Consider the following 56164-nt stretch of genomic DNA (forward strand, 5'->3'; position numbering starts at 1 on the left):
CCCTCCGGGATTCCCGGGGCGGTTCATAGGGGCTTCGCGCTTCGAGGTTTGGTTCGCCAGACCTGTGGCTCGACCAACGATCTGCAGGTGCCTTCGGCAACCATGGCGCCCGTCGGTCGGGTCACGGATCTCCGCCGAACACGGTCACTCGCGTGTTCAGCATCGCCTGAGGACGTGCGATTGTTATTGTATCCCCAACAAAAGCCGCCCCATAATCCGCCGATGCATCGTCCGCTGAACAAATTGCGTCGGAGCGTCGCCATGCTGCTGATTGCAGTCATGCTGATGGTCCCCGTGCTCGATGCGTTCGCCTGTGCGCTGGAGCCGGTAGCAGGCCACTCGACCGAATTGGTCACTGACGAAGACGCAGACTCGCCCGATGAGAGGGGTGACTCCGAGCGCTCGCATGGCGTGTGTGCCCATAACCATTGTCATCACACCACGGCAAGCGTTCCTTCGGACGAAGCCTTGGGTCTGAATATTCGACCGAACAGAGCTGTCCTGGCCTTCCAGGATCATGTTCGTCGATCGTTCGTCTCCGACGGACCGATTAAGCCTCCCAGGATCTGACGTGCTGGGCCCGCGCTTGCGGGCATCCCACGTCATTTGATCGATCCAGGAGTTCCCAATGCATAAGTTGCTTGGTCGACCGCTTGCAGCGGTTGGTCTGGCTGTGGCTGTCTTGGTGTGCACAACGCCGTCCATGGCGTCGCCACCGAATCAGACCGCGCCCTCTTACGAGTCCCTGATCGCGAGGCTCGAGCAGACGCCTTCCGCGATGGAAGCCGAAGCTCTATCCGACGCCGCCAATGCGCGCGCCCAGCAAGCCCGTGCGCTCCCCAATCCGACCATCGGGCTGGAAGCCGAGAACGTCTACGGCACCGGCCCGTACACCGGTCTCGGAAATGCCGATACCACCGTGTCGATCAGCCAGCCACTTGAGCTGTTTGGTCAGCGTGGCGCCCGGATCAACGCCGCCCGCGCCGAGGCCAACGCGGTCGGATTGCGGAGTGAACAGATGCTTTGGCAGGCCGCTGGCCGCTTGGCACTGGTGTATGCAGAGGCCGAGGCCGCCGCGCGTCGCTATGAACTTGCAGCAGAAACCCTGTCGCTGGCCGAACAAGATGCGCGTGCGGTTGGCCTGCTGGTCAAGGAAGGACGCGAGGCTACGCTGCGTGGTGTCCAAGCCGACAGCGAAGCCGAAGCCGCACGCGCGACCTTGGGCCAGATGCAGGCGATGCGCGATGCGGCCTTCGCGCGTCTGGCTGCAGTCGCAATGCTTGACGAGCCGGTGCAGGCGATCGGCGACAGCCTTCTGGATCGCACGCCCCCGGCGAATGCGCTCCATACCGATGTCCCGTTGGCCGTTCGTATCGCACAAGCCGAGTATGAAACGGCCAATCGCCGCATCACAGTTGAACAGCGGCGCGCGCGTCCCGCCGTCAACGCGACGATTGGCGCGCGTCGCTTCCGTGAGACGGGAGATGAGGCCTTGATTATTGGATTGAACGTGTCGCTGCCGTTGTTTGATCGCAACCGGGGTGGTATCAGCGCCGCCTACGCGGATCAACGCGCTGCGGAGGCGCGTCTTGTTGCGCAACAACAAGAGGTCAAGGCTGCGCGACTTGCGGCAGAAGCAACGCTGTCTGCCTCCAACATGCGTGCGCAAGCCGCGGATAGCCGCGTCGCTGCGGCCGGGGAGGCCTACCGGCTGGCCCGAATCGGATTCGACGCCGGCCGCATCTCGTTGCTGGAACTTCGCAGCACGCGCGCGGCATTGAATGCATCGCGAGCTGCCGCCGTCGACGCACGTATCGCGCGCGTTCTTGCAGAAATCGACCTGGCGGGCCTGGAAGGCCGCGTTCCGTTCCGGGAAGCACAATGAAAATCACTACTAAGAATCAACTGATCCTTGCCGCTGCACTTCTCGCGGCCCTCGTGCTTGGTTTCGGCCTTGCGAAGCTCCCGATTGGATCGGGGACGAAAACCCCCAGCGCGGGCCACTCTGATGACGACGGTCATGCGTCGCAGGGGGACGATCAGGAGCGGGAAAGCCATACAGATCATGGCGCGAAAGACGGCCATGATGAAACGGAACAGCAAGGCCATGACGCTGGAGAGGCCGAGAACGAGGAGGGTCTCGTTGCCTTGACGCCGCAGCAGATCGAAGCTTCGGGTATCAATGTCGTAGCGGTGGGCCGTGGCGGTGGTGAGGAAACCAGGCTGAGTGGCCGCGTGGAGCCTGCCATCGGGGCACGCGCCACTGTCGCAGCGTCGATAAGCGGTCGCGTCGAGCGCGTCATCGTGGCGCCGGGGACGCGCGTACGCGCGGGCGATCCCCTTGCAGTGGTAGTCAGCGGCGAGGCGGCAACGATGCGCGCCAACGCCGATGCCGCACGTGCGGAGGCGGAGGCGGCAAGGCTGGTGTATCAGCGCGACCGGTCGCTGGTGACCCAGGGCGTCGTTGCGCGCCAGGAGCTCGAAACCTCCCGCGCACGGTCGCTTGCTGCTGACGCGGGTGCCCGTGCGGCGACCGCGCAGGCGCGTGCTGCAGGGACGCCCGATGCGGGCGGGCGCGTGACGATCACCAGCCCTGTCCCGGGCGTTGTGGGGGCAGTACAGGTGGCTCCGGGTGGCTTTGTGAGTGCCGGCGATATCATCGCGAACGTCTCCGATCCATCGCAGACTGAGCTGGTCTTTTCGGCGCCACCGGCGCTCGCGGCGCAGATCGCTCCCGGAGCGCGGGTCGAGGTCATTGCCCCGAGCGGAAACTTCGCCGCCATCGTGCTGGGTGTCGCAGCCGATGTACGCGAACAGGGGGGCATGGCGATCATCCGTGCGCGGCCCGAATCCGGTCCATTGCCACCTGCAGGGTCCGCGGTCGCCGGCGTGATCGTCTCCGATGAAGGCGGCAACAGCCTGACCGTGCCTGTCGATGCCGTGCAAAACGTTGACGGGCGTTCGGTGGTGTTCGTGGCAGGCGACACGGGCTTTCGTGCACTGCCGGTGCTGGCAGGCCGGCGGGCGGGCGGGCACATCGAGATCCTCAACGGACTGTCTGGCCATGAACGCATCGCCGGAAAGAATGCATTTCTGCTCAAAGCCGAGCTCGCCAAGGGCGAAGCCGAGCACGGTCACTGAGGACCCCACATGTTCAAGATCATCATTGAAACGGCCGTCCGCTACCGATGGGCCGTTGTCTTCGTCGCGGCTGTCATCGCGGCCTACGGCCTGTTCCAGCTCAGCACGCTTCCCGTTGACGCGGTTCCGGACATCACCAATCGCCAGGTTCAGATCAACACGATCGCGCCGGCTCTTGCGCCCGGACAGATCGAGCGCCAGGTGACGTACCCCCTTGAAACGGCCTTGGCCGGTATCCCGGGGCTGACCAGTACCCGCTCGATCTCCCGTAACGGATTCTCCCAGGTCACCGCGATCTTCACCGACCAGACCGACATCTATTTCGCGCGCCAGCAAGTGGCGGAACGCATGCGGGAAGTACAAGAGGACTTGCCCGAAGCAGTGACGCCGATGATGTCGCCCGTGACCACGGGTCTTGGCGAGGTGCTGATGTGGACGGTGGACTTCACGCCGTTCGATCCGGAGAGCGTCGTTCCACCGAATGAGCCTGGTTGGCAGGCCGAGGGCGTCTATCTGACGCCCGAAGGCGATAGGCTGAGGACGCCGGAGGCGCGTGCCACCTACCTTCGCACCGTGCAGGATTGGATCGTCGCACCGCAGATGCGCTCTGCCCCGGGACTCGCGGGTGTCGACACGATCGGCGGCTACGTCAAGGAGTATGCGATCCGCCCGAACGCCGAACGGTTGGCCGCCTACGGCCTGGGCTTGGGTGACCTCGTGGTGGCCTTGGAACGCTCCAACGTCCAGGCGGGCGCCGGATTCATCCAACGTGCTGGCGAAGGCCTGATCGTCCGGGCCGACGCCCTGGCGCAAACCGTCGACGATCTGGCACAGGCGCCGGTCGCCAATCGCGACGGCCTCGTTATCCGCGTCGCGGACGTGGCGAGCGTTGGTCTGGGGCAGGCACCGCGTCTGGGCGCTGCCACGCGCGATGGTCACGAAGCCGTGCTTGGAACGGCGTTGATGATTGCCGGGGGCAACAGCCGCACCGTGGCGCAGTCCGCGGCCGAACGTCTCGCCGAGGTCAATCGTTCCTTGCCGCCCAGCATCGTGGCCGAACCCGTGCTCGATCGCAGCGTGCTGGTGAATTCGACGGTCAAGACGATCGCCAAGAACCTGACCGAGGGCGCGTTGCTGGTGATTGCCGTGCTGTTCCTGCTGCTGGGCAACTTCCGTGCGGCGGCCGTCACAGCGCTGGTGATCCCGTTGTCGTTCCTGTTTGCGGTCATCGGCATGAACCGCTTCGGGATCAGCGGCAACCTGATGAGCCTGGGCGCGCTCGATTTCGGCATCCTCGTCGATGGCGCGGTGATCGTGATCGAAGCCACTCTGCTCATGCTTGGCCAGAAGCAGGCCGAACTGGGTCGCGCACTGTCTACGGGCGAGCGTCTTGGCGTGGCGATCCAGGCGGCGCGCAAGATGGTGCGGCCTGCCGCGTTCGGTCAGCTGATCATCCTGCTGGTGTTCGCGCCCATCCTGACGCTGGAGGGTGTCGAGGGCAAAACGTTCCAGCCGATGGCAGCGACCTTCATGCTCGCACTCATCGGTGCGTTCATCTTCTCCTTCACATTCGTGCCGGCGATGGCTGCACTGTTCGTGCGCGAACCCAAGACCCAGCCTGGGCACGCATCAGATCAGGGAGTTGACGGCGGTCACAGCGGCGAACACGAAACCCGCATCATCCGTTTCGTGCGCAGCAAGGTTGAGCCGGTGATCCGTATCGCGGTGACGCGGCCACGTACCGTTCTAGCCGGTGCCGTCCTCATGCTTGCGATCGGCCTGACGGCGTTCCTCTCGCTAGGCCGGGAGTTCATGCCGACGCTCGACGAAGGCAACCTCGCGATGCAGGCCTTGCGGGTTCCCTCCGCTTCGCTGGAACAATCGCTGACGATGCAGCTCGAGCTGGAGAAGGCGATAACGGCCGAGCCGGAAGTAGAAACGGTGTTCTCTCGTACCGGTACCGCCGAAGCCGCCATCGATCCGATGCCGACCAACATCTCTGACAGCGTTATCGTGCTCAAGCCGCGCTCCGAGTGGCCTGACGGGTCACTGGGCAAGGACGAGTTGATCAGTCGGCTCGAAACCGTGGTCGGCAACCAGATCGGCAACGCTTTCGAATTCAGCCAGCCCATCGAGCTGCGATTCAACGAGCTGATCTCCGGCGTGCGCACCGACCTGGCGGTCATGGTCTTCGGGGACGACTTCGACACCATGCAGAGAACCGCGGACCAGGTTGCGCTCAAGCTGCGCGCAGTGGAAGGTGCAGCCGACGTCCGCGTGGAGCAGGTCTCCGGATTGCCGACGCTTACGGTGCGCGTCGACCACGCCGCCGCCGCGCAGTACGGCCTCACCGCCGCTGACGTCAGCGAAGCGCTCGCGACCGGGGTCGGCGGCGCCTCAGCGGGCAAGATCTTCGAAGGCGATCGTCGCTTCGACGTGGTGATCCGGTTCGACGAGGAAACACGCAACGATCCGGCGCAGCTCGCTGCGCTGCCCATCGTTGCGCCGGACGGCACGGTGGTGCCGCTGTCGTCGGTCGCACGAATCGAGGTCAGCGAAGGCCCCAACCAGATCAGCCGCAACAACGGCAGCCGGCGGATCGTGGTGCAGGCCAACGTCCGTGGCCGCGACCTGGGCGGCTTCGTTCAGGAGGCGCAGGCTGCGGTAGCCGACGTATCGCTTCCAGCTGGCGTGTACCTGACCTGGGGTGGACAGTTCGAGAACCTTCAGCGCGCAGAGGCGCGGTTGATGATGGTGGTTCCGGTCGTGTTCCTGCTGATCGGAAGCCTTCTGTACATGGCACTGGGCACGATCCGAGAAGCCGCATTGGTATTCCTCTGCGTGCCATTGGCGCTGGTAGGTGGTGCATTGGCGTTGCTCCTGCGTGGCATGCCCTTCTCGGTTTCAGCAGCCGTGGGCTTCATTGCCGTGTCGGGCGTAGCCACGCTAAATGGGTTGGTGATGATGCAGGCGATTCGCGAGCACCTGACCGCCGGCGATTCGCCGCTGGAGGCTGCCGCCGCCGGCGCGGCAAGTCGCCTGCGTGCGGTGCTGACAACGGCGCTGGTGGCAATCGTGGGCTTCATCCCGATGGCCATCGCAACGGGATCCGGTGCGGAAGTGCAGAAGCCACTGGCAACCGTCGTCATCGGCGGTCTAATCACGGCCACAGCGCTGACCTTGCTGGTGCTGCCCACCTTCGCTGCGCGGGCCTTGAAGCAGCATCGCCACCGGCGGCATGCGACATGACGGCCGAAGTCGCCTCGCATAAGCGCATCTTGCGACAGGTCCTGTTGTGGAACCTCGGCCTGTTCGCCGGGTTGGGCGTGGCCGGTTGGATGGCCGACTCCAGCGCACTGCTCGCGAACGCCGTCGACAACGGGTCGGATGCAGCCGTGTATCTGCTGAGCTATATCGCCCTCGACCGTCGTTCCGCGTGGAAACGTGGGGCGGCGTCGGTGTCGGGCGTCATGCTGCTGCTGTTCGCTGCTGCCGTCATGGCGGACGTCGTCAGGCGATGGCTTTATGGGGCGGAACCACTGGGCCCAGTGATGATGGTGCTCGCACTGCTGGCGGCTGCCATCAACATGTGGTGCCTCATCCTGCTGCGGCGCATTCGTTCCGACGACATCAACCTGAAGGCCGCGGAGACCTTCAGCTTGAACGACTTCATCTCCAATGCCGGCGTCATCGTCGCAGGTGGACTTGTGCTGTGGCTCGGCACGTCCTGGCCGGATCTCGTGGCGGGCGCGTTGATCGCCGTAGTCGCTTTCAGGGGTGGGATCGAGATCCTGAAGAGCGTACGCGAGGACAGGCAAGCTCCAGAGTAGGCGGATCGGTTTGCGCGGCGGTCGACGGGCTCCAAGCGACCATCCTGACCCAAGTGGCAAGCCACCTCGCCGAGCGGTGTAATGCTAATTGAGACGTTCTTGCAAGTTCTATAGCAACCCATGCCTTGACCTCAAAGTAGGATGGCCATGACCGAAAAGCTGCGTATCGACTTGCAGATCCTGCTGCCGCAAGTGCCAGATGAAGCGGATGCCTGCGTCGGACGATTGATCGACGACTTGAAGGGACGCAACGGCATTCAAGAGGTGCACGTACGTGCTGGCGTCGGCAGCACGCCAGCGCAGGTGTGTATTCATTACGACCCGGATACCGTGCCGCTCGCGCGCATCCGTGACCTGGTAGAAGGGGCTGGTGCGGCCATCAGCGACCGTTATGGACATGCCTTGTGGGAAGTCGAGGGCATTGGTCATGAGCGTCGTGCGCGCACCGTGGCGGAACGGCTCAAGTCGCTCCCCGGCATCCTGGAGGCCGAAGCCAGCGCCGCCGGCATGATGCATGTCGAGTTCGACCGCTCGGAAATTTCCGAGGAGCGCATCCTCGCCGTTCTTGCCGGCATGAAAATCGTGCCGGCCAGCGGCAAGGGGGAGCAGCACGGCGAAGCCGAACATGTGCACCGCGATGGCGACGGCCATGCACACGGCAAGGACGAAAAGAGTCATGCGCATGGTGGCCTGCTGGGACCCAACACCGAACTGATCTTTGCGCTGATATGCGGGGCCTTCCTGGTCGTCGGCTTCGCCATGGAGAAGCTCGCTCCAGGGGCGCCGGGATGGGCGCCGCTGGCGTGCTACGTCGCGGCCTACGTCTTCGGTGGCTTCTACACGTTGCGCGAGGCGATCGACAACCTGCGCCTGAAGCGTTTCGCAATCGACTCGCTGATGTTGGTCGCCGCCGCGGGCGCCGCGGCGCTCGGCTCATGGGCCGAGGGTGCGCTGCTGCTGTTTCTATTCAGCCTGGGACACGCGCTCGAGCACTACGCGATGGGACGCGCCAAGCGCGCCATTGAAGCACTGGCCGAGCTCGCCCCGCAGACAGCCACTGTGCGACGAGATGGTACGGTGCGTGAGGTTCCGGTTGAAGAGCTCGCCGTCGGTGACGTGGTACTGGTCAGGCCGAACGAGCGTCTGCCTGCCGATGGGTTCCTTCTGCTCGGCACGACCAGCGTCGATCAAGCACCCGTCACCGGCGAGAGCATTCCGGTGGACAAGCGTCCCGTGGGAGATCCTGCAGACGCTCGTGCACGACCCGCTAGCATCGATGCCGAGTCGCGCGTGTTCACCGGCACGATCAACGGCAGTGGCGCGATCGAGATCGAGGTCACGAGGCGATCGAGCGATTCGGCGTTGGCGCGGGTCGTCAAGATGGTCAGCGAAGCCGAAACGCGCAAGTCGCCGACGCAACGCTTCACAGACAAGTTCGAGCGCATCTTTGTTCCAGCGGTTCTGGCGCTGGCCTTCTTGCTGCTTTTTGCGTGGGTGGTCATCGACGAGCCGTTCCGTGACAGCTTCTACCGCGCAATGGCGGTGCTGGTGGCCGCCAGCCCCTGCGCGCTGGCGATTGCGACACCAAGCGCGGTGCTGTCAGGCATTGCCCGAGCGGCACGTGGCGGGGTGCTGATCAAGGGCGGCGCGCCACTGGAGGAACTCGGGTCGCTAAACGCAATGGCGTTCGACAAGACAGGCACCCTGACCGAAGGCCGTCCGCGCATCACCGACGTCCTGCCGATCGAAGGCGTGCCGGAGGAAGAGCTGTTGACGGTCGCCGTCGCTGTCGAGTCGCTGAGCGACCACCCCTTGGCAGCCGCCATTACGCGCGACGGCCGCGAACGATTGGGCAGCGTCGCCATTCCAGCTGCCAGTGGCATGCAGAACCTCATCGGCCGCGGCGTGACCGCCAGGCTTGGTGACGAGACTGTCTGGATCGGCAAGGCGGAAATGTTCGGCTCCGAGGGCATTGCGCCGCTCGGCGCGTCCGCTGCCGCGTCCATCGCGCAACTGCGCGAAGCGGGCCGCACCTCGATGGTGGTGCGGCGCGGCACCCGGGATCTTGGAGCGATCGGTCTGCTCGACACGCCACGCGCCGGGGCTCGTGAGGCGCTTCAGCGTCTGCGCGAACTCGGTATCCGCCGCATGATCATGATCTCCGGCGACCACCAGAAGGTCGCTGATGCGATTGCCCGGGATGTGGGTCTGGATGAGGCCTGGGGCGACCTGATGCCCGAAGACAAAGTCGAGTCGATACGCAAGCTGAGGGAGCAGGACAAGGTCGCGATGGTCGGAGATGGGGTCAACGACGCCCCGGCGATGGCCAATGCAACCGTCGGAATCGCGATGGGTGCGGCCAGCTCCGATGTCGCGCTTGAAACCGCGGACGTTGCGCTGATGGCAGACGATCTGCGCAACCTGCCGTTCGCGGTCGGGCTCAGCCGACACACCCGTGGCGTGATCCGCCAGAACGTGTTTGTCAGCCTCGGCATCGTCGCCTTTCTTGTGCCAGCTACGATCTTCGGCCTCGGCATCGGGCCGGCAGTGGCGATTCATGAAGGTTCGACGTTGCTGGTTGTGTTCAATGCACTCAGGTTGCTTGCTTACAAGGATCGCAGTTGATGCAGCCCGTGACGCTGCCGATGCCGTAGTGAACTGGCGGCCCCGGGCCGGTTGACGATCTCTATTTGCGCGCAACGCGAAAGTTCTAACCGGAGCCGATACCCGGCTCAGCTTGGTCACTGACCTGCGTGCGATAGTGCGGCCTTCCACCACTTCGCCATCCACCGGTGACAAGCTCTGGGCCTCAAGCGCTTCGGCGATGGCCTGAATCGACTGGGATTACAACGAGGACTGCGCAGTAGATGCGAGCGACCCGGCCGCCCGGTTCCCTGCCAAACACCGCGCTCCAGTCCAGGTGGCTGAAGTACCATTCAAGCCCGAACTCTCCAAGGAGCTGGCGGTTCGGGTCTTAGGGGCAGGTCATGTGAGATAAGGATCGGGAGGTCCTTTGGTCCCAGTCGACTGGAACGGGATGTCCCAATCCTCGACCTCCTTCAGGTCAGCTGATGCTGTTCGCGTTTTCTCACAACTCATCTGGTCGAAGGAGCGCACAACCCGACCGATGGCCAACGGATAGCTCCCGGGTCGCGGTGCCCGGGGGCCGCCCAGCAGTTCGCGCATCAGTCCGCCCAGTCGAGGAGACCGGGCACAAAGGACGCTGAGCGCCGGTTGCAGCCGCTGCCGACCGAGGGCCTCGTGGTCCCTGGAGTCGGAGGGCTTGTGCATTGAACAGGTGTAGCACCAGATCTTGCCGAGGTCGTGAAGCAGGCCAAATGCGATGCCCAGCTCCCGATCTGCCGAGGGCAGCCCGGCAGTGGTGGCGACCATGGTGGCCACGTCCAGGGAGTGTTCGGCCAGGCCGCCGGGGTAGGCGTGGTGATCGCGGCGGGAGGCGGGGCTGGTCCAGTATCCGTGCAGGGCATCCCTGCAAAGCAGGGCGCGGGTCAGGAAATCGCGCAGCGCGGCGTGGCTCAGTCCGTCGATCAGGCGCGTGGTGCGTCGCAGGACGCCCGGAATCGGGCACAGGGACTCCGGAAGCAGGGCACTGAGCGTCGGGTCCTGCCCTTGGTGCAAGCTGAGCAGCAGCACATCCTCGGCCACCAACCCCACGTCCAGGGTGGTGGCGAAGCCCCAATGCAGGCCGGGCGGGGTCGCTGGGTCCAGATCCAGCCAGGTCCAGGCATCGATACAGCCATCACAGTGATAGAGGCGGCAGCGCTGGCCGTGGTCCGGGTTGTTTCCGGGCAGAACTTCGACGACAGCCGGGAACTTCAGCGTCGGCGGGGCAGCGGTATACAGGTCTTGCATGGCAGTCCTCCGTGGACGCTCAGGGCGCACGCTGGGCGAGGGTGAGCAGCGATGCCAGTTGCTCCGGGGAGAGGGCCCTGAGGGCTGCCAAGGCCGCCGTGGCATCCACGGGCGCAGTCTCGGCGGGCGCCTGGGTGGCCTTGGGACGTACGGGCGCCGTACCGGTCGCAGCTGCCAGCCGGCTGTGCACCAGGCCGGCGAACGCCTGCCCGTCCTGGCGCGTGAGGTTGGGGACGAAGCGCGAATAGACCTTGAACAGCATGGCCGTTGTGGAGTGCCCCATGACCTGGGCGATCCACTCCGGGCTCTCGCCGGCGGCCAGCATCAGCGTCGCTGCCGTATGGCGGGTCTGGTAGGGGCGCCGCGGGGCGAAGCCCAGATGGCGCAGCAGGGGATACCACACCCGATTGCTGAAGTTGTGCGCGTCCATCGGGCCGCCTTCGGCGCTGGGAAACACCCAGGGACAGGCAGGGTCCCGGTTCCGGAGCCGGTTCTCCATGGCTTCCCGGACCATCGGAAGCATGGCGATGTCGCGCAACGAAGTGTCGGTCTTGACCCCGTCCTCTTCGTGGCCGTTGACCACGGTCTCCCGGACCAGGATCAAGTTGCGCTCCAGGTCCACATGCTTCCACTTCAGGCCGTTGACCTCGCCGGTGCGCAGGCCGGTGAAGAAGCGTACCGTCAGGTAATCCCTGTAGTCCGGACGGACGGTGACGAGGATCGTGCGAACCTCCTCGAGCGTGAAGGGCTCGACATCGGTGCGCTTCTGCTTCAGGGGCTTGATGCCGCGGAAGGCCGGGGTGAACTCGAAGCGATCTGCAGCCTCGTTGAGGATCTGCCGCAGGAAGCACATGATCTTGTTGATCCTGGCAGCGCCCAGCGTTCCACCACCACGCCCCGGTAGCTTCGCCAGCTCCGCCCGGAACGCCATCACGTCAGCCTTGATAATGCCGTGCAGCGGCCGTTCGCCGAAGGTCGGCAGCAGGTTCTTGTCCAGCACCTCGCGGACCCCCTGCCGGTGAACGCGCCGCCACTGGGGTGACATCTCGAGAAACCAGAGCTCGGCGAACTCCGCGAACGCAGGCATCTGCCTCTCCGGTGGCGCTGCCGCCGACGCCTGCGGCGGGGCAGGAGCTGCCCCAGACGCCGCCCTTGTCGGGGCCCCCAGCTGGCCGCCGAACAGCGCCGCCTTCGGACTTTCCGGGAAGAACACCCCATAGTCGAAGCTACCGCGCTCGATCTCCCTCTGGATCCGATTGGCCAGGGACTGGAGTCGCTTGCGGTGTTCTGGCGTGTCCCCCAGGGCCGTTTGCTCCCGGCATCGGACGCCTTGATAGAAGAAATCCAGATAGAGGGCTCCAGTATCCACCCTGACGCGAACGTTGACCTTAGCCATGGGCGAAACCGCCGTTGGCCATCGGAATGCCCATGGAAGGAGTCGCAGACGCCAATCCGATGTCGCGCTGGATCGGCTCCCAGAGGAAAAGCAGCTTGCGACCTCCGAACGGGCGGATGTAGTGCACGCCCTCCAACAGGACGGAGTCCTTCAGGCGATTGCGGATGGTCCGGGGGTCGTAGTGGATGCGTGTAGCCAACTGCTCGGTGGTGAGGTACGTTGCCATGGATTGCGCTCCTGTCGTGCTCGATCAACGAGCGTCGCGTCAAGGCGACACTCTCAGTTGACGCTACACGCCAAAAGGCGATCTGCAACTACACTCGTTGCCTATGATTGCCGGCATTCAGAGATTGTTCATATGATTCGCTTCCGGCTCCCAGAACTCATGGCTGACAAGTCCTTCCATGAAAGGCGGGTCGTGACCGTTTCGGAAATTGCCCAGGCCACGGGAATCCACCGCGCCACCTTGTCGAAGGTCGCGAACCATCCGGGCGCCAACGTCGGCACGGAGATCGTCGACAAGCTGTGCCGCTACTTCGGGTGCCAACCGGGCGAACTGATGACCTGGATCGACGATAAGCCTCCCGAGGGATGAGCCAAGCGTTAGGCGTGCGGCCAGCTCGCCGTGCGCCTGAGCGGGTACTCAGGTACGCCAAGCGTCCAGGCCGGATCTGGAGCTCGGGTGCTGTCCCCCTTTAATACATTCAGTGAATTGAGTGAGATTGTGATGGCATCGGAAACCAAGGCCCAACGCTTCATCGACGCCCTCAAGGACCTGGGCGGATCTGCTGGCAACGGGCGACTGAGCAGCACCTTGGGATGGGCGGACAGCACCTACCAGCGGGTGAAGGCCGAGCTGATCGAGTCGGGTCGCATCGTGCCTGGACGGGGTCGGGGTGGCTCGGTGGCGCTCGCCACGCGAGCATCGGTGAAGTCCCGGAAAGGGCCGGCCAGCACGCCGCAGCCCGCTGCCGCCAGGCGCAGCAAGGCTGAGGGCAATGCCTACGCACAGGCCTTCAACGCGATCGACAAGGCCATGCGCAATGACGAGGGCCTGGCCTCCGAGCTGGACTACGCCGAACAAACCTCGTGGCTGCTGTTCCTGAAATACCTGGCCGACATGGAGCACGAATGGGCGGATGAAGCCGCGCTGGAAGGCCGCAGCTACCAGCCCCTGCTGGAGTCACCCTACCGCTGGCAGGACTGGGCCGCACCCAGGAGCGCCGTGGGCAAGCTGCACGCCAATGCCCTGACCGGCAGCGACCTGATCGACTTCGTCAACTCAAGCCTGATCCCGCATCTGAAGTCCTACAAGGACGCAAGCGTCGAAGCCGACAGTCTGGAGTACAAGATCGGCGAGATCTTCTCGGAAGTGTCCAACCGCTTCCGCTCCGGCTACACCCTGCGCGACGTGCTGCAGATCGTCGACACGCTCAGCTTCGGCAGCTCCGAGGCCAAGCACGAGCTGTCCGACCTGTACGAGACGCGCATCAAGCGCATGGGCAACGCCGGCCGCAACGGCGGCGAGTACTACACCCCGCGCCCGCTGATCCGCGCCATGATCGCCGTGGTGCAGCCGCAGATAGGCGAGACCATTTACGACGGGGCTTGCGGCAGCGCCGGCTTTCTCTGCGAGGCCTGGGAACACCTGCGCCGCGATGACCTCTCGGCCAAGGACTGGGACACCCTGCAGCGGCGTACCTTCTACGGGCAGGAGAAGAAATCGCTGGCCTATGTGCTGGGCGTGATGAACATGATCCTGCACGGCATCGAGGCGCCGAACATCCGCCACGCCAACACGCTGTCCGAAAACGTCATGGACATCCAGCAGAAGGATCGCCACGACATCGTGCTGGCCAACCCGCCCTTCGGCGGCGGCGAGCGGCCCGAGGTGCAGCAGAACTTCCCGATCCGCTCGTCGGAGACGGCCTACCTGTTCCTGCAGCACTTCATCCGCAAGCTCAAGGCCGGCGGCCGCGGCGCGGTGGTGATCAAGAACACCTTCCTCAGCAACACCGACAACGCCAGCGTCGAACTGCGCCGCGAGCTGCTCGCCAGCTGCAACCTCCACACCGTGCTCGACTGCCCCGGCGGCACCTTCCAGGGCGCCGGCGTGAAGACCGTGGTGCTGTTCTTCGACAAGGGCGCGCCCACGCGCAGCATCTGGTACTACCAGCTCGACCCCGGCCGCAGCTTGGGCAAGACCAACCCGCTGAACGACGCCGACCTCGCCGAGTTCATCGCCCTGCAGAAGAGCAAGGGCACCGGCCCGAAGAGCTGGACGCTGGAGGTGGCCGACGTCGATCAAGCCACCTGCGACCTATCGGTCAAGAACCCGCATGCGCCGGAGGCCGCGCCACAGCGCAGCCCCCAACAAATCATCGACGACATGCTGGCACGGGATGCGGAGACGGCGAAGCTGCTGGCTAAAGTGAGGGAGATGCTGTGAGTGGAATGGCTTCGCATCTCGGATGTCGGCTTCCTCTCGGTTGGAAGGTCTCCAACATTGCCTCCATAGCCGACCACTGTCTGGGAAAGATGCTCGACAAGAGCAAGAACTTGGGAACTCCCCGTGCCTACCTCCGAAACCTCAACGTACGATGGTTCGAGTTCGATCTGTCCGATCTGCTGGAGATGAGATTCGAAGATTCCGAGGCCGATCGGTATCAGGCCAGGCGAGGGGACCTAATCATCTGCGAAGGGGGCTACCCCGGCCGGGCGGCGATCTGGGACAGCGAAGAGCCGATCCATCTTCAGAAGGCATTGCATCGCGTCCGCTTCAAGGAGCCAGATCGTGCAAAGTGGGTGTTGTACTGGCTGCACTACTGCGACGGGGCGGGGTTTCTGGTTGAGCATTTTAGCGGTGCCGGCATTCAGCACTTCACGAAGGCAGCGCTCGCCCGATTCACCGTTCCGCTCCCGCCGCTGAACGAACAGAAGCGCATCGTAGCAGCGCTGGATCAGGCCTTCACCGCCCTCGACCGCGCCCGCGGGAACGCCGAAGCAAACCTGAAGGCAGCGGAGGGGCTGCGTCAGGACGCATTGGATGCGAGCTTCAACACCATCGCGGCACGGTCTCCATCGGTCGAGCTGCAGGAGGCTGTGCATCCCGATTGCGGCCTGTCTTACGGAATCGTCCAGCCGGGAGACGAAGTGGACGATGGCTTGCCCATCGTTCGGCCCGTCGATCTGACGCAACGTGAGGTTGGCCTCGCTGGCTTGAAGCGCATAGACCCCGCGGCGGCACGCGGCTATGCGCGCACGACACTTCAAGGCGGGGAGCTTCTGCTCTGCGTCCGGGGAAGCACGGGCATCGTTTCCGTGGCATCCAAGGGGCTGGCAGGCGCCAACGTCACTCGCGGCATTGTCCCGATCCGCTTCCACCCGGCGCGAGTGCTGCGCGACTTCGCCTATTTCCAGTTCCGCTCCAGCCTCGTCCGCAACCAGATCGCCGAGAAGACCTACGGCGCGGCCCTGATGCAGATCAACATCAAGGATCTGCGCGCCCTGCGCTTCCTAGTGCCTGACCTGGAAACGCAACGCGATATCGTCCGGAAGTCGGAAGCCGTTCTCGCCGACACCCAGGCCCTTTGTCGCTCTTACCAAGCTCAGCTCAGCGATAGTGCCGATCTTCGCCAATCCCTACTCCAAGCCGCCTTCTCCGGTCAGTTAAGCTGAGTCGATGAGTTCAGCCGTCAACAGTCGGTACGACCGGCCCTGGAAGTCCTTTGAGGAGCAGCTGGAGCTGCTGCGTTCCCGCGGCATGCGAATCGAGGATGACGCCTCCGCGCTGACCTGGCTTCGTCGCGTGGGCTACTACCGCTTGAGTGCCTACTGGTATCCGTTCCGGGTGTTCAGGCACGTGCAGGACGCGGAGACTGGTTCCATCCGGACGCAGCGCACCGATGAGTTTGTACAGGACACCAGCTTTTCCGACGCAGTCGAACTGTACGTGTTCGATCGGCGGCTGCGGGTGCTCCTGTCCGATGCCCTGGAGCGCATCGAAGTATCACTGCGGGTGGAGCTGGCCTATCGGCTGGGCAAGTCGGATACGTTTGCGCACCTGCATGCCGGGGCGTTCCACCCCACGTTTCGCGACCGCCGATTCGGCGGAGATGGGGAAACGGCATTCGATGCCTGGCAACGGCGCTATGGTGGGCTGGTAGCAAGATCCAAAGAGGACTTCGTCAAGCACTACCATGAACGCCACGGGCCGGACCTGCCGATCTGGGTGGCGATCGAAGTCTGGGACTTCGGCGCGGTATCGCAGCTGTTGGCCATGACCCGGGTCCCGGATCAGGAAGCGATCGCGAAGCGCTTCGGCATTGCCGACTGGAAGGCCTTCAGCAGCTGGGTGCGTGCGCTCAGCTACCTGCGCAACCTGGTCGCACACCACAGCCGGGTGTGGAACCGGAACATGGTTTCGGAACCGAAGATGCCCTCTGCACATACGCCTGACTGGTGCGCGGACTTCGCTGGCCAAAAAGACCTGCTCTCCAAGCCCTTCGTGTATCTCGAAATCGTGAGACACCTCGTGGAGGTGGTCTGCCCCGGCAGTCAGTGGCCGCAACGTGTGGCAGCCCACTTGGCGGCATTCCCCGCTCAGACATCACAGCGGAAGCTGACAGTGTCAGCGATGGGAGTCCCGATTTGCTGGGAGCGCCGCTGGCTGCCCGACCCGGGAAAATAAGAACCCCCGCGTAAGTTCCGGAGAACCAAGAGGCGGGGGCCATGTTGGGCGCGATTGTATGTGCTTGCGCGCGATAAGGCCAGCCAAGAAAGAGGCGAAGCGCACTGGAAAGAAGAGGGGCCTCGGCGACGTCGATATCGGGATGGCGCCATTCCATCGACAGTCGCGTTCGGCCGAACACGGGACAGCGCCTCGGGCGACAGAACGGGCTGTGAAGCACAGTCGTAAGCATCGTCGATTTTCGACAATTAATTCAGTATTTTACGTCCTTTTCTGAGCGATCAAGGCTGTTTAACTGTTTAATCTCCCGGGATAACTTTACAATCCTGACATGGCCCGACCCAGCCGCTCCGATGAGATCGACGCCGCCCTGCTGCGGGCGGTGGGGGAGCATCCGCGTGATCTGGTGAGCATGGTGGCGGCGCAGCTCGGCCTGTCGCGGGCGCGGATCAACACCCAGGTGCGGGCGCTGGTGGAAGGCGGCTACCTGCAGACTTCAGGCGGCACGCGCCCGGTGTATGCGCGGGGGCCACACCGCAAGTTCAGCCGGCGCTATCCGCGCGCTGGCCTGGCCGAGGATCGCGTCTGGAATCAGGACCTGCAGCCCCTGCTCGATGACCTGCCGCGCAACGTGCAGGACATCGCCCAGCACGGCGTGACCGAGATGGTCAACAACGCGGTGGACCATTCCGACGGACGAACCGTGCACGTGCAGATGGACTGCGATGCCGAGCGTCTGCTGCTGGCGGTCGACGACGACGGCATCGGCATCTTCCGCAAGATCACCCGTGCGCTGGACCTGCCCGATGAGCGACTGGCGCTGCTGGAGCTGTCCAAGGGCAAGCTGACCACCGACCCGACGCGCCACTCGGGCGAGGGCATTTTCTTCACCTCGCGCGCGTTCGACCGCTTCCAGATCCAGTCAGGCGGGCTGTACTTCGACCATGACCATCGCCACGACGACGACTGGCTGGATGAAGTCGAAACGCCGCCAATGGATCACGGTACCGCCGTCTACATGGAGTTGGCGCGCGACAGCGCGCGCAGCATTCGCGAGGTCTTCGACGAATTCTCCAGTGGCCCCGACGACTACGACTTCGCCAAGACCGTGGTGCCGGTGCGTCTGGCCAAGGTCGGGGACGAGAATCTGGTCTCGCGCTCGCAGGCCAAACGCCTGCTGCAGCGGGTGGAGCGGTTCCGCTCCGTGGTGCTGGATTTCGATCAGGTCGGCGGCATCGGCCAGGCCTTTGCCGACGAGATCTTCCGGGTCTTTGCCAACGCCCATCCAGAGGTGGAACTGGTGGCGGTGAATGCCGTGCCCGGCGTCCAGCAGATGATCCGCCGTGCTGAGGTGGCCCGCGACGCCCAGGGCGGGCAGTTGCCGCTGCTGGGCTGATTGCCCGTCAGCCGTGGCACACTCCGGCTGGACCATGGAGACCGAGGCCGATACCCGCGCCAACCGCATCGATCCGGTGCTGCGTTCCGCCGGCTGGGGCGTGGTCGACGGCGCGCAGGTGCATCGCGAGCTGATCTGTCCGGGCCGCATCCTCGGCGGCGGGCAGCGTGGCAGTGCGCTGTCGGCGGACTACGTGCTGAGCTACCGCGGGCGCAAGCTGGCGGTGATCGAGGCCAAGCGCGCCGGCCTTGGCCACACCAGCGGCGTCGGGCAGGCCAAGGACTACGCGACGCGCTTGCAGGCGCGCTTTGCCTATGCCACCAACGGGCTCGGCTGGTACGGCATCGACATGCACACCGGCGCCGAGGGCGACATCGCCCTGCCGTTTCCTTCGCCGGAGCAGCTCTGGCTGCGCTGCTTTCCCGAGGGCAACGACTGGCGCGAGCGTTTCGGCGCGGTGCCCTTCGAGACCGGCGGCGGCAAGTGGCAGCCGCGCTACTACCAGCACAACGCCATCACCGCGGTGCTGGAAGCCATCGCCCAGCAGCGCGAGCGCATCCTGCTGACGCTCGCCACAGGCACCGGCAAGACCTCGATCGCCTTCCAGATCGCCTGGAAGCTGTTCCAGGCGAAATGGAACCTGAGCCGCGATCCCGTACGCCGCCCTCGGATACTGTTTCTGGCCGACCGCAATATCCTGGCCGATCAGGCCTTCAACGCCTTCAGCGCGTTTCCGCCCGATGCGCTGTGCCGCATCCGGCCGGAGGAGATCCGCCGGCGCGGCGGCGCGCCGCGCAACGCCAGCGTGTTCTTCACCATCTTCCAGACCTTCATGACCGGGGGCGGCGAGCCGGAGGGCGATGCGGGCGAACCGCAGTTCACCTTCGAAGGCTACGAGCCGGACTTCTTCGACTTCATCGTCATCGACGAATGCCATCGCGGCGGCGCCCGCGACGAGAGCACCTGGCGCGGCATCCTCGAGTACTTCAAGCCCGCCGTGCAGCTCGGCCTGACCGCCACGCCCAAGCGCGACGTCAATGCCGACACATACGCCTACTTCGGCGAGCCGGTCTACAGCTACGCGCTGAAGGAAGGCATCGGCGATGGCTTCCTGACGCCGTTCAAGGTGCGGCAGATGGCCTCGACCCTGGACGAGTACAGCTGGTCGGAAGGCGACACGGTGCTGGCCGGCGAGATCGATCGCGAGCGGACCTACACCGAGGCCGACTTCAACACCCGCCTGGTGATCGACCAGCGCGAGCAGAGCCGGGTGCAGGAGTTCATGGACCAGATCGACCCGCGGCAGAAGACCCTGGTGTTCTGCGCGACGCAGGAGCACGCCGCGCGGGTGCGCAACTTCATCAACCAGATCAAGGACAACCCCGACCCGCACTACTGCGAGCGCGTCACCGCCGACGATGGCGAGTTGGGCGAGCGGCACCTGCGCGAGTTCCAGGACAACGAAAAGACCCTGCCGACCATCCTCACCACCTCGCAGAAGCTGTCCACCGGCGTCGATGCGCTGAACATCCGCAACATCGTGCTGCTGCGCCCGATCCGCTCGATGATCGAGTTCAAGCAGATCATCGGCCGCGGCACGCGCACCTTCGACGGCAAGGACTACTTCACCATCTACGATTTCGTAAAGGCCTACGAGCACTTCAACGACCCCGAGTGGGATGGCGAGCCCCTGCCGCCCGAGCCGCCCGCCGGACGCCGCGTTTCGGGCGAGGATGGAGGGGGCCAATCGGGTGAGCGCCCCGGCCGACGACCGGGTGTGGACGAGCCGCCTCGTGCCGAACGCGTGGTGGTGAAGCTGTCCGATGGCAGGGAGCGGAGCATCCGCTATCTCGCGGCAACGACCTACTGGCACAACGGCCGTCAGATCAGCGCCCAGGAGTTCATGCAGCAGTTGTTCGGGGACCTGGGCGGGCTGGTGGCGGACGAGGACGAGCTGCGAGCTGTCTGGAAAGACCCGGACCGGCGCGAGGGCTTCATCCAGCGCCTGTCAGACATGGGTTACGACAGCGAGCGCCTGGCGGACATGCAGCGCCTGATCGACGCGCCCAACAGCGACATCTTCGACGTACTGGCCTATGTGCGGTTCACGCTGGCACCGCTGGCCCGGGGTGAACGCGTGCGTGCCGCCCTGTCCAGCGGCCTTGACGGCTACGAGCGGGAGATGCGCGCGTTCCTGGAGTTCGTGCTGGGCAACTACGAGCGCAACGGCATCGGCGAGCTGGCAGGCCACCGCATCGGCGACTTCCTGCGCATCCGCTACGGCGGCGTCAATGACGCCAAGCGGGCCCTCGGGAGCGTCGACGAGATCCGCCGCGCCTTCGTTGCGATCCAGGGACACCTGTTTTCGTGACGGTGTCCACCCCGGAGCGCCCGCAAAATCCGTGACAGTGCGGCCGCCGACACGGGCGTGCTGGGGTCGGTTTCGCCCCTTTCGGCCGCGCGCGAGTGGCACGGAACTGTCACGGAAACTGTCACGGGCCCTCGCGGGGAGCGTCCCGGCTGGCGCCCGGCCACAAAAAAACCCGCAAGATCGCGGGCTTGTCGTGGTGGCTATGGGTGGACTCGAACCACCGACCCCAGCATTATGAGTGCTGTGCTCTAACCGGCTGAGCTACATAGCCACGGGGTCGAGCATTGTCGTGAGGGGCCGCCGGAGCTGTCAAGCCGGGCCCGGCAGGGCGCGTGGCGCCTTGCTGGCGCTTGGCGGGCTGTGCTACACGGGGACATCGCCGAAGCCTGCGCCCGCCCGTGATCGACCCCGACGGTTACCGCCCGAATGTCGGCATCATCCTGCTCAACGAGCAGGCCCAGGTGTTCTGGGCGCGGCGCGTGCGTCGCGATGGCTGGCAGTTCCCGCAGGGCGGCATGAACTCCGACGAGGTGCCGGAAGAGGCCATGTACCGCGAGCTGCACGAGGAGACCGGGCTGAGCCCGGACGCCGTGCAGGTGCTGGGTTCGACCGCGGGCTGGTTGCGCTACCGGTTGCCGCAGCGGCATGTCCGGCGAAACGATGCGCTGGCCTGCATCGGCCAGAAGCAGGTGTGGTTCCTGCTGCGGCTGGTCGCCGGCGAGGACCAGGTCCGGCTGGATCTCAACGAGCGGCCGGAATTCGACGCCTGGCGCTGGGTGGATTTCTGGTATCCGCTGCGCCATGTGGTGCATTTCAAGCGGCGCGTGTACGCGCGGGCCCTTGCCCAGCTCGCGCCGTTGGCAGGGGTGGCGCCGCAGCCGTGGCTGGACCGCTATCTGAATCCGCCGCGTGACGAGCGCGCCGTGGCCCGGCCGGTGGTCAAGTCCACGGGTTGAGGGCGGGCCATGTGGCCCGGCGGCCACGGCGCGCTCTGATGCTGCCGGGTGGCGCTGGATTCGGGCCGGGACTAAGCCCCAAAGGGGCTGGTTGACAATCATTCTCATTCAATGTCCAATGGCGGCGTCGCGCCCTGCGCGATGGCGTGCAGGCCGTCCGGCCCGCGCCGACATGGAGTCCACCGCCATGTATGTCTGCGTCTGCAACGGCATCACCGACCGCACCGTGCGCGAGGCCGCGGCCTCGGGCGTGCGCTGCCTGGGCGAGCTGACCATGCGCACCGGCTGCGCCGGCACCTGCGGCGCCTGTGCCGAAGTCGCCGAACAGATCCTGGCCGAGTCCTGCTGCCAGTCCCCGGCCGGCAACGACGCGGTCGTCCACGCCGCCTGAGCACACCCCGCCGGCAGGCGCCCGCCTGCCGCCACAACCGATGGTGCCGGGCCCCACGGGCCGGCGACAGCCCGTCCCGCCCTGTCGTTTTCCGCCCCGCCTGCAAACGCCCAACCCGCGAATGCCCTCGCGACGGCCCGCACTCTCCGCGCCCGCCGATCTCTACGCTTCCCCGGTCCCCGGTCCCGAGTCCCGAGTCCCGAGTCCCGGCTCCCCCCAAAACCCCAACCATTCCCATTCCCGTTCCGCCCCGCAAAAGCCATCCCCGCTACCCTGACCGCCTGCCACGCATGCCAGGAGTCCCGCAATGAAGGGTGACGCCAAGGTCATCGAGCACCTGAACAAGGCGCTCTACAACGAATTGATCGCCATCAACCAGTACTTCCTGCATTCGCGGATGTTCGGAAACTGGGGCTTCAAGGAGCTGGCCGAATACGAGTACAAGGAATCGATCGACGAGATGAAGCACGCCGATCGGCTGATCGAGCGCATCCTGTTCCTGGATGGCCTGCCCAACCTGCAGAACCTCGGCAAGCTGCGGATCGGCGAGAACCCCGAGGAGGTCTTCCGCTGCGACCTGGCGCTGGAAATGCAGGCGATCCCGGACCTCAAGGCCGGCATCGCGCACTGCGAGCAGGTCGGAGACTATGTCAGTCGCGAACTGCTCGAGGACATCCTGGAAAGCGAGGAGGAGCACGTCGACTGGCTGGAGACCCAGCTCGCCCTGATCGAGCGCCTGGGCGCCACGCCTTACCTGCAGACCAAGATCGAGAGCTGAGGCCGGATTCTGCTGCCGCCACCGCCACCGCCTCCGATACTGGCGGTGTCACCGGCAGCGGCACCGGCGGCCGCACGGGAGCCGGGGCGGGGTGCGCTGGCTGCAAGGCCGCAGCAGCCGGCCGGGAGCCGGCGCCGGCCCGGGCCCGGCCAAGCGCGGCCGAGACCGGCGGGTCCCAGGCGCGGTCCGTGACCCCTGCCCTTGACCTGGTCCGGTGCCTGCCGGCCTAATCGTCGTCTTTCCGGTCAGCTGCCCGCCATGTCCCTCTCCGGCCACACGCCGATGCCGAGCCTGCGCATCGTCGATCCGCAGCGCGTGCGCCGCCAGCGCCTGCTGCTGGTGGCCGCCTGGCTGCTGACCGTGCTGGCGGCCTATGTCGTCGGCCGCTACGTGATGATCCCGCAGGCCGGCACGCTGGCGGCGGACCTCGCGCAGTCGCAGGCGGCCCTGGAGGTCAATCGCAGGCGTCTGGCCGAGATCGAGCAGCGCCTGGCCGTGGTCGAGCGCTCCGAGCAGATCGCCCGGCTGGCCAACGAGAACGTGCAGGGTGCGCTGGCCGCCAAGGACGACGAGATCGCCCAGTTGCGCCGCGACCTGGCGGTCTACGACCGCCTGATCGGGCCAGGCGCGCAGCGCCAGCCGCTGGACCTGCATGAACTGGTGCTGCGGCCCTCGGACGACGGCTCGGTCGCCTTCAGCGCACTGCTCACCCAGTCCAACGACCCGCGCGGCAGCACCGCCGGACGTCTCACCCTGGCGATCGAGGGGCAGCGCAGCGGCCGCACCGAACGGCTGGAATGGCCGGCATTGGTGCCGTCGCGCAGCGCCGAGGGTCTGGGTTTCGATTTCCGCTATTTCCAGCGCCTGGAAGGGCGCATCACCCTGCCTGGCGATTTCCAGCCGCACACCGTCCATGTCCGCCTCGCCCCGCGCGGCGGCAGCGCGGTGGAGCGAACCCTGGACTGGCGCCGGGTCGCACAGCAAGGGACTTCGTGATGTTCGGAGGCAAGCAACCGGCCCGGCAGGGCGGCAATGGCCAGGTCGACACGCTGATCGGGCGCAACACGCGGGTCGAGGGCGACGTCCACTTCACCGGTGGGCTCTACGTGGACGGCGAGGTCAAGGGCGCGATCCTGGCCGAAAAAGGCGGCGAGGCCATGCTGTCGATCAGCGAGCAGGGCCGCGTCGAGGGCGAGGTGCGGGTGCCGCACGTGGTGGTCAACGGCCACCTGGCCGGCAACATCCTGGGCGCCGAGAAGGTCGAGCTGCTGGCCAACGCCAAGGTCCAGGGCAACATCCACTACAAGCTGCTGCAGATGGCGGTGGGCGCGGCGGTGACCGGCCAGCTGGTCCAGGAGCGCGAAGCCCCCCGGCAGCTGTCCGGTCCCGACGGCGAGGCTTGAACGCCGCTGCCGGCGCCCCGATCATGGCAGGCATGGAAGCCACCCTGCCTGCTCCCCCCGAGGGCCTGATCCAGGTCACCCCCGCCGCCGCCGCCAAGGTCGGCGCGCTGGTCGCCGAGGAGGGCAACCCGGGCCTCAAGCTGCGCGTCTACATCACCGGTGGCGGCTGCTCGGGCTTCCAGTACGGCTTCGCCTTCGAGGAGGCGGCCGAGGAGGACGATTTCTCGGTGCAGCGCGACGGCATCACGGTGCTGGTCGACCCGCTCAGCCTGCAATACCTGCAGGGCGCCGAGATCGACTACAGCGAAGGCCTCAGCGGCGCACAGTTCGTGATCCGCAACCCCAACGCCCGCACCACCTGCGGGTGCGGTTCCTCGTTCTCGGCCTGAGCCCGGTGGCGCCGGTTCAGCCGTCCCCGACGGCCCGCCACCGGCAGTCGTGATGCGCGCTCCCGGCGGCGGAGAACCGTCCACGCCGGCCGCGGCGGGCCGCAGCTATGCCTTCGCCGCCGCCGACCTCGACCGCTGCGCGGAACTGCGCGACGACGATGTCCTGGTCGCCGGCCTGGCCCTGTCGGCCGACGCCGACTGGCTGTTCCTGCGCGAGGACGGCGCGGCCGTGCTGACGCCGCACCATGGCCTGGCCCTGGTGCCTGGCGACGCGCTCGAGCTGCTGCCGCCGCTGTGGCTGTTCCTGGGCCGGCGCGGCGGCCGTGCGCTGTTCACCGCCTTGCATCCCCAGGTGGCACCGGCGCCGGCCGGCGAGTGGACCGACCTGCGCACCGCGGCGGCCCGCCTGCCGGGCAGCGAGTCCGGCCTGCTCGCGGCCGCGCGAGGACTGCTCGCCTGGCGCCAGCGGCACCGCTGGTGCGGCGCCTGCGGGGGCTTGCTGCAGGTCGCCGCCGCTGGCCATCGCCTGCAGTGCCCAGGCTGCGGCAGCGCGCAGTTCCCACGCACCGACCCGGCCATCATCGTCGCGGTGCGGCATGGCGAGGCCTGCCTGCTCGGCCGCCAGGCCGCCTGGGCGCCGGGCCGCTGGTCGACCCTGGCCGGCTTCGTGGAGCCGGGCGAGACGCTCGAGGCGGCGGTTGCCCGCGAGGTCCGCGAGGAGGCCGGGGTGACCGTCGCCGAGGCGCACTATCTGGGCTCGCAGCCCTGGCCCTTCCCCGGCTCGATCATGCTGGGCTTCGAGGCGCACGCCGTCAGCCGCGACATCGCAGTGGGCGATGAACTGGAGGACGCCCGCTGGTTCGATCCCGACCAGCTCGCCGCCGGCCTGGCCGACGGCACGGTGGTGCTGTCGCCGCCGCTGTCGATCGCCCGCTGGCTGCTCGAGCACTGGCACCGCGAGATCACCGGCCGGCCGATTCCCGACGGCCGCGCCTGGTGACCGGCGCCGGGAGATTCCGGCCGGTCGCCTGAGCGCGGGTGGGAGATCGCAAGCCCCGGGTCGGCCGTCGCGGTCTATCGTTGCATGCCTGGGCGGAGGTCCGGCAGCGCGGGACCACGCATCCCGGCTCTCTGGCGCTGGCCATGCGCTGCATCGTCGCCGGGCCGAGGAGGCGCGCGCTGGCCGGGGCAGCCCTCTCCCCCGCCCCTCCCCCGCGGGGCGGGGGAGGGGAGAAGTGCGGTGCCGTCGCACTGGCGGCAGGCGCTTGGATGCGTGGCTGAGATCCGACGCCGATCAAGTGCCTGACGGCGCGGAAAGCAGTTCCCGCCCAGCCTTCAGTGACCCGGAAACCCAACCTCGAACGCCTTTCCGCGTTCCCCGGTCTTCGATCGTGGCCACCGGTGCCTGGCTCCGATTCCCAGCCTCCGACCCCGATCCCCGGGCGTCCACCGGCGTCCCCCGGGGTCCCACGGCGCCCCCCGGGGTCCCACGGCGTCCCACGGCGTCCCACGGCGTCCCCGAACCCGTCGTTCCCGGCCGGCCGTCGAAGCCGGCGGCCCTCGAAGCCGGCAGCCGGCAGGACGACACAACCGCCTGCTAACGCAGGACGCCGTCGATCTCGACCAGCAGGTCGTGACGGCAGATGTCGCCTTCCAGGAACAGGATGCGGGAGACGTCCAGGCCGGCGACCGCCAGCCGCGCGCGCACCGCCTCGAGGTCGGCGCCGTGGCGCAGGTAGGCCTTCAGGCAGATGTCGCCGTGACTCAACGTGCGGCCCATGCCCGCCTGGGCGACCAGGGCGTCGAGGTTGCGCAGGGTCTCCTCGGTCTGCTCGACCACGCTCTCGTGCAGCGTGGCGTGGCCGACCACGCTGGCGGTGCCGGAGATCAGCAGGGAAGGGCGCGGGCTGGCCAGTCGCATGGCGCGGGCGAAGCTGGGCGGCACCGGCCCGTACTGCCGCGGATAGCGGTAGGCGCTGACCTGTCGCGGATTCTCCACCGGCAGGCCCGGCGCCTGGGCGGCAAGGGCGAACACCACCAGCTCGCGCACGCCGTCGACCCGGCCGATCGCGGTGGCGGCCGGATAGTCGGTGCAGTCCAGGCGGGCGATGCCCTCGGCGCGGCCGATGCTGAACTGCCGGTAGCGCTCGCCGTCACCGTCGCCCTCGTTGATGGCGTCCAGGTAGTTCCAGCAGCGCAGCAGGAAGGGGTGCCGGTGCCGGTCCATTGCCTGCAGCAGCAGCCGGTAGGCATGGGCGGCGGCGCCGCGCGGGCCGTCGTGGTCGGCCTCCGCGACCACCAGCGTAAGCAGCAGGTAGCCGCCGCCGCAGGCCCAGGTCAGCTCGCCGTCGACGCCGTGGCGGACCTCGCCCTCGACCCACCAGCGCTCCACCGGCGCAGGACGGTCCAGCGACCTGAGCGGCACGCGCAGGCACCGGGGATCCGGGTCGCGGCCGGCGCCGGTGCCGAAGCCGACCACGGCCAGCGTGCCGGCCTGCGCCGGCAGGTCGTCCACATGCCGGCGCAGGCAGTCGAAGCGGATCGCCGGCAAGGCCAGGGCGGCGTGCGGCACGGCGACCATCAGGCGGCCCCGTCGCCGAGACGGCCGTCGGCGGCGACGGCGGGCCGGCGGCGTTGGCGCATCTGCGCCCAGCGCTGGCGCAGCAGGACCAGGCTGGCGATCGCGTGGATCGCCTTGAACACCCGCAGGCGCCGGCGCACCGGCTTGCTGTCGAAGACGTCGCCGGCCAGCATCGAGACCACGCCGCGGCGCAGCTCGTAGCGGTCGGAAGGATGCGCGAACAGGTGCCGCATGGCCGTCGAATTGAAGCGGTAGATGAACCAGGAGAAGGCCCGCACGCCGCGTCCGACACGGCGCCGGAAGCGTCGCTGCAGCCGCCGCTCCAGGGCCGGGGTGCGCAGCGCGCCGTCGACCACGTCGACCGCCAGGCGGGCGCTGTGCATGGCCAGGAACACGCCGGACGAGAAGATCGGGTCGACGAAGGCCCAGGCGTCGCCGACCATCAGCCAGCGCGGCCCGGCCATGCGCCGGCAGGCGTAGGAGTAGTTGCCGGTGGCGTGCACAGGCGTCGCCAGCTCGGCTTGCCGCATCCGCGCGGCGGCCTCGGGGTGACTGCGCAGGGTGTCCAGCAGGAACGCCGCCTGGTCGCCGCGACGGGTCCGGAAGTGCGCCGGCCCGGCGACCACGCCGATGCTCATCAGGCCATCGGGCAGGGGGATGAACCATGCCCAGCCGAAATCGAAGCGGTAGATGCTGATATTGCCGGCGTCCTCGCCGGGGCGCCGGGCGACGCCGGCGAAGTGCGCGAACAGGGCGGCGCTGGCGTGTCGCCGGTTGCGTCGCTTGCTGGCGAAGCGGTTGCCGAGGAAGGTGTCGCGGCCGGAGGCGTCGACCAGGTAGCGGGCGCACACGCTCAGACGGGCGCCATCGTCGCCGCGGCAGTCGGCCACGACATCGTCGCCGGCGAAGGCCACCTGCTCGACGCGGACGCCCTCGCGGGCGTCGACGCCGCAGCGCCGCGCGTGGTCGAACAGCAGGGCGTCGAACTGGTCGCGGCGCACCTGGAAGGCGTGGTCCGGGGTGTCGCCGAGCACGTCGTCGAAGCGGAAGGTGCTGTAGCCGCCCGGCGCCGGCGACGGGAAGTCGGCGCCGCGCTTGACCAGGCCGATGCCGCGCACCTCCTCGAGCACACCCAGTTCTTCGAGCAGCGGCAGGTTGGCCGGCAGCAGCGATTCGCCGATGTGGAAGCGCGGGTGGCGCGCCTTCTCGAGCTGCAGCACGCGCCAGCCGCGCCGGGCCAGCAGCGCCGACGCGGTCGAGCCGGCCGGGCCGCCGCCGACCACCAGGATGTCGCAGTGCTGGGGGGATGCGTCCTGCATTCTGGGCTGCCCGTCAGCCGGGTCCGGAAAACGGCCCATGATACACTTCCGGCGCTCGCCAGCCGGCCGCCAGGACGCGGCAAGGCGCCGTATTCATCGCGTTCCCGGAGGCATTCCACGTGTCGGTCACCACCCCGCAGAGTCCGGCCGAGCAGGCGCTCGCGCGCCTGATCGTCGAATCGCTGAACCTCGAGGACGTGGCACCGGAGTCGATCGACCCGGACGCGCCGCTGTTCGGCGACGGCCTGGGGCTGGACTCCATCGACGCCCTCGAGCTGGCCCTGGCGATATCGAAGCAGTACGGCTTCCAGCTGCGTTCGGACAACCCGGACAACCGGCAAAACTTCGCCTCGTTGCGGGCGCTGTCCGCGCACGTCGAGGCCAGCCGCACCGCCTGAGCCGCCGTGACCGTCCGGCCAGCCTGCGACGAGCGCGGCCGCGGTGCGATCCCGGCAGGCTCGCGGCGGTCCGGCGGAGCGGTCGGCGCGGTGCATCCGCCCGCGCATCCGGGTGGCCAGCCGCCGTGATCGCGCTGCTCGCCTCGGTCTCCTACATCGCCCTGGTGCACGCGGCCGCGCTGACCGGCCGGATCGAGTTGCGTTACGCGGCGCTGGCCCTGCTGGTGGTGCTCGCGCTGTTCGCCCTGCGCGCCCTGCCGCGCCTGCAGCTGGCACTCGTGGCGCTGCTCGTCGCGGTGGCGCTTTTCGCCCGGGACGGTCTGCTGCTGTTGCTGTACGCCCCCCCGGTGCTGGTGCCCCTGCTGCTGGCGGCGCTGTTCGGGCGCACCCTGGCGCCGGGCCGGCAGCCGCTGATCGAGCGCATCGTCTGGCACATGCATGGCCGGCCGGCGCAGCTCAGCGACCGGCACATCGCCTACACCCGCGGGGTCACCGTCTACTGGTGCGTCATGTTCGTGCTGATGGCGGCGGTCAATGGCGTGCTCGGCCTGCTGGCGCCGCCGGCACTGTGGTCCTGGGTCGGCAACATCGGCACCTACCTGCTGCCGCCGGTGGCGCTGCTTGCCGAATACGCCTGGCGCAAGCGGGTGTTCCCGGTGCAGCAGTACCGCAACGTGTTCGACTACCTGTGGCGGATCGTGAGGCTGGGTCCGACCTTCGCCGTGGAACTGGCCCGCAACCCGCTCCGGAGTCCCGCCGATGCGCCGCCTGCCGTTCCGGGTTGAGCAGGGCGCGCCCTGCCTGGACGGCCATTTCCCGGGCCGTCCGGTGGTGCCCGGCGTGGTGCTGCTCGACGCCGCGCTGGCGGCGCTGGGCGCCACCGGGCCACTGCGCATCGAGCAGGCGAAGTTCCTCCGGCCCTGCCTGCCAGGCATGGACCTGGAGCTGGTGCTGGCGCCGCGCGCCGATGGCGGTAGCGACCTGCGCGTCGAGCACGGCGGCGCGCTGATGGCCGGCGCCCGGGTCCGGCCGCTGGCGATGGAGCCCGGCGATGGCTGAGACTGCGCACTGGCGGGCGCGGCCGGAGGGCGGTGGCCGCTTCGCGATCTGGCTGATCCGCACCATCGTGCTGCGTCTGGGCCGGCCAGTCGGGCGCGCCCTGCTGTACCCGATCACCGCCTACTTCCTGTTGCGCCGGCCGGCCGAGCGCGCCGCCTCGCGCGCCTGGCTGGCGCGGGTCCTGGACCGGAAGCCGCGCTGGTGGCACGTGGCCCGCCACATCCACACCTTTGCGGCGGTGATCCTGGACCGCCCGCTGCTGCTGACCCGTTCCGTGGATGCCTACCGCGTCACCACCAGCGGCCTGGACCCGCTGCACGACAGCATGGATCAGGGCCGTGGCGTGCTGCTGCTGGGCTCGCACCTGGGCAGCTTCGAGGTGTTGCGCGTGCTCAGCCAGAAGCGCCCCAACGCGCGCGTTGCGGTGCTGCTGGAACGCAGCCAGAATCCGGCGCTGACCCGCCTGCTCGACGAGCTGAACCCGGACCTGGCCTGCCGGATCATCGACCTCGGCCTGCCGCCCGCCGAACTGATGCTGCGGATCAAGGACGAGGCCGAGCGCGGCGCCCTGATCGGCCTGCTGGGCGATCGCCGCAGGCCCGGCGAGCCCGGCCTGCCGGCGCGCTTCCTGGGCCAGGACGCCTGGTTCCCGACCGCGCCCTGGTTGATCGCCAAGGCCCTGCGACTGCCCGTGCACCTGTGCTTCGGCCTGTACCGTGGCGGACGCCGCTACGACCTGCACTTCGAGACCTTCGCCGAGCGCGTCGATCTGCCCCGCGGCGACCGCCAGGCGGCCCTGGCCGACCTGGTCCAGCGCTATGCGCAGCGCCTGGAGCACCATGCCCGCAGCGCGCCCTACAACTGGTTCAACTTCTACGACTTCTGGATCGCCGATGCCCCGTCCCTGCCTGCCCGTCGCCTGGCTGATCGCCCTGTGCCTGCCGCTTCCGGCGGCAGCGGATCCGCTTGACGACCTGCTTGCCGGGCTGCGCCGACCGGCCCCGGCGAGCGAAGCCTTCCACGAGATCCGTCACCGCCGCGCGCTCAGCGCGCCGCTGGTGCTGTCCGGCACCCTGGAGTGGCGCGGCGGGCAGGCATTCGTGCGAATCGTGGAACGGCCCTACCGCGAGACCTCGGTACTGGAGGGCCGCACCCTGGTGGTGCGGCGGGGCACCGGCCCGGAGCGCATCATCCCGGTCGCCCGCGCGCCCGAACTGGAGGTGCTGTTCGGCGGCCTGGCCGCGCTGTTCGCCGGCGATGGCGAGGCCATGCGCCGGCAATTCACGCCGACCCTGACCGGCGCGGGCCGCTGGCGACTGATGCTGGAGCCGCGCGATCCGGCGTTGCGGGCGCGGGTCCCGGCCCTGGTGCTGTACGGCCAGGGCGAGCAGACCCGCTGCCTGCTGGTCGAGCAGCCCGGCGCGCGCAGCCTGACCGTGTTCGGCCGCGGGCCGGCGCCGCGGCCGCTGGCCGGTCCCGACGAGGAGGTGCAGGCCCTGTGTCCGCAGCCCTGACTCCCCGGCTGCGCGCCGCCCTGGTCGCCGGCCTGCTGCTGTCCGGCGTGCTGGCCGCGGTCGGCCTGCGCCTGGACAACGACCTGGCGCGCTTCATGCCGGTGCCCGATGAGGTGGACGCCCGTCTGCTGGTCGGCGAAATCGGCCGTGGCCCGGGGGCGCGCCTGCTGGTGCTGGCGATCGACGCGCCGACCCCGGAACGGGCGGCGGCGCTCAGCCACGCGCTGTCGGCAGCGCTGGCCACGGTGCCGGGCATCGAACGCGTCGCCAATGGCCGCTTCGACGAGGTGGAGGCGCTGCAGACCCTGCTGCCGCTGCGTTTCAGCCACAGCCCGGCGATGGCCACGGCGCGCTTCGATGTCGAGGGCCTGGCCGAGGTCCTGGCCGAGCGCCTGGCCGACCTCGGCGGGCTGGGCGGCGAGGCCTTCGATCTGTTGCTGGCGCACGATCCGCACCTGCTGACCCTGGACCTGGTCCAGGCCTGGCAGCCGCGCGGCGAACCGGCGCGCGTCGACGGTGCCTGGATGGCCGCCGACGGCCGCGCCCTGCTGCTGGTGGAGACCGCCGCCGCCGGCTTCGATCCGGCCGCCCAGGCCGGGGTGATCGCCGCGGTGCGCGAGGCCTTCGCGGCCCTGCCCGAGGCCGGCAACGCAGGCCTGGTGCTGAGCGGGCCCGGCAGCTTCAGCGCCCGCATGGGCGATACGGTGCGCCGCGAGGCCAGCCTGCTGGGCGCGCTGGCGGGTGTCGGCACGATCGTCCTGCTGCTGCTCGCCTACCGGACGCCGCGCTTCGTGCTCGCCGCCGCGCTGCCGCTGGCCTGCGCTGCGGCGGTCGGCCTGGTCGCCCTGCGCCTGGTGTTCGGCGACGTGCACGGCATCACCCTGGCATTCGCCTTCACCCTGATCGGCGTCGCCCAGGACTATCCGGTCCACCTGCTCAGCCACAGCCATCCGGGACAGCCCCCGGCAGCGGCGGCGCGTTCGATCTGGCCGGCCCTGCGGCTGGGCGTGACCAGCACCGTGCTGGCCTACCTGACCCTGTTCACGGCGCGCGCCGAGGGCCTGGCGCAGCTCGCCGTGTTCACCGTCACCGGCCTGCTCACCGCCGCGGCGGTGACCCGCTGGCTGCTGCCGGCCCTGCTCGTGCGCGGCGGCCGCGATGTCGCCCGCGGCAGATTGCTGGGGACGCTGGCGCGCGGCCTGGACGGCCTGCGCGGCGCGCGCGCCGGAATGGCGGCGGTCGTCGCCCTGGCCGTGCTGATGGCGGCCGCCGTGCTGGGCCAGCAGCAACGACCCTGGTGGAACGACGACCTGGCCAGCCTGACGCCCTTGCCGCCGGCCTGGCTGGCCGAGGACGCCGCACTGCGCGCCGAGCTGGCGACGCCCGACGCGCGCCACCTGCTGGTGCTGGAAGGCGAGGACGACCAGGCCGTGCTGCGCCTGTCCGAGACCCTGCAGCCGCGCCTGGACGCCCTGGTCGAAACCGGCGCGCTTGCCGACCACGGCCTGCCGTCGCGCTGGCAGCCCAGCGCCGCCGTCCAGGCCTGGCGGCTGGCGCGGCTGCCGGCCCCGGAAACCCTGCGCGCCGCCCTGGCCGATGCCGCCGAATGGACCGGCTTCGATCCGCGCTTCTTCGAGCCGATGGTCGCCGATGTCCGCGCGGCGCGCGCCGCGGATGGCGCGGCGACGCGCGCCGCCGCCCAGGCGGCCAGCCCGGCGGGCAGCCGGGTGGCGGCGGCGATGCGCCGTCTCGACGAGCGCAGCCTGGCCCTGGTCGAACTGTCCGGGATCGCCGACCTCGCGGCCCTGCGCGAGGCCATCGCCGACCAGCCGCTGGCGCGCCTGGTCGACCTCAAGGCGACCGCGCAGTCACTGGTGGTCGCCTTCCGCGACCGCGTGCTGACCGGCCTGGTGCTGGCGGCCCTGGCCCTGCTCGCCCTGCTGGCCCTGGCGGTCGGTCCGGCGCGCACCCTGCGCGTGCTGCCGCCGGTTCTTCTGGCGGTGGCCGCGACGGTGGCGGTGCTGCGCGTGCTCGGCTTCGAGCTGACCCTGTTCCATCTGGTCGCGCTGATGCTGTCGGCCGGCCTGGGCCTGGATTACGCGCTGTTCTTCGGCCATGCCGGGGCGCGCGAGACGGCCGACCGCACCCTGCACGCCGTGCTGGTGTCGGTGGCCTCGACCGCCCTGGTGTTCGGCCTGCTGGCCAGCTCGTCGATCCCGGTGCTGCGCGCCCTGGGCCTGACCGTGGCGATCGGCGTCGCCTGCCAGTTCGCGTTCGCCCTGCTGCTCTCGCGCGGCGCCCGCCCGGAGCCGGCTCATGCTTGAGCGCGCGGACTTCGCCCACCGGCTGCCGCACCAGGGCCCGATGGCCCTGATCGACAAGGTGCTGGTCTTCGATGCCGACGAGATCCAGGCGCAGGCGGCGGCCCCCGACGCGCTGAACCATCCACTGCGCCGCGACGGCACGGTGGCCGCCGTGCACCTGTGCGAGTACGGCGCCCAGGCGATGGCCGTGCACGGCGCGCTGCTGGCGCAGTCGGCGGGCGGCCGCGCCCGGCCCGGCCTGCTGGTGGCGCTGCGCGCCGTGGACCTCCTGGTGGACCGCATCGACGGCCTGGCCGCGCCGCTGGACATCGTCGCCCGCCGCGAGCACACCGACGACCAGGTCTGGCGCTACCACTTCGACATCCATAGCGAGGGCCGCTTGCTGGCGCGCGGCCAGGCCATGGTCATGCTGGAACCGGAGGACACCCGATGAGCGAAACACGCAGGCGTGCCCTGGTGACCGGCGGCAGCGGCGATCTCGGCAGCGCGATCTGCCGGGCCCTGGCTGCCGCCGGCCTGGACGTGCTGGTGCACGGCAACAGCCGGCTGGCGCAGGCGCAGGCGGTCGCGCAAGCCATCGTCGAGGCCGGCGGCAGCGCCCGCGCGCTGTGCTTCGACGTCACCGACGCCGACGCCTGCGAGGCGGCGCTGGAGGCCGCGCTGGCCCAGGGCCCGATCGATGTCGTGGTCAACAACGCCGGCATCCATGACGACGCGCCGCTGGCCGGCATGTCGCAGGACCAGTGGCGGCGCGTCATCGAGGTCTCCCTGCACGGCTTCTTCAACGTCACCCGGCCGCTGCTGCTGCCGATGGCGCGCGGCCGCTACGGGCGGATCGTGTCGATCTCCTCGGTGGCCGCGGTCACCGGCAACCGCGGCCAGGCCAACTACGCGGCCGCCAAGGCCGGCCTGCACGGCGCCACCTTGTCGCTGGCGCGCGAGATGGCCAGCCGCGGCATCACCGCCAACGTGGTGGCGCCCGGCATCATCGCCGGCAGCATGACCGACGGCCTGTTCCCGCCGGAAGCGGTGCGCCAGATGGTGCCGGCCGGCCGGGTCGGCACGGCGGAGGAGGTCGCCGCGGTGGTCGCCTTCCTGGCCTCGCCGGCGGCCGCCTACGTCAATGGCCAGGTGATCGGTGTCAACGGCGGAATGGCCTGAGCCGACCGGGCGGCCGACACTCCGTGCGCGTGGCCTGTCGTGATGCCGGTGCCCGAGCGTGGACGTCCAGGGCGCCGTTGGCCTGCCGTGCGCGCGACGCCACTCATCCACACTGCAATGACGCCGCGACCGGTCTGTGGCAAGCTCGCCGCCGGCCCGCAGGGGTGGGCCCGTCCCCGCTTCCACACGTTCCAGGGAGGAACCGAACCATGCGCAGCCCCGTCCTCGTTCTCGTCCTTGCCGGCCTGGGTTGGACCCTGCCGGTGGCGTCGCAGCCGGTGGTGATCGACGGCCACGTGCCCTACGCCAACGAGCGCGACATCCAGCGCAAGGTGCGCGAGGAATGCACGCAGCTCAACAGCCAGTTGTCGCAATACGTGGTGGAGTACGCCCGCTCCAGCAATGTCGATGTGCGCGTCGGCGACGCCTCGGCCGACACCGGCCGCGTGCTGCGCATGGAGATCACCCAGGCCGTCAGCCATGGCAACGCCTTCCTGGGCCACTCCAAGAGCAGCTCTGCGCGCGGCGAGCTGTACCAGGACGGCGAGCGCATCGCCGGCTTCAGCGCGACCCGCAATTCGATGGGCGGCGCCTTCGCCGGCTACAAGGGCTCGTGTTCGGTGCTGGGCCGCACCATGCGCGCCATGGGTCGCGACATCGCCCAGTGGCTTGCCAACCCGATCGACGACGCCGAGCTGGGCGACCGCTGATGGATGCACGCCGCCCGGACGCCCCGCCCGAGGTGCCGGAGCGCCCGGCGCTCATCCGCAGCAACGCCTTCTCGTTGCTGGTGGTGCTGGTGCGGGTCGGCGCGCTGTACCTTCTCATCGCCGCCTTGACCCGGCTGGCGCCCCTGCTTTGGGACAGTGTCCGCAGCCATGGCATGGCTCCCACGCTGATCGGCGTTCTCGTTCTGCTCATCATCGGCGCCGTGCTCTGGCTGTTCGCCGACGTGGTCGCGCGGGCCGCGCTGGCCGGACCCAACGAGCCGCGCTTCGAAAGCACGCTGGACTACGGTCAGTGGCAGGCGCTGGCGTTTTCGGCGATCGGCCTTTGGCTGCTCGTCGACGGCCTGCTCGATCTGGTCTGGGTCGGCGTCGAGTGGTGGCGGGCAAAGCTGGAGCTCGGCGCCCACGTTGCGAGACTGGCGCCGCAGGAATTCGCGGCACTGGTCACCAACGCACTGCAGGCGGCGCTCGGCATCGCCCTGCTGCTCGGCCACCGCGGCCTGGTCGGCCTGCTCGCGCGCCTGCGCGGCTGACCGGCCCGCCGCTCAGGCGGCGTGGTCGAACAGGTCGAGGGCGGCGGCGGCGAGCGGCAGCGGCGTGGCGGCGACGCCGGCCTGGTGGCGGATGCGCGCCGCCAGGGTTTCCAGCAGGGCCAGGTTGTCGCGCAGGCGCTGGCGCACGCCGGCATCGTCGAGCGGCTCGTGCAGGCGGGCGTTCATGGCGTGGAACCAGTCCAGGCCGCCCTGGTCGAGCATCCGTGCCGGGTTGTCGCCGCCGTCGCGCCGGTGCCAGTCGCGTAGCACGGCCTGCATCTCGCGGTTCAGCGCGGCGGCCCGTTCCAGCTCGCCGCGCACGTCGCCGAGCAGGGCGATGTCGGTCAGGCGGTCCTGGAACACCAGCACGCACAGCACGCCCCAGTAGTAGGCGTAGTCCCAGATGACCTTGACCGGCATCACCGTGGCGTTGCCGAACAGCGGGTACTGGTCCTGGTAGAGCGACAGCGTGTTCTCGTAGAACGAGAAGTAGAGCTGCTCGTACAGCCGCGCGTAGGGCGCCAGGCGGTCGCCGGCGCGGTCGTGGCCGATCAGCGCGGCGATGTAGGCGTTGGCGATGGCGATGAAGTCGCTGCCCGGCGAGTAGAACGGGTCCAGGAACACCCCGGCCTCGCCGGTCAGCGCCCAGCGGTCGCCGGAGAACACCTGCCGGCAGCCGTAGGAGAAGTTCCGGAAGAACAGGAAGTCCATCAGCGTGTCGCGGTTCGCCTCGACATGGTCGGCGACCAGGGGCTGATGGCGGCGCAGCCAGTCCAGCGCCTTCTCGAAGCTGTTCATGCCCTCCAGCGGGTGGCGCTCGGCATCGCAGACGATGCCCACCGAGTGCGCGCCCGAGGACAGCGGGATCAGCCACACCCAGTAGCCCTCGCCGACCAGGTGGTTGGTGGAGCGCCAGCGCTCCGGCGGCTCGCAGGCGCCCTGCCAGGCCGGGTCCTGGCACCAGGCGTCCAGTTCCAGCCGGGCGTCCAGGCGGAACCACACGGCATTGGCGTTGTGGGTGTTGTCCTGGGCCAGGCCCAGCTTGCGCTTGACCAGGCCGGCGCGGCCGCTGGCATCGACCAGCCAGCGCGCCGACAGCGCCTTGTCCTCGCCGGCGTGCTGGTAGCGCACGGCGTGGTCGGCGTCGTCCTCGCCCAGATCGAAGCCGCGCACCACGGCGCCCTCCTCGACCACGACGCCGCGCCGGCGCGCCTCGATCGCCATGTGGTTCTCGAGGATGCCGCGGTCGATCTGCCAGGTCGGCACCGGCAGCACCTTGCGCACGCCCAGTTCGGTGACGCCGTGAAGATCGCGGCGGCCTTCCGACCAGAAGAAGCGGAAACCGAACTTGCGGATGTGTTCGGCGTCCAGGTGGCCGCGCAGGCCCAGGGTGTCGGCGAGCCAATGCGCGCCGATCTCGACGGTGGATTCGCCGACCTTGTGGGCAGCCGCCGGCAGCGGATGCGTGCGGCGTTCCAGCACGCGGATGTCGAGGTCGGGGAAGCGGCCGCGCAGTTGCAGGGCCAGGCCCAGGCCGGCCAGGCCGCCGCCCATGATCGCCACGTCGCAGCGGGCCGTCGATGTCATTCCTGCGTCCTCTCGTTGGCGGCGTTCAGCCCGGCACGCTGCCGGTCTGGCCTGCGTGGCCGGCATCGGCCGAAACCCCTTGGGGATCGACCAGCAGCGGCGTGTCGCGCCGCGCCCGCCGGTAATTGCCCAGCAGGAAGCCGCGCCGCACGATCTTGCCGATCACCCGGCAGGTGATCTTCATGAAGTCCGGCACCGAGCGGAAGTGGCTGGCCCGAAACTCGCCGTGGTAGCGCGACTCGATCGGCACCGCGGCGATGCGCAGGCCGCGCTGCCAGTTGGCCTCGATCAGGATCTCGCTCTCGAACACGAAACCCTCGGTGTCGATGTCGGCGAGTTCCAGGGCGGCACGCGGGTAGTAGCGCTGGCCGCTCTGGGTGTCGATCACCGCCTGGCCGATCGCCCAGCCGATGCCCCAGTCGCCGAAGTTGTTGGCGCGGCGCCGGTAGGCCGGCTGCCGGTCGCGGTTGATCAGGCGCGCACCCAGCACGATGTGGCCGGGGTGCTGGCGCGCCGCGGCCAGCAGCCGGGGCACGTCGGCGGCGACGTGCTGGCCGTCGCCGTCCATGGTGACCACCGCCGGGAAGCCCATCGCCAGGGCCTTGCGGAAGCCGGCGCGCAGCGCCTCGCCCTTGCCGCGCGGCTTCTCGTGGCGGATCAGGGTCACCGGCAGGTCGGCGATGCGCTCGACGGTGGCGTCGGTGGAACCGTCGTCGACGACGATGACATTCGGGCAGATCGCCAGCACCGAGCTCACCACCTGGCGGATCGCCGCCTCCTCGTTGAGGGCGGGGATCAGCACGGCGATCGCGTGCGGATCGGTGGCGTCGGTCATGGCAGGCGGTCCAGCACCAGGTCCAGGGCCGGCGACAGCGGCAGGCGCGCGGCGCCGGCCGCCTGCCCGGCCAGCAGCGCCAGCAGCGGCGCGGCGCCGGCGGCGATCGGGTTGTCGGCGGCCAGTGCCGCAAGGGCATCGGGGACGGCGCTGGCCGCGCCGGTGGTCGCCGCTGCCGCGCGCAGGCGCGGACCCTGGGCAGCCCCCGTGTCAGGGGTCAGCAGCAGGGCGCAGGCGAACGAGGCGCGGCAGCCGGCGACCGCGCCGACCGGACCGCAGCCGGCCGCGTCGTAGGCGACCAGCAGGACCGGCTCGCCGCTGTCGGCGAGTTGCACCACCGCCTCGTGCAGGGCCGCGGCGAAGGTCTCGCGGCCGGCCGCCAGCGAGGTGGCCGCCGCCATCGCGCCGGTGGCGATGCTCCAGTAGCCGGACGGCGCGTTGTGCACCGAGTTGTGGAACTTGGTGGGCGACATCTGCGCCGGATCGTCGCGCAGGGTGGCGCACATGTAGTCGTTAATCGCCAGGTCGCCGAACACCGAGGCAAACACGCTGGCGACCGTGGCCGGGTCGGCGCCGGCCGCGGCGCAGGCCTGCTCGGCCACCGTGAGCGCCATCAGCACGCTGTCCGGCGCGCGCCGGCGTTCGTTGGCCGGCATCAGCGACGGCGTCGGGCGGCCGCCGGCCGCTTCCGGCCAGGCGGCCGCGCCGGTGAGCACGGCGCGCGCCGCCGGCCAGTCCGGCAGGCCCGGCGTCCACAGGCCGATGCCGGCGACCGCGAACTCAGTCATGGCCGTTGCCCCGGGTGAACACCAGGCTGGCGTTGCTGCCGCCGAAGCCGAACGAATTGCTGAGCACGGCATCGACCGGATGCCGGGCGTTTTCCAGCAGCAGTTGCGGGCCGCAGGCCGGGTCCGGCTGCGTGCAGCCCAGGGTGCCGGGCAGCAGGCCGTGCTCCAGGGCCAGCAGCGAGATCGTCGCCTCCAGCGCGCCGGCGGCGCCCAGGGTGTGGCCGGTCCAGCCCTTGGTCGAGCTGGCCAGGGTGGTGGCCGGGAACAGGCCGGTGACCATGGCCGCCTCGACCTCGTCGTTCAGTCGGCTGGCGGTGCCGTGCAGGTTGATGTAGCCGATGTCGGTGGGCGCCAGGCCGGCGCGGCGCAGGGCGTCCAGCGTGGCCATCCGCGCGCCCAGGCCTTCGGGGTGCGGCGCCGACATGTGGTGGGCGTCGGCGCTCTCGCCGTAGCCGGCCAGGTGCTGGGCGTTCGCCGGATCGTCCTCGCCGGCGCGCACCAGCACCGCGAACGCCGCGGCCTCGCCGATGCTGATGCCGTCGCGGCCGGCGTCGAACGGCCGGCACGCCTGCGGCGAGGTGAGCTGCAGCGAAGCGAAACCGTGCAGGGTGCTGCCGCACAGGCTGTCGCAGCCGCCGACCAGGACCGCGTCGCACAGGCCCTGCTGCAGCCAGCGGGCGCCGGCCGCCCAGGCCTTGGCGCCCGAGGAGCAGGCGGTGGAAATGGTCAGGCAGGGCCCGTGCCAGCCGCTCGCCTCCTGCAGGAAGCCGGCCAGCGAATGCGGCTGGTGGATCTCCGGCCGGCGCAGGTCGGCCGGGAAGCCGCCGTCGGCGTCCAGTTCCCGGTAGGCGCGTTCGGTCTCGGCGATGCTGGCGGTGCTGGTGCCGACCGCGATGCCCAGCCGGTGCGCCGGCAGCCGGGTGCGCAGTTCCAGCAGGGTGTCGAACAGGCCGTCCTGGCGCAGCCCCAGCCAGGCCAGGCGGTTGTTGCGGCAGTCCCAGCGCGCCCAGTCGGCCGGCAGCGGCGCGCTTTCCAGGCCCGGCACGCGGCCGATCGCGGTCGCCAGGGGTGTCGTGGTCCAGTCGTTCGCGGAAAGGCCGGAGCGGCGGGCCGCCAGGGCCTCCAGGTGCGCGGCGCGGCCGCTGCCCAGGCAGCTGGTGGCGGTGTGGACGAGGATGCGGCAGGCCTGCACGGACGGAAAGCGGGGCGGACGGATGGGCCGCGAGTATAGCCAGTGGCCCGCACCGGGGCGTGCAGGCAGGGCGTCCCGGGCCGGTGCGCGCGGGCATTTCCCGGCGACGCGGTACCGGCCCTGGCCGGCCGTTCGCGGCGGCAGCGGCTCGCCCCGCGCCACCGGCATCGGCGAAGATGCCGCCATGGCAACCCCGGTCGACCGCAACCCACGCTGGCGCAACGGCTCGCCCTGGCGCGACCCGGACGTGCTGCACGTGCTGGCGGTCGGCGTCGGCGCCACCGTGCTGACCGCCGGGGGCGTGTACGTCTGGCACCTGGTGCGCACGGTGGGCATCGCCCGGCGGGCGCCGCGCGACCCGGGGGCCGTGGCCAGCGTCGTGGTGTTCGGCAAGCGCCTGGTCGAAGGCCGGCCCGACGCCGAGTTCCGCTGGCGGCTGCGCCATGCGCTGCGCTTGCTGCGCGCCGATCCCGGGGTGGTCGTGCTGCTCACCGGCGGCAGCAGCGGCGCCCCCGGCGAGCCCAGCGAGGCCGAGGTGGCACGCCGCTGGCTGCTGCGCCGGATGCCGGACGCGGCTCCGCGCCTGCGCGTCGAGGCGCGCTCGCGCGACACCGTCGACAACCTGCGTGAGGCGCGCGCCCTGCTGCCGCCCGGTCCGGTCGCCCTGCTCAGCAACCGCTACCACCTGGCGCGCTGCCTGGTGCTGGCGCGCACCCTGGGCATCGACGCCCGCGCCTGCGCCGCCGAGCCGACCCTGCGCACCGGCCGCGGCGGCCTGCGCCGCCTGCTGCTCGAGGCCGGCTACCACACCCTGTTCGTGGTCGGCCTGCGCTGGGCGCGGCTGATCGGCCACCAGCGGATGATCGGGCGGGTGACTTGAGGGTGGAGCCGGGACTCGGGACTCGGGACTCGGGACTCGGGACTCGGGACTCGGGAAGCGGGAAGCGGGAAGCGGGAAGCGGAGCGCGCTCTGCTCCCCTCTCCCGCGGCGCGGGAGAGGGGCTGGGGGAGAGGGCCGGTGCTTGCCATGATCTTCATCCTCAGCTCCAGGCGCGCGCCTTGGCCTGGGCGGCCCTCTCCCCCGCCCCTCCCCCGCAGGCGGGGGAGGGGAGAAGTGCGGTGCTGCGGCTAGCTCGGGACTCGGGGTCAATAGCCGGGACTCGGGAGCCGGGAAGCGGAGCATGATCTGCTCCCCTCTCCCGCGGCGCGGGAGAGGGGCTGGGGGAGAGGGCCGGGGCTTGCCATGATCCGCATCGCTTCTGGCCCAGCGGCGCCTGCTGCCTCCCGGACCTACCCCGGTGGCATACTCGCCGCCATGTATCGAACCACCCACGCCGTGGCCCGCCGCGCCACCGCACGCGCCTGAGCCATGGCGAAGAAGCGCCGCGTCGCGCCGCCCGCTGCCGCGGCCCCGCCGCCACCGCCGCCGCGCGCGCCGCGCCGTCGCTGGCCGTGGCTGCTCGGTACCGGTGTGGCCGCCCTGCTGCTGGCCCTGGCCTGGACCCTGTGGCGCGCCGAGGCCTTCGAATCGGGGTTCGACGCCGACTACGTCGGTAGTGCCGTGTGTGGCGATTGCCACACCATCGTCCACAGCCAGTGGCAGGTCTCCCCGCACGCCAACATGATCCGCGACCCCTCGCCCCAGGCCGTAGTCGGCGAGTTCAACGAAGGCGAGTACCGCCTGCCTGCCGACAGCCCCGACCCGCTGGCCGGCCAGGTGGTCGCGCGCACCTACACCCGCACCGGCCGCTACTTCATGGCGCTGCGGCACCCCTCCGAGGACCGCTTCGTCGAGTTCCCGATCGCCAAGGTGGTCGGCTACCAGTACCGTCAGGAATACCTCACGCCCGAGGCCGAGGGCGTGCTGCGCCGCCTGCCGCTGCAATGGTCGACCGCCCTGGGCGAGTACTTCCCCTACTGGAACGTCCAGGAGGGCAGCGCCCAGACCCTGGACGACCTGTGGGCGCAGATGACATCGCTGCACTCGGCCTGGAACCTGTACTGCGCGCGCTGCCACACCACCGACCTGCAGGTGCTCGACAAGGACGAGTGGCACACCCGCGCCGAGGTCCGCTGGCACGAGGACGGCATCACCTGCGAGTCCTGCCACGGCCCGGGCAGCCGCCACGTCGACTACATGAACGCCACCGCCGCCAACCGCCTGGCGATGTGGATCGGCAACCACCTGCACGGCCGGCCGGTGGCCTATGTCGCCAGCGCCGCCAAGATGCCCAAGGAACAGGCGCTGTCGGTGTGCGCGCGCTGCCACGGCGCCGACATCTTCGCCCGCAACCAGGACTTCTACCGGCTGTACCAGCCCGGCTACAGCACCACCGGCAAGATCAACGACCTGTCGCCCTGGTTCCGCGAGGCGCCGCTGACGCCCGGCCGCATGGACCCGACCATCGAGATCTGGGAGAACGGCCGGCCGCGCGGCATCGGCATGCTGTTCCGCTCGTTCGTTGAGTCGGCCTGCTACGAGGAGGCCGAGGTGCGCTGCTACGACTGCCACAACCCGCACGACAACAAGCGGCCGGCGGTGCGCGGCATCCTCAGCGCATCGGCGGCGTCGAATGCCTACTGCGGCGAGTGCCACCAGGCGATCGCCGCCGACCCGGCCGGCCACAGCCGCCACGAGACCGGCCAGCCTGGCAGCTTCTGCTACGACTGCCACATGCCCTGGCACATCACCAAGCTCAACCGCGGCATCTGGGAGCGCGCCCGAAGCCACGACATGGGCTCGATCCCCAGCCCCCAGGACAGCGTCCGCTTCGGCCTCGACAAGGCGCCCAACGCCTGCACCGACTGCCATGCCGAGCAGGGCCCGCAGTGGGCCGTGGACGCCATGGAAGCCTGGTGGCCGGGCTCGACCGCGCGCAGCAAGCCGACCAGCGGCGGCGCGCATCCGACGGTGCCCTGACCGGACTGCGCAGGGCTCGGGCCCGGTCAGCGGACCAGCCACTCCGGTGCGGTCGGACGCACCGCCTGTCGAGCCGGTCGGATCCGTGGGGGTCGACCCCAGCCGGGTGGACTGCCGCCGGGGTCACCGATCGGTGGATTGGCCGCGCCCGCGCGCGGTGCGCGGTCGGCCCGACCGGAACGGCATGGCGCGGGCGACGGGAGGAACGCCGGGATGGTCGTTTCCCGGTCGCCAGCCTGCAGGCTGTTGAAAAACAGCCTGCTGGCGGCGGCCATGGATGGCCGCTCGGCGAAGCAAGTGCGTAAGCAATTGATTCGACGGGAGCGCGTCCGGACCTGCGCCGGACGGGTGACTTGAAAAACGACCAGGACGTTCGTTTTTCAACAAGTTGCTATCCGCGCGCCCGCCTTGCCTGGGCCTTCAGCTTCAAGATCGCCGATTGCAGCACCGGCAACATCGCGCTGTCGCTCTGCATCGCGTAGAAGCGGAACGCCGCGACGATGCCAAGGGCCGCCGCGAAAGCCGGTCGCGCGTTCAGCATCAGGCCGATGCCGACCAGCACGCCAGCCGGAATCAGGTAAGCCATTTCGAAGGCGAGCCGGCCGGCGTTCCCCTCGTTGAGGACGCGGGAGATCATGTGCTGCTCTGCGTCAGTGAGTTCGATGTCGGGGCTTGGCATGTCGGGCAGGGGCATGGACGGTGCTCGAGGAAAGGAATGGGCAGGCCAGGACGCGCGGCTACGGGGCGCCTGCGCCCGAGCCGGGTCGGCCGACGCCGGCCGGCAGGTATCCCCTGCGGATTCCGGCCCGGGATTGCCTCATCGCAGCGGGCGGCCCCGACCGCTCGCCCGCGGGACGTCTTGAGCTGCCGGCACTGTGCCGGCCCGCGCCCGCCCTACGCGCGTGCCCGGTGCTGCAGGCCGATGCACAGCAGGCAGGCGATCAGCAGCACACTGTATTCGGCGCCGTTGCGGCCCAGCCCGACCACGAACCAGCCCGCCGGCGCATGGACCAGGACGATGCCGGTCGCGTAGATCGCGGCGAACACCACCACCAGCGGCCGCACCAGCCGGCCCAGCGCCAGCAGCACCGTGCCCAGGATCTCAAGGCCGGTGATCGCCACCGCCAACGCCAGGCCGAACGGCAGGCCCTGGCCCTCCAGGAAGGCGCCGAACGGCGGCACCGCACCCGCCGCCCAACGCCCCCAGCCGTGCGCGGCGATCAGCGCCGCGACCACCACGCGAAGGCCGATGCGGGCCAGGCGGTCGCGGGTTTCGGCGTCGCCGATCCAGGGTGTGCGGGTGGGGGGCGGCAGGGAGGTTGTCATGGCGTGTGCGCCGTGGGGATGGGAAGGCGAGGGTAGCGCCGCCTGGCGGCAGCCGGAGACAGGACGCTAGACCTTTGAGTGAGGTGCCAGCAGCCTTGACAGGCTGCGGCACAACAGGCCGTCCGCGAACGGCGCAACCAGCGCCGGCATCCGGTCTACGCCCGACCCGAGCTGCTCGCCCGCCCACCGAACCAGTTGTGGTCCTGGGACATCACCAAGCTCAAGACCACCGTCAAGTGGGCCTACCTGTACCTGTATGTGGTGATCGACGTCTTCAGCCGATATGTGGTCGGTTGGATGCTCAGCACCCGCGAGTCCGCCGCACTGGCCCGCGAGCTGGTCGAGTGCAGCCTCGTGCGTGAGGCGGTGCCACCCGGACAACTGACCCTGCACGCCGATCGCGACGCGCCGATGCGCTCCAAGACCCTGGCCGAACTGCTGGTCGACCTGCGCATCGAGGGCACCTTCTCGCGACCCCGCACCAGCAACGACAACCCGTTCAGCGAAAGCCTGTTCAAGACCACCAAGTCCGCGCCGGCCTTCCCAGAGCTGCTCAACGGCGTCGGGCACGGCCGGGAAGTGCTCACGCCGTTCTTCGAGCACTACAACCACCACCACCGCCACACCGGCATCGGCCTGATGCCGCCTGTCGCGCTCCACCGCAGCCAGGCACCGGCCATCAGTGCCGCCCGCCCAGCTACCCTCCAAGCCGCCTTCGAGCGTCACCCGGACCGGTTCAAGGGCCGGACGCCAAGACCGCCGTGCGTACCCGACACCGTGTACATCAACACCCCCCCTGCGACCCCAGGAGACCCACACCCCTCAACCATCAACCGATCCGCACGCTCACCAATTTCGCGTCGCCGGCTGTCTCAAGCCATTGACACATTCCGCTTGTCGCTTTCGTGGCGTATTGAACTGAGGCTTCGCGTTTGAGAGAATCGACGCTACTGTCTTACGTCCACAACAACAACAACTGGTCAGTCGGGGAGACGATGAATATCACCAAGGGTTGCATGAAGCAGTCCATCCTTGCTTTCGTTCTGGCGATGGTGGCCAGCTCTGGCCTCGTAGCAAGGGGGTTGGATGCGTCTCCACCGAACTCGACGGAGCAGATGGCGCGGCCGGCACAGCAAGTCGTCGAATCGGTTTCGACACCGTGGCTTCGAAAGGTCCAGCATCAGGCGGTCGTGTATTTCCTTTACGCGACACCTGCAGTCGTCCGGCGTTTCGACTTGGACGCGGAAGCGTGGTTGGCTGACATCCACTTGGATGCTGTTCCGAAAGCAATCGCCGTCTCAAATGAGGGAATTTTCGTCAATCAGAACATCAACGTTCGGCGTTTCGACCTCAGCGGAACCGGAGGCGAAATTTTCCCGGTCGCCTGGGCCAATGCCGACGATATCGGGATCTACAACGGTTTTCTGATTTCGAGTCGAGATCGAAAGCTGCAATCTGTTCGGATAACTGACGCTGTGCAGGTGGCGGTTTACGAAGGTGTTGGTGGCCACTATACCCCGAGAAGGTTCGTCGTTGCGGCTGATTCTGGATATCTCTTCGGCTGGCAGACCCAGATTTCGCCAATGGATATTCTCAGGATACCTGTGAGCTCGAATGGCTCATTCGGCGCTCACCTCGCATCTCCGTATCACGGTGATTTCCCCGGAGGAACCGTTGTATATGTCTCGCTCGATGCCAGTGTGGTCATTGACGAGTTGGGGATTGCGTTCCGCGGCGCTGATCTGACCTACCGCAGCGGGACCGGGGGGCAACTTAGCGATGTTTTCATTCAAACGGATGGTGCCGAGTCCGAGCCCGGCATCTTCGTGCTGCGGGGCGCGCGCTTGGCATGGCTGACGACTGAGTTTCGCGAGGTCGGGGTGATGGAGTTGGCACAGTCTGCGCAAGGCATCTCAAAGCACGGCGACACCGTGTTTCTCTTTCGCGGTGGCGCTGTTCTCGGAAGCATCGACGTTCATCAACATGTGTTGCTCGACTTTTTTCGCGGGAGCCGTCCTCCGCCCGCGCCAAATCCCAATCAAGTTCCCTTCGTTCCTGATTCCGCTGACCTGTCGGACACGGGGATCTTGTATCTTTTCAATCGGAACCAGCGCGTTGTTCATCGATTCTCGGTTGATGAGTGGACCTATCTTCGGAGCGCGGCGCTTGGCTTCGAGCCGCGGTTCGCGTCAGTCAACCGCGCGGACGATCAGGTTTACGTCGCCTACGAAGGTGGACGTCTCGGTGTCCTGAACCCTGGGTCCGTTGCGCCGATGTTTCTGAGCTTCGGGCCGATTACGGCCACTGGAATGGGCGCGGCCGATGAGTTCGTGATGACCGTCGATTCCACCGGCGCTTGGGCGTCGCATCGAATCTTCAATCAGATGGGTCAGGAAACCCATTGGGTTCCCTGGAACCGCTTCAGTCAGGAGTTCTCGTGGAGCCGTGCAACGCGGCGAATGTTCTTCTTCAGAGATGGCATTTCTCCGAATGACCTGCACTTCGAGGAAATTTCGACTCAGGGGACGGTGGTGGCAAGTGGGGAGACTCCCTATCACGGAACTGTGCAAACCGTGTACCCGATCAGACCTACGCCCAACGGCGCCCGAGTGCTTCTTGGGTCGGGGCAGGTGTTCGACGGGATCAACCTGACCATGCTTGCGCCTTTTCCAGTGTCCTTCAAAGACCTGACGTGGATCGGAAACGACGCCGTGTCCATGCACGCAGAACCCGGCGGTTCCACCCGCCTCGTGCGCTGGAGCCTGGACACGCCGGTGGCCGAAACCATACTGAACGGTGCGCCGGTCCGGGCGTTCGCCTACGGATCTGAGGTGATTGCGGTGACCACTCAGGGGGGAGCGACGCTGATACACCGTTGGTGATCCGTGCCCATGAGCTTGCGCATGTTCAGTTCGCGGAAGCGTTTGCGTTGGCTCTCCCATCAAGTGGACACTCGGAAAGTAGAGCTTCCGGCGTTGCCGTAAGCTCTCCCTGGCGCTCTGCTTGCGCAGGGGAGGCGGGGCCGGTGCTGCGTGCTGGCGCTGCTGGCAGGGGTTGGCGACAGCGCCTGACCTCGCCTATTGCAGCGGCTGCCCCAGGCCAGTCCGGCCGCCGGTCCAGGGCTGCGCGGGGACCAGGTCGTTCGCGCGTTGAACCGCCGGCGCAGGGATGCAACGGGGGCGCCGTGCCGTTAAGCGTCAGGGCCCGTCGGGCCGGTGCCTGTTCAGGCCGGCTCCACCGGACGCTGGCGCCGGCCATACAGCCAGCCCGCCGCCAGTGCGCTCGTCAGCACCACCAGCTCGATGCCGTAGCCCCACCAGGGACGTGCGGCCAGCAGCGCGAGCCCGGGCTGCCCATGAAGGGCCGGAAGCAGCGCATGGGCACCCAGGTGGAAGCCGACCAGCAGCATGGCGATGACCGCGGCGCGCGGTGACCGGGCAAGCATCAGCGTCGCCAGGTTGCCGAGCAGAACGACGATGCCGGCGCCGAGAAGGCCGACCACGGCGTACGACCACACCAGGTGGCCCAGCTCCAGCGAACCCAGCGCCCGGAACGCTTCGAAACAGCCGGCGGGAACGGTCACCGCCGACCACCAGCCGATGAGCGGGACGACCGCCGCGGCCAGCAAGGCCCCGGCAAGGGCGACAAGTGCAAGTGCCGGCAGTTTCGCGCTCATGGCGGCATCCTTCCATAGCGGGGACTGCCTGGCGCCGGGCTGGTCCCTATACCGGCCAGGGCCGCACGCCGGGATTGCACGGTGCCAGATTGATGCCATTCCACCCCGATGCCGCCTGGCCGGCGCGTGCAGGGGTCCGATCTCGCCAAGTCCCTTCGTACCACATCTGGCCGGTCCCATTGACGGTCCTGATCGGCTGTGGTTAGTTTCGTCGACCTTAGGGGCCTGGGGATTGGACTTTGACGGGTTTTGATTCCAACCGGCCCCTGCGGCTCGGGATCGTCGGCTGTGGCGCGATCACGCGCGCGGCCCACCTTCCGGTGATCGTCGCGGACCCGCGCGTGGAGGTGACGGCGTTCTGCGACCGCGACCGCCGGAATGCGACGATGACCGCCCGTGAGAGTGGGATCGACGCGGAGATCGTCACCGACGTCGGCGAATTGGCCGGCAAGGTCGATGCCGCCCTGGTGGCGGTGCCGCCGCGCTTCCATGCGCCGATCGCCATCGAGCTGATGCGGATGGGCGTCGATGTCCTGTGCGAGAAGCCGATCGCGATCACCGTGGCCGATGGCAGGCGCATGGCCGAGGTGGCGCGCGACACCGGCCGGATCCTGGCGGTGGCGCTGATGATGCGGTTCTTTCCGCACAACCGCTGGCTGGCCGACCTGGTGGAGGACGGCGAGATCGGCGCGGTGCGCGAGGTGGTCGTCGAGGACGGCGCGCCGCTGGACTGGGCGATGGCGAGCAACAGCTATTTCGATCGCAAGGTGACCGGCGGCGGCGTGCTGTTCGACACCGGCGTGCACCTGCTCGACCGCGTGCTCTGGCTGTTCGGCGATCTGCACGACATCGCTTGCGAGGACGATGCCTTCGGCGAGGGCTTCGAGAGCAATGCCAGGCTGACCGGCAACCTCCACATGGGCGGGCGGCCGGTGCCGGCAAGTTTCGAGTTCAGCTGGTCGCACCGGCTGCGACGCAGCATCCGGGTGGTCGGCGAGCGCGGCACGTTGGAGGCCGCGACCTCCAATCCGAAGGTCCTGACCCTGCATCGACAGGCACGCCGTGGTCCCATGGAAATGCAGATCGCCTGCGCCAGCCATTGGGATTCGCACAGCCACTACCGGGCGCAGCTGGACGACTTCATCGAGGCGGTCGGCGAGCGCCGCGCGCCCTTCGTCACCGCCGAGTCGGCGCTCAAGGCGCTGGCCGTGATCGAGACGGCCTATGCGCGGCGCCGGCCGATGGCGCAACCCTGGCTGGCGCGCCGGCAGGTGCCGGCATGAGGCCCGGGCGGATCCTGGTCACCGGCGCTACCGGCTTCATCGGCTCGCGCCTGTGCGAACTGCTGTCGCTGGAGTACCGGCTGCCCTACCGCGCCCTGGTCCGCGACTTCGCGCGCGCCACCCGCATCGCCCGGCTGGGCGCCGAACTGGTCGCCGGCGACCTGGCCGATGCCGCCAGCCTGGCGCAGGCGTTGCAGGGCTGCGACGCGGTGGTCAACCTGGCCCATGGCGACGACCGCGGCGCCCGCAAACAGACCCGCAACCTGGTCGAGGCCTGCACCCGTGCCGGCGTGCGGCGCCTGGTCCACATCAGCTCGATGGCGGTGCACGGACCGGCGCCGGCGCCGCCGGTGCTCACCGAGGCCAATGCGCCGATCAGGCGCTGGCGCGAGGCCTATTCCGATGCCAAGGCCGCCGGCGAGGCGGTGGTCGTCGAGGCCGGCAGGCGCGGTGCGCTGGAAACGGTGGTGCTGCGCCCGACCATCGTCTACGGCCCCTACAGCTTCTTCGTCACCCCGATCGTGCACGACGCCCGTGCCGGTTACGTCAGCCTGATCGACGGCGGCAGGGGCGTGTGCAATGCGGTCTACGTCGACGACGTCTGCGAGGCGATCCTGGCTGCCCTGGACCGCGACGATGCCGTCGGCGAAGCCTTCCTGCTCAACGGCGACTGCCGCATCACCTGGCGCGACTTCATCACCACCTTCGCCGGCATGGTCGACGGCGACAAGCGCATCCACGACCATGCCCTGGACGAGATCGCCGCGCACTGGAAGCGCCAGCGTCCGCGCCTGCGCGACAACTTCAGCGCGACCCTGCGGCTGGCCGCCTCGCCGGACTTCCACGCCCAGCTCGGCACCATCCCCCTGCTGGGCCGGACCATCCGCGGCACCAAGGAACTGGCCGGCCGCCTGGTCAGCCCCGAACGGAAGCTGGCGCTGAAGTCGCGCCTGCAGCGCCGCAGCATCGCTGTGCACCGGCCCAGGCCCCCGACGCCGCCGATCCCAAGCGAAGGCCGTGTCGTGCGCGAGGCCTACCGGTCCTGGGTCGCCAACGACCACGCCAAGGCGCGACTCGGCTGGCGACCCGCCCATACCTTCGAAGAAGGCGCGAAGCGCACCGCCGACTGGCTGCGCTTCGCGCGCCTGATCTGATCGCCGCTGCGGTGTCGGCACGGAGGAGGCGCCGGCTGCGTATGGCACCTGCGCGACGGCACCGCACTTCTCCCCTCCCCCGCAGGCGGGGGAGGGGCGGGGGAGAGGGCCGCCTCGGCCAGCGCGCGTTGCTGGGCCGGCGACGATGAAGATCATGGCAAGTGCCGGCCCTCTCCCCCGGCCCCTCTCCCAGAGGGAGAGGGGAGCAAGGTGTGCTTCGCTTGCGGAACTTCGGGCCTCGGACCCGGTTGCCTGATCCTGCCATGAGGCACACGCTGCGACGGTTGCCCACGACATGGCGATGGCAAACCCCGGAGCACCCCAAGCCTCAGACCCCGATATCCTCGCTCCACAACACCGGCTGCGCGGCGATGAAGTCGCGCATCAGCGCGATGCAGTCGGCGTCGTCCAGCACGTCGACCGTGACGCCGCGGCTGCGCAGCAGGGCCTCCTCGCCCAGGAAAGTACGGTTCTCGCCGACCACGACGTGGCGGATGCCGTAGAGCAGGATGGCGCCGCTGCACATGGCGCAGGGCGAGAGCGTGGTGTACAGGACGCTGTCGCGGTAGGTCGCGGCGCCGAGGCGGCCGGCGTTCTCCAGGGCGTCCATCTCGCCGTGCAGGATGGCGCTGCCGCGCTGCACGCGGCGGTTGTGGCCGCGGCCGATGACCTGGCCGCGGTGGACCAGGACCGAGCCGATAGGGATGCCGCCTTCGGCGAGTCCGGCTCGAGCTTCTGCCAGGGCTTCCGCCAGCCAGGTGTGGTGTCCGGCCAGCTCGTTCATGGCCGCGCGCCGGTGGCGGGGGTCAGGCGGATCTCGAACAGCTCGGGCCACAGCTTTCCGGTGACGAACAGGCGTTCGCCGGCGGCGTCCCAGGCGATGCCGTTGAGCACGTCGACGGCGGCGCGCGCCTGGACGCGCTGCACCAGGGCGGACAGGTCGGCATAGCCGGTGACGCGGCCGCTGGCCAGGTCGATCATCACCATCGAATGGGTGGGCCAGACGTTGGCGTACAGCCGGTCGCCGACCATTTCCAGCTCGTTGAGGCCGCGCAGCGGCTGGCCTTCCCAGGTGACCGTCAGGCGGCCGGTCTCGGCCAGGGTGTCGGCGTCGAGGAAGCGCAGCACGGGCGTGCCGTCGCTCATCACCAGGCGCGCGCCGTCGCGGGTCAGGCCCCAGCCCTCGCCGGAATAGCGGAACTCGCGGCGCGGCTCGAAGCTGTCCAGGTCGAACACGAAGCCGACGCCGCTCTGCCAGGTCAGCATGACGAGGCGGTCGTCGACATCGGCCAGGCCCTCGCCGAAGTGCTCGTTGGCGATGGCGCGCTGGCGCAGCACCTTGCCGGTCTCGAGCTCGACCTTGCGCACGCCGGAGCGGCCGTTCAGGCCGGTGCTCTCGTACAGGAAACCGTCGCGGTAGAGCAGGCCCTGGGTGAAGGCTTCGGTGTCGTGCGGGAAGCTGGCGACGATCTCCACCGTGTGCGGCACCGGCGGCGGCCCGCTGGCCTGGGCCAGGGCCTGCGCCCGCACCGGGCCGTGCAGCGCCAGCGCCAGCAAGGCGGCCAGCGCGAAGGCGACGAGGACGGTGGAGCTGCGCAGGGGATTCATGGCCGGAAAGCCTAGCAGGCAGGCGACCCCGACAAGTTTCTGTCAGGAAACGACAACGCAAGGCGGTGGCCGCAGCGCTTGCCCGCGCTGTTGGTGCGCAGGATGTCCGCGCTCGTCCCGACGCCCCATGCAGTCCTTCCGCACGCGGACGGGGCGGCCCTGGGTTGCCTGGAGGTGCGGGCTCCCGGTCCGGCGATGGTGAAGATCACGGTCAGCCCCGGCCCTCTCCCCCGCCCCTCCCCCGCAGGCGGGGGAGGGGAGAAGTGCAGTGCCGTCGCAAGACGGAATGCGCTTGGCTGGAGCAGGCGGGACTGGCTGTCCGTGCTGGCGTCTCCCTGCAGCAGGAAGGGCCAGGACGGACGATCTTGCGCTACCAGGCCGCCTGCTTTCCCGCCGGCAGCAAGCCGCGCGCCTTGGCGCGCAACAGCGGCGCCAGGCGCGCGAACGCGGCCTGCGTGGGGTGCAGCTCGTCGTTCCAGTCCTTCTCGTGCGCAAGCTGGCCGCGCAGGTCGACGTAGTGGAAGGGCGCCGGCAGGGTGTCCAGCACGTCCTCGACGAAGGCGTCGATCAGGCCGCCGGCGAAGGCGCGCTGGTCGGACTCGTCGGGCAGCACGTGCCGGATCCAGCGGGCGATCCAGTCGCCGGCGCTGCGCCTGAACAGGGCGGCCAGGCCCAGTTGCGCGACGCTCAGCTTGATCGGCACGCCCATCCGCTGCGGGTGGTCGTAGCTGTGGCCCAGCACCGGCACGCCGGCGCGCGCCGCAACCTCCAGCAGCCGCAGGTAATGCGTGCGGATCCCGGCCAGCACGCCGGCGCCGCGCACGTGCTCGACCGCTTTGTCCGGCGTGGCCAGGCCATGCGTCTTGCCGAACAGCGGGCGGCCGCGGGTCTTCTCCAGGGCATCGACCAGGTCGTTGCCGCCACCGCTGACCAGCAGCAGGTCGAATCGGAAGGCCTTGAGGTTGCGCTCGATGCGTGCCAACGAGCGGCCGTCGAACATGCGCACCGCGGTGTCGCCGTGCCGGCCCTGGCGCAGGAACACGCCGCCGGCGCTGCGCTCCAAGTGGTCGGCCAGGTCGTGGTAGAGCGGCATGGCCACCCAGGAATCGCCCTCGACCAGCACCAGGGGCGTGTCGTCCAGGCCGGGTCGCCGGCCCAGTTTGCCATTGTGGGCAAGCAGCCGGTGGTGGTTGGCGAAGCGGCCGAAGGTGGTGTGGGTGCTGGCCATGGCGATCTCCTGCGGCGACATGGAGCAAGGTCAGGTTCGGTTGCGCTCGCGACCCGGGCGATTCAGGCGAACGTGCCCGGATGCACCCACACCGACCAGGCCCGGAACCGCGCCTGCGTCCACCAGGCGGTGGCCGGCACCTGCCATTGCCGGTTGACCCGGCCGGCCTCGCTGAGCACCGGTCGCAGCACCTCGCCATTGCGGTCGCGGACGGCGCTGCGTCCGTCGCCTTCCGGCACCAGCACCGCGATGTGTCCGGACTGGTTGGCGTCGGTGTGGCGGGCGCTGAGCACCGCGACGGCGCCCTGGTTGGCGGCGGCCTGCGCGCGGTCCAGGGTGGTGCGCGCCCAACCCAGCGCGGCGCCGTGCCCGGCCAGCCAGCGGTGCAGCGCATTGGCACTCAATTCGTGGACGGTGCGTTCGGGCACCACCGGCAGGGACTCGCCGGCCAGGACGCGGGGCAGGGCGGTGTCGTTCCAGAACACCCGCGGCAGGTAGACGCCGGCCAGGTGGCAGACGTCGTAGGCGTAGATGTTGCAGTAGGTGTTGCGACCCGGCCGGTAGCGTGCCGATTCCTCCACGGCCAGCCAGGCCAGGATCTCCAGCAGGTCGTCCGCGCGCGTCGGCGGCGTGTGCCGCGGCGCTTCGGGTTCGCCCAGCGGAAACGCCCAGTGGCCGGCGCGGTCGCGGCGCGCCTGCGGCGAGGCGGGCAGGTCGACGGCAAGCTGGCTGGTGGTTGCCAGCGCCGGTGCGCGGGGCGCCAGGTGCGCGGCCCAGACATGGCCTTCCAGGTCCAGGCCGTCGACCCGGGTGCCGACCCGCCACCAGCCCGCGCCGACGTCGTCGATGCGCTCGACGGTGTGGCCGCGCGGCAGCACCGCCATGCGGTTGCCCGGGCGCAGCGCCGGTTCGCTGCGCAGGTTGAGTCCGGCCGGAACCACGTAGTGCAGGGCCATGCGCTTCTCGTCAGGGCACCGCGCAGGAGGCGCGGGGTCATGAGAGGGAGTGGCGGCGGGCGCCGCTGTCCCGGTCCGGAGTCGACGATATCCGCAAGGTCCCGGCTGTTCCGCGACGCGCGTTGTCCTGCGTCCGTGACCGGCTCGGGCGTCCTGACGCGAGGCCGGCGCCGCCTGCGGCGCGCTCAGTCGTAGCTGAGCGCCGCCGACTTGCCCCAGAACACCTTGTACGACCACACCGTGTAGGCCAGGATCGCCGGCACCGCGAAGGCGGCGCCGACGCCGATGAAGGCCAGCGAGGAGGTCGCGCTGGCGGCCTGCCACAGGTCGATGCGGTCGACCACCAGGTAGGGGAACAGGCTGTAGCCGAGGCCGGCGAAGGCCAGCACGAACAGCGCCACGGCCAGCACGAAGGGCTTCCAGCTGCCGTAGCCGCGTTCGCGGTCCAGGCGCGCCAGGATGCGGTCGCAGGCCAGGAAGGCGGCGCCGGCGGCGAGCGGGATCGGCGCCAGCCACAGCAGCTGCGGCCAGTCGAACCAGCGCTCGAAGATGCGCGCGCTGACCAGGGGCGTGGCCAGCGACACCGCGGCGATGCCCAGGCCGGTGCCCCACAGCGCCTTGCGCGCCCAGCGCACCGATTTCGACTTCAGCGGGCCGCTGCTCTTCATCAGCACCCAGCAGGCGCCCAGCAGGGCGTAGCCGGCGGCCAGGCAGGCGGCGATCAGCGCCGCGAAGGCGGTCGCCGCCCAGCCGGTGTCGAAGCCCAGGATGTAGCGGCCCAGCATCCAGCCCTGGGCCAGCGCGGTCAGCAGCGAGCCGGCGATGAAGGCGCGGTTCCACAGCGGCTTGTGGCTGGCCAGCGCCTTGACCCGGAAGTCGAAGGCGACGCCGCGCAGGATCAGGCCGGCCAGCATCAGCGCCACCGGCAGGTACAGCGCGGTCAGGATCACGCCGTGGGCGTGCGGGAAGGCGACCAGCAGCAGGCCGACACCGAGCACCAGCCAGGTCTCGTTGGCGTCCCAGAACGGCCCGATCGAGGCCACCATCATGTCCTTCTGCTCGTCGTCGGCGTCGGCCATCAGGATGCCGACGCCGAGGTCGTAGCCGTCCAGCACCACGTAGATCAGCATGGCCAGGCCCATCAGGCCCATGAACACCAGCGGCAGCCAGTAATCCAGGTCCATCAGCGTGCTCCCAGTGCGTTGCGGACCGCCGCCGGCGCCGGCGGCATCGCCTTGTCGCCGGCCATCGCCTTGCGCGCCAGGTGGAACAGCACCCAGACGTAGGCGACCAGCAGCACCGCGTAGATGGACAGGTACATGGCCAGGCTGGTGGCGATCATCGGCGCGCCGACCGGGCCGGCCGCCTCGGCGGTGGTCA

53 protein-coding genes and 1 tRNA gene (1 of these 54 cut by a window edge) are annotated in these 56164 nt (G+C 69.1%); 35 read left to right on the plus strand and 19 right to left on the minus strand.

The genetic code is table 11. The features are described 5' to 3' along the window. Positions 1-222 precede the first annotated feature (222 nt). From KF823_14480 to KF823_14505, 6 genes are all read left to right on the plus strand, one after another. Complete coding sequence (locus KF823_14480; GenBank protein ID MBX3727113.1) at positions 223-570, plus strand: hypothetical protein; 348 nt, start codon at positions 223-225, stop codon at positions 568-570. A gap of 58 nt (positions 571-628) precedes the next feature. After that, positions 629-1885, plus strand: coding sequence for a TolC family protein (locus KF823_14485; protein ID MBX3727114.1), 1257 nt, complete (start codon positions 629-631; stop codon positions 1883-1885). Next, positions 1882-3141 (plus strand): efflux RND transporter periplasmic adaptor subunit, encoded by a 1260-nt coding sequence (locus KF823_14490; protein ID MBX3727115.1) that lies wholly within the window; start codon positions 1882-1884, stop codon positions 3139-3141. The genes KF823_14485 and KF823_14490 overlap by 4 nt, the downstream gene beginning before the upstream one ends. 9 nt (positions 3142-3150) lie before the next feature. Beyond that, positions 3151-6390: a CusA/CzcA family heavy metal efflux RND transporter gene (locus KF823_14495; protein ID MBX3727116.1), complete on the plus strand. Its 3240-nt coding sequence runs from the start codon at positions 3151-3153 to the stop codon at positions 6388-6390. Beyond that, positions 6387-6971 (plus strand): cation transporter, encoded by a 585-nt coding sequence (locus KF823_14500; GenBank protein MBX3727117.1) that lies wholly within the window; start codon positions 6387-6389, stop codon positions 6969-6971. Before KF823_14495 ends, KF823_14500 begins: the two co-directional genes overlap by 4 nt. 147 nt (positions 6972-7118) lie before the next feature. Next, entirely contained in the window at positions 7119-9596 is a 2478-nt protein-coding gene (locus tag KF823_14505) for a heavy metal translocating P-type ATPase (protein ID MBX3727118.1), read from the plus strand. Between the two features lie 360 nt (positions 9597-9956). On the opposite strand, the gene KF823_14510 is transcribed toward KF823_14505, so the two are convergent. The 3 genes from KF823_14510 to KF823_14520 are packed head-to-tail and all read right to left on the minus strand — an operon-like array spanning position 9957 to position 12466. Further along, entirely contained in the window at positions 9957-10844 is an 888-nt protein-coding gene (locus KF823_14510; GenBank protein MBX3727119.1) for a hypothetical protein, read from the minus strand. A 19-nt stretch (positions 10845-10863) separates the two neighbouring features. After that, complete coding sequence (locus tag KF823_14515) at positions 10864-12240, minus strand: site-specific integrase (GenBank protein MBX3727120.1); 1377 nt, start codon at positions 12238-12240, stop codon at positions 10864-10866. After that, a complete protein-coding gene (locus KF823_14520; protein ID MBX3727121.1) occupies positions 12233-12466 on the minus strand; it encodes a hypothetical protein in 234 nt (77 codons plus the stop codon). Before KF823_14520 ends, KF823_14515 begins: the two co-directional genes overlap by 8 nt. Before the next feature lie 132 nt (positions 12467-12598). Here KF823_14520 and KF823_14525 point away from each other — a divergent pair, with 132 nt between their 5' ends. The 6 genes from KF823_14525 (at position 12599) to KF823_14550 (ending at position 20697) form a co-directional block, all read left to right on the plus strand. Further along, the gene (locus KF823_14525) at positions 12599-12835 is read left to right on the plus strand and encodes a helix-turn-helix transcriptional regulator (GenBank protein ID MBX3727122.1); all 237 of its coding nucleotides are present in this window, start codon (positions 12599-12601) and stop codon (positions 12833-12835) included. A 441-nt stretch (positions 12836-13276) separates the two neighbouring features. Then, positions 13277-14689, plus strand: coding sequence for an N-6 DNA methylase (locus tag KF823_14530; GenBank protein MBX3727123.1), 1413 nt, complete (start codon positions 13277-13279; stop codon positions 14687-14689). A gap of 89 nt (positions 14690-14778) precedes the next feature. Then, a complete protein-coding gene (locus tag KF823_14535; GenBank protein MBX3727124.1) occupies positions 14779-15918 on the plus strand; it encodes a restriction endonuclease subunit S in 1140 nt (379 codons plus the stop codon). Between the two features lie 4 nt (positions 15919-15922). After that, on the plus strand, positions 15923-16930 hold the full coding sequence (locus KF823_14540; GenBank protein ID MBX3727125.1) for an Abi family protein: 1008 nt from the start codon (positions 15923-15925) through the stop codon (positions 16928-16930). A gap of 331 nt (positions 16931-17261) precedes the next feature. Further along, a complete protein-coding gene (locus KF823_14545) occupies positions 17262-18326 on the plus strand; it encodes a DUF4325 domain-containing protein (protein ID MBX3727126.1) in 1065 nt (354 codons plus the stop codon). 34 nt (positions 18327-18360) lie between these two features. After that, positions 18361-20697: a DEAD/DEAH box helicase family protein gene (locus KF823_14550; GenBank protein MBX3727127.1), complete on the plus strand. Its 2337-nt coding sequence runs from the start codon at positions 18361-18363 to the stop codon at positions 20695-20697. 194 nt (positions 20698-20891) lie between these two features. Here the strand turns inward: KF823_14550 and KF823_14555 are convergent. Then, a tRNA-Met gene (locus KF823_14555) sits at positions 20892-20968 on the minus strand. Between the two features lie 127 nt (positions 20969-21095). On the opposite strand from KF823_14555, the gene KF823_14560 reads away from it, so the two are divergent. The 7 genes from KF823_14560 (at position 21096) to nudC (ending at position 25614) form a co-directional block, all read left to right on the plus strand. After that, positions 21096-21653, plus strand: coding sequence for an RNA pyrophosphohydrolase (locus KF823_14560; GenBank protein MBX3727128.1), 558 nt, complete (start codon positions 21096-21098; stop codon positions 21651-21653). 187 nt (positions 21654-21840) lie between these two features. Beyond that, positions 21841-22044: a (2Fe-2S)-binding protein gene (locus KF823_14565; GenBank protein ID MBX3727129.1), complete on the plus strand. Its 204-nt coding sequence runs from the start codon at positions 21841-21843 to the stop codon at positions 22042-22044. Positions 22045-22351: 307 nt separating this feature from the next. Next, entirely contained in the window at positions 22352-22822 is a 471-nt protein-coding gene (bfr, locus tag KF823_14570) for a bacterioferritin (protein MBX3727130.1), read from the plus strand. A gap of 258 nt (positions 22823-23080) precedes the next feature. Continuing rightward, positions 23081-23818: a hypothetical protein gene (locus KF823_14575; GenBank protein ID MBX3727131.1), complete on the plus strand. Its 738-nt coding sequence runs from the start codon at positions 23081-23083 to the stop codon at positions 23816-23818. After that, a complete protein-coding gene (locus KF823_14580) occupies positions 23818-24225 on the plus strand; it encodes a polymer-forming cytoskeletal protein (GenBank protein ID MBX3727132.1) in 408 nt (135 codons plus the stop codon). The genes KF823_14575 and KF823_14580 overlap by 1 nt, the downstream gene beginning before the upstream one ends. A 32-nt stretch (positions 24226-24257) precedes the next feature. Beyond that, positions 24258-24614: an iron-sulfur cluster insertion protein ErpA gene (erpA, locus tag KF823_14585; protein MBX3727133.1), complete on the plus strand. Its 357-nt coding sequence runs from the start codon at positions 24258-24260 to the stop codon at positions 24612-24614. Positions 24615-24666: 52 nt separating this feature from the next. Next, positions 24667-25614 carry an NAD(+) diphosphatase gene (gene nudC, locus KF823_14590; protein MBX3727134.1) on the plus strand — a complete coding sequence of 316 codons (948 nt, stop codon included), beginning with the start codon at positions 24667-24669 and terminating at the stop codon, positions 25612-25614. Between the two features lie 597 nt (positions 25615-26211). Here the strand turns inward: nudC and KF823_14595 are convergent. Continuing rightward, positions 26212-27120 carry a pteridine-dependent deoxygenase gene (locus KF823_14595; protein ID MBX3727135.1) on the minus strand — a complete coding sequence of 303 codons (909 nt, stop codon included), beginning with the start codon at positions 27118-27120 and terminating at the stop codon, positions 26212-26214. A gap of 74 nt (positions 27121-27194) precedes the next feature. Beyond that, positions 27195-28514: a tryptophan 7-halogenase gene (locus KF823_14600; GenBank protein ID MBX3727136.1), complete on the minus strand. Its 1320-nt coding sequence runs from the start codon at positions 28512-28514 to the stop codon at positions 27195-27197. A 119-nt stretch (positions 28515-28633) separates the two neighbouring features. Between KF823_14600 and KF823_14605 the strand changes: the two genes are divergently transcribed. From KF823_14605 to KF823_14650, 10 genes are all read left to right on the plus strand, one after another. Then, entirely contained in the window at positions 28634-28912 is a 279-nt protein-coding gene (locus KF823_14605) for an acyl carrier protein (GenBank protein MBX3727137.1), read from the plus strand. Between the two features lie 125 nt (positions 28913-29037). Further along, positions 29038-29697, plus strand: a complete 660-nt coding sequence (locus KF823_14610; GenBank protein ID MBX3727138.1) for a hypothetical protein — start codon at positions 29038-29040, stop codon at positions 29695-29697. After that, positions 29672-29971: a hypothetical protein gene (locus tag KF823_14615; GenBank protein MBX3727139.1), complete on the plus strand. Its 300-nt coding sequence runs from the start codon at positions 29672-29674 to the stop codon at positions 29969-29971. Before KF823_14610 ends, KF823_14615 begins: the two co-directional genes overlap by 26 nt. Continuing rightward, complete coding sequence (locus tag KF823_14620) at positions 29964-30941, plus strand: acyltransferase (GenBank protein ID MBX3727140.1); 978 nt, start codon at positions 29964-29966, stop codon at positions 30939-30941. The genes KF823_14615 and KF823_14620 overlap by 8 nt, the downstream gene beginning before the upstream one ends. Then, positions 30865-31485: a fatty acyl CoA synthetase gene (locus KF823_14625; GenBank protein MBX3727141.1), complete on the plus strand. Its 621-nt coding sequence runs from the start codon at positions 30865-30867 to the stop codon at positions 31483-31485. Before KF823_14620 ends, KF823_14625 begins: the two co-directional genes overlap by 77 nt. After that, positions 31470-33809, plus strand: a complete 2340-nt coding sequence (locus KF823_14630) for an MMPL family transporter (GenBank protein ID MBX3727142.1) — start codon at positions 31470-31472, stop codon at positions 33807-33809. Before KF823_14625 ends, KF823_14630 begins: the two co-directional genes overlap by 16 nt. Then, a complete protein-coding gene (locus KF823_14635; protein ID MBX3727143.1) occupies positions 33802-34242 on the plus strand; it encodes a phosphotransferase in 441 nt (146 codons plus the stop codon). The genes KF823_14630 and KF823_14635 overlap by 8 nt, the downstream gene beginning before the upstream one ends. After that, on the plus strand, positions 34239-34970 hold the full coding sequence (gene fabG / locus KF823_14640; protein MBX3727144.1) for a 3-oxoacyl-ACP reductase FabG: 732 nt from the start codon (positions 34239-34241) through the stop codon (positions 34968-34970). Before KF823_14635 ends, fabG begins: the two co-directional genes overlap by 4 nt. 209 nt (positions 34971-35179) lie before the next feature. Then, entirely contained in the window at positions 35180-35680 is a 501-nt protein-coding gene (locus tag KF823_14645; protein ID MBX3727145.1) for a hypothetical protein, read from the plus strand. Continuing rightward, positions 35680-36231 (plus strand): hypothetical protein, encoded by a 552-nt coding sequence (locus KF823_14650; GenBank protein ID MBX3727146.1) that lies wholly within the window; start codon positions 35680-35682, stop codon positions 36229-36231. The genes KF823_14645 and KF823_14650 overlap by 1 nt, the downstream gene beginning before the upstream one ends. A gap of 12 nt (positions 36232-36243) precedes the next feature. Here the strand turns inward: KF823_14650 and KF823_14655 are convergent, their stop codons facing one another. The 4 genes from KF823_14655 to KF823_14670 are packed head-to-tail and all read right to left on the minus strand — an operon-like array spanning position 36244 to position 40801. After that, complete coding sequence (locus tag KF823_14655) at positions 36244-37818, minus strand: tryptophan 7-halogenase (GenBank protein ID MBX3727147.1); 1575 nt, start codon at positions 37816-37818, stop codon at positions 36244-36246. A gap of 25 nt (positions 37819-37843) precedes the next feature. Next, on the minus strand, positions 37844-38653 hold the full coding sequence (locus KF823_14660; GenBank protein MBX3727148.1) for a glycosyltransferase family 2 protein: 810 nt from the start codon (positions 38651-38653) through the stop codon (positions 37844-37846). After that, on the minus strand, positions 38650-39441 hold the full coding sequence (locus KF823_14665) for a beta-ketoacyl synthase chain length factor (protein ID MBX3727149.1): 792 nt from the start codon (positions 39439-39441) through the stop codon (positions 38650-38652). The genes KF823_14660 and KF823_14665 overlap by 4 nt, the downstream gene beginning before the upstream one ends. Then, the gene (locus KF823_14670) at positions 39434-40801 is read right to left on the minus strand and encodes a beta-ketoacyl-[acyl-carrier-protein] synthase family protein (protein ID MBX3727150.1); all 1368 of its coding nucleotides are present in this window, start codon (positions 40799-40801) and stop codon (positions 39434-39436) included. Before KF823_14670 ends, KF823_14665 begins: the two co-directional genes overlap by 8 nt. Positions 40802-40817: 16 nt before the next feature. Between KF823_14670 and KF823_14675 the strand changes: the two genes are divergently transcribed. Continuing rightward, positions 40818-41513, plus strand: coding sequence for a YdcF family protein (locus KF823_14675; GenBank protein MBX3727151.1), 696 nt, complete (start codon positions 40818-40820; stop codon positions 41511-41513). A 489-nt stretch (positions 41514-42002) separates the two neighbouring features. After that, positions 42003-43553, plus strand: coding sequence for a hypothetical protein (locus KF823_14680; protein ID MBX3727152.1), 1551 nt, complete (start codon positions 42003-42005; stop codon positions 43551-43553). Positions 43554-43944: 391 nt separating this feature from the next. Here KF823_14680 and KF823_14685 read toward each other — a convergent pair whose 3' ends face one another. Continuing rightward, positions 43945-44247, minus strand: coding sequence for a hypothetical protein (locus tag KF823_14685; protein ID MBX3727153.1), 303 nt, complete (start codon positions 44245-44247; stop codon positions 43945-43947). 200 nt (positions 44248-44447) lie between these two features. After that, positions 44448-44879, minus strand: coding sequence for a DoxX family protein (locus tag KF823_14690; protein ID MBX3727154.1), 432 nt, complete (start codon positions 44877-44879; stop codon positions 44448-44450). Positions 44880-45074: 195 nt separating this feature from the next. Between KF823_14690 and KF823_14695 the strand changes: the two genes are divergently transcribed. Then, positions 45075-45815: a transposase gene (locus tag KF823_14695; GenBank protein ID MBX3727155.1), complete on the plus strand. Its 741-nt coding sequence runs from the start codon at positions 45075-45077 to the stop codon at positions 45813-45815. Between the two features lie 59 nt (positions 45816-45874). After that, on the plus strand, positions 45875-47761 hold the full coding sequence (locus KF823_14700; protein MBX3727156.1) for a hypothetical protein: 1887 nt from the start codon (positions 45875-45877) through the stop codon (positions 47759-47761). Positions 47762-48102: 341 nt separating this feature from the next. On the opposite strand, the gene KF823_14705 is transcribed toward KF823_14700, so the two are convergent. After that, positions 48103-48555 carry a hypothetical protein gene (locus tag KF823_14705; GenBank protein ID MBX3727157.1) on the minus strand — a complete coding sequence of 151 codons (453 nt, stop codon included), beginning with the start codon at positions 48553-48555 and terminating at the stop codon, positions 48103-48105. Positions 48556-48794: 239 nt separating this feature from the next. Between KF823_14705 and KF823_14710 the strand changes: the two genes are divergently transcribed. Both KF823_14710 and KF823_14715 read left to right on the plus strand, forming a co-directional pair. Beyond that, complete coding sequence (locus KF823_14710) at positions 48795-49838, plus strand: Gfo/Idh/MocA family oxidoreductase (GenBank protein MBX3727158.1); 1044 nt, start codon at positions 48795-48797, stop codon at positions 49836-49838. Beyond that, on the plus strand, positions 49835-50992 hold the full coding sequence (locus KF823_14715) for an NAD-dependent epimerase/dehydratase family protein (protein ID MBX3727159.1): 1158 nt from the start codon (positions 49835-49837) through the stop codon (positions 50990-50992). The genes KF823_14710 and KF823_14715 overlap by 4 nt, the downstream gene beginning before the upstream one ends. Positions 50993-51320: 328 nt before the next feature. Here the strand turns inward: KF823_14715 and KF823_14720 are convergent, their stop codons facing one another. From KF823_14720 to KF823_14745, 6 genes are all read right to left on the minus strand, one after another. Continuing rightward, positions 51321-51776: a nucleoside deaminase gene (locus KF823_14720; GenBank protein ID MBX3727160.1), complete on the minus strand. Its 456-nt coding sequence runs from the start codon at positions 51774-51776 to the stop codon at positions 51321-51323. Then, a complete protein-coding gene (locus tag KF823_14725) occupies positions 51773-52600 on the minus strand; it encodes a glutaminyl-peptide cyclotransferase (GenBank protein ID MBX3727161.1) in 828 nt (275 codons plus the stop codon). Before KF823_14725 ends, KF823_14720 begins: the two co-directional genes overlap by 4 nt. Before the next feature lie 370 nt (positions 52601-52970). Continuing rightward, positions 52971-53828, minus strand: coding sequence for a hypothetical protein (locus KF823_14730; protein ID MBX3727162.1), 858 nt, complete (start codon positions 53826-53828; stop codon positions 52971-52973). 62 nt (positions 53829-53890) lie between these two features. Further along, on the minus strand, positions 53891-54784 hold the full coding sequence (locus KF823_14735; GenBank protein ID MBX3727163.1) for an SH3 domain-containing protein: 894 nt from the start codon (positions 54782-54784) through the stop codon (positions 53891-53893). A 185-nt stretch (positions 54785-54969) separates the two neighbouring features. Continuing rightward, on the minus strand, positions 54970-55968 hold the full coding sequence (locus tag KF823_14740) for a cytochrome d ubiquinol oxidase subunit II (protein ID MBX3727164.1): 999 nt from the start codon (positions 55966-55968) through the stop codon (positions 54970-54972). Next, a protein-coding gene (locus KF823_14745; protein MBX3727165.1) for a cytochrome ubiquinol oxidase subunit I crosses the window boundary here: on the minus strand, positions 55968-56164 show its 3' end. The gene runs 1165 nt beyond the window's last position; 197 of the gene's 1362 nt are visible here — the last part of the coding sequence; its start codon lies off the right edge, out of view; its stop codon occupies positions 55968-55970. The genes KF823_14740 and KF823_14745 overlap by 1 nt, the downstream gene beginning before the upstream one ends.

The sequence above is a fragment of the Lysobacterales bacterium genome (assembly GCA_019634735.1).
Classification (GTDB): domain Bacteria; phylum Pseudomonadota; class Gammaproteobacteria; order Xanthomonadales; family UBA2363; genus Pseudofulvimonas.

What these genes read in the sequence shown, in the direction of transcription:
- KF823_14615 (MBX3727139.1), top strand. Translation starts at nt 29,672, where the DNA reads ATGCGCCGCCTGCCGTTCCGGGTTGAGCAGGGCGCGCCCTGCCTGGAC.
- KF823_14490 (MBX3727115.1), top strand. Translation starts at nt 1,882, where the DNA reads ATGAAAATCACTACTAAGAATCAACTGATCCTTGCCGCTGCACTTCTC.
- KF823_14715 (MBX3727159.1), top strand. Translation starts at nt 49,835, where the DNA reads ATGAGGCCCGGGCGGATCCTGGTCACCGGCGCTACCGGCTTCATCGGC.
- KF823_14720 (MBX3727160.1), bottom strand. Translation starts at nt 51,776, where the DNA reads ATGAACGAGCTGGCCGGACACCACACCTGGCTGGCGGAAGCCCTGGCA.
- KF823_14730 (MBX3727162.1), bottom strand. Translation starts at nt 53,828, where the DNA reads ATGGCCAGCACCCACACCACCTTCGGCCGCTTCGCCAACCACCACCGG.
- KF823_14530 (MBX3727123.1), top strand. Translation starts at nt 13,277, where the DNA reads ATGCGCAATGACGAGGGCCTGGCCTCCGAGCTGGACTACGCCGAACAA.
- KF823_14565 (MBX3727129.1), top strand. Translation starts at nt 21,841, where the DNA reads ATGTATGTCTGCGTCTGCAACGGCATCACCGACCGCACCGTGCGCGAG.
- KF823_14655 (MBX3727147.1), bottom strand. Translation starts at nt 37,818, where the DNA reads ATGACATCGACGGCCCGCTGCGACGTGGCGATCATGGGCGGCGGCCTG.
- KF823_14685 (MBX3727153.1), bottom strand. Translation starts at nt 44,247, where the DNA reads ATGCCCCTGCCCGACATGCCAAGCCCCGACATCGAACTCACTGACGCA.
- KF823_14480 (MBX3727113.1), top strand. Translation starts at nt 223, where the DNA reads ATGCATCGTCCGCTGAACAAATTGCGTCGGAGCGTCGCCATGCTGCTG.
- KF823_14665 (MBX3727149.1), bottom strand. Translation starts at nt 39,441, where the DNA reads ATGACTGAGTTCGCGGTCGCCGGCATCGGCCTGTGGACGCCGGGCCTG.
- KF823_14650 (MBX3727146.1), top strand. Translation starts at nt 35,680, where the DNA reads ATGGATGCACGCCGCCCGGACGCCCCGCCCGAGGTGCCGGAGCGCCCG.
- KF823_14575 (MBX3727131.1), top strand. Translation starts at nt 23,081, where the DNA reads ATGTCCCTCTCCGGCCACACGCCGATGCCGAGCCTGCGCATCGTCGAT.
- KF823_14635 (MBX3727143.1), top strand. Translation starts at nt 33,802, where the DNA reads ATGCTTGAGCGCGCGGACTTCGCCCACCGGCTGCCGCACCAGGGCCCG.
- KF823_14515 (MBX3727120.1), bottom strand. Translation starts at nt 12,240, where the DNA reads ATGGCTAAGGTCAACGTTCGCGTCAGGGTGGATACTGGAGCCCTCTAT.
- KF823_14525 (MBX3727122.1), top strand. Translation starts at nt 12,599, where the DNA reads ATGATTCGCTTCCGGCTCCCAGAACTCATGGCTGACAAGTCCTTCCAT.
- KF823_14700 (MBX3727156.1), top strand. Translation starts at nt 45,875, where the DNA reads ATGAATATCACCAAGGGTTGCATGAAGCAGTCCATCCTTGCTTTCGTT.
- KF823_14690 (MBX3727154.1), bottom strand. Translation starts at nt 44,879, where the DNA reads ATGACAACCTCCCTGCCGCCCCCCACCCGCACACCCTGGATCGGCGAC.
- KF823_14500 (MBX3727117.1), top strand. Translation starts at nt 6,387, where the DNA reads ATGACGGCCGAAGTCGCCTCGCATAAGCGCATCTTGCGACAGGTCCTG.
- erpA (MBX3727133.1), top strand. Translation starts at nt 24,258, where the DNA reads ATGGAAGCCACCCTGCCTGCTCCCCCCGAGGGCCTGATCCAGGTCACC.
- KF823_14670 (MBX3727150.1), bottom strand. Translation starts at nt 40,801, where the DNA reads ATGCCGGTGGCGCGGGGCGAGCCGCTGCCGCCGCGAACGGCCGGCCAG.
- KF823_14485 (MBX3727114.1), top strand. Translation starts at nt 629, where the DNA reads ATGCATAAGTTGCTTGGTCGACCGCTTGCAGCGGTTGGTCTGGCTGTG.
- KF823_14705 (MBX3727157.1), bottom strand. Translation starts at nt 48,555, where the DNA reads ATGAGCGCGAAACTGCCGGCACTTGCACTTGTCGCCCTTGCCGGGGCC.
- KF823_14645 (MBX3727145.1), top strand. Translation starts at nt 35,180, where the DNA reads ATGCGCAGCCCCGTCCTCGTTCTCGTCCTTGCCGGCCTGGGTTGGACC.
- KF823_14725 (MBX3727161.1), bottom strand. Translation starts at nt 52,600, where the DNA reads ATGAATCCCCTGCGCAGCTCCACCGTCCTCGTCGCCTTCGCGCTGGCC.
- KF823_14625 (MBX3727141.1), top strand. Translation starts at nt 30,865, where the DNA reads ATGCCCCGTCCCTGCCTGCCCGTCGCCTGGCTGATCGCCCTGTGCCTG.
- fabG (MBX3727144.1), top strand. Translation starts at nt 34,239, where the DNA reads ATGAGCGAAACACGCAGGCGTGCCCTGGTGACCGGCGGCAGCGGCGAT.
- KF823_14520 (MBX3727121.1), bottom strand. Translation starts at nt 12,466, where the DNA reads ATGGCAACGTACCTCACCACCGAGCAGTTGGCTACACGCATCCACTAC.
- nudC (MBX3727134.1), top strand. Translation starts at nt 24,667, where the DNA reads ATGCGCGCTCCCGGCGGCGGAGAACCGTCCACGCCGGCCGCGGCGGGC.
- KF823_14620 (MBX3727140.1), top strand. Translation starts at nt 29,964, where the DNA reads ATGGCTGAGACTGCGCACTGGCGGGCGCGGCCGGAGGGCGGTGGCCGC.
- KF823_14580 (MBX3727132.1), top strand. Translation starts at nt 23,818, where the DNA reads ATGTTCGGAGGCAAGCAACCGGCCCGGCAGGGCGGCAATGGCCAGGTC.
- bfr (MBX3727130.1), top strand. Translation starts at nt 22,352, where the DNA reads ATGAAGGGTGACGCCAAGGTCATCGAGCACCTGAACAAGGCGCTCTAC.
- KF823_14510 (MBX3727119.1), bottom strand. Translation starts at nt 10,844, where the DNA reads ATGCAAGACCTGTATACCGCTGCCCCGCCGACGCTGAAGTTCCCGGCT.
- KF823_14550 (MBX3727127.1), top strand. Translation starts at nt 18,361, where the DNA reads ATGGAGACCGAGGCCGATACCCGCGCCAACCGCATCGATCCGGTGCTG.
- KF823_14680 (MBX3727152.1), top strand. Translation starts at nt 42,003, where the DNA reads ATGGCGAAGAAGCGCCGCGTCGCGCCGCCCGCTGCCGCGGCCCCGCCG.
- KF823_14540 (MBX3727125.1), top strand. Translation starts at nt 15,923, where the DNA reads ATGAGTTCAGCCGTCAACAGTCGGTACGACCGGCCCTGGAAGTCCTTT.
- KF823_14675 (MBX3727151.1), top strand. Translation starts at nt 40,818, where the DNA reads ATGGCAACCCCGGTCGACCGCAACCCACGCTGGCGCAACGGCTCGCCC.
- KF823_14495 (MBX3727116.1), top strand. Translation starts at nt 3,151, where the DNA reads ATGTTCAAGATCATCATTGAAACGGCCGTCCGCTACCGATGGGCCGTT.
- KF823_14660 (MBX3727148.1), bottom strand. Translation starts at nt 38,653, where the DNA reads ATGACCGACGCCACCGATCCGCACGCGATCGCCGTGCTGATCCCCGCC.
- KF823_14505 (MBX3727118.1), top strand. Translation starts at nt 7,119, where the DNA reads ATGACCGAAAAGCTGCGTATCGACTTGCAGATCCTGCTGCCGCAAGTG.
- KF823_14735 (MBX3727163.1), bottom strand. Translation starts at nt 54,784, where the DNA reads ATGGCCCTGCACTACGTGGTTCCGGCCGGACTCAACCTGCGCAGCGAA.
- KF823_14740 (MBX3727164.1), bottom strand. Translation starts at nt 55,968, where the DNA reads ATGGACCTGGATTACTGGCTGCCGCTGGTGTTCATGGGCCTGATGGGC.
- KF823_14535 (MBX3727124.1), top strand. Translation starts at nt 14,779, where the DNA reads ATGCTCGACAAGAGCAAGAACTTGGGAACTCCCCGTGCCTACCTCCGA.
- KF823_14545 (MBX3727126.1), top strand. Translation starts at nt 17,262, where the DNA reads ATGGCCCGACCCAGCCGCTCCGATGAGATCGACGCCGCCCTGCTGCGG.
- KF823_14600 (MBX3727136.1), bottom strand. Translation starts at nt 28,514, where the DNA reads ATGCAGGACGCATCCCCCCAGCACTGCGACATCCTGGTGGTCGGCGGC.